The sequence below is a fragment of the Catellatospora sp. NPDC049133 genome (assembly GCF_040648455.1).
GTDB classification, from domain to species: domain Bacteria; phylum Actinomycetota; class Actinomycetes; order Mycobacteriales; family Micromonosporaceae; genus Catellatospora; species Catellatospora aurea.
This window is the reverse complement of the sequence record NZ_JBEZDT010000006.1, coordinates 116,895-173,377: the sequence shown is the minus strand read 5'-3', so window position 1 is coordinate 173,377 and position 56,483 is coordinate 116,895. Positions and strand designations below refer to the sequence as shown.

Below are 56,483 nucleotides of genomic sequence, written 5' to 3'. Positions count from 1 at the left end.
GGCGCAGGACACCCTGTGGCCGCTCATCGCGGGCTTCCGGCCCGACAGCGCCCCGATGCAGGTCGTCGTGATGCAGGCGATCACGAGTTTCGGCTACACCGGCGAGGATGGCGGCATCCCGACCGGCTGGCTGTATCCGCTGCCGGTCTGCCTGCTCGTCGCGGCCGTGATCGGCGCTGTGCAGGTCCTGGTACTGGATCGGCTCGCGCTGCGCACCGGCCGGACCGCCGACGCCGACCCGGTGCCCACTACCGGGGAGGCCTTCGGCGAGCGGTGACGTCGGATCGCTACTGGCCGGCCGGACGCCGCAGCCCGAGACGAACAAGCAGCAGACCGACGACCGCGGTGATCGGGCCGATGATCGCCCAGATCTTCTGGCCGTTCATGCCACCCGACTGGCCGAGCAGGTCCAGGCCCTGCAGGGTCCAGACGATCCCGGACAGCAGCAGCAGCACTCCGAGCACCAGCCACACCCAGCGCATGACCACTCCTACCCGTCGACGAGCGAACGAGCGTTCATCCTCGCACGGCTCCGGCGGAGATCAAACAGCATCGGCGAACCGCGACACCGGTATCCGATGCCGGTCCAGCGAGCGATACATCTTTTTTGATGTGGGCACATCAAAAAAGATGTATCCGCGCGCAGACACCATCGCGCAATGCCCGCCGAAGTACGCGACCCGGTCCCTGCGTTCCTCGATTTCTGGCAGCGGACCGCGGACGCCTCCGCTGAGCGGCAGCTCGCCGGGTGCGCCGAAAGCTAGCCGACGTGCTGCACCTGCGGCAGGGACTGCTGCAGTTCGGCGCGGATCGCCGGGGTGAGCACCTCGCCTGCCTGCTTGCACAGCTTGGCCATCTCGTAGCCGGCCACGCCCACGTCGGCCCCGGCGGCGGTCAGCGAGGCCAGGATCGAGCCGTCGCGGATCGGCATCACCAGCAGGAAGCCGCGGCCCATCTCGACCACGGTCTGGCGCACCGAGTCGCCGTCGAACAGACCCGCCGCGCTCTTGGTCACGCTGACCAGGCTCGACGTGACCGCCGCGAACTGGTCGGCGCTGTCGCGCGGCAGCCGGTCCGAGGCGGCCACGAGCAGGCCGTCCGACGAGACGACCACGGTGTGCACGACACCGGCCACGCGTTCGGCGAATCCGTTGATGAGCCAGTTGAAGTCACGCGCCGCTGCGCTGATCGCCATTTGCGTCCACTCTCCTGTCACTTGCCGGCCGGCTGGGTCAGCTGCCGCTCCGCCTCGGTCCGCCCCTCGGCGTCGTCATGTTCCGGCTCAGGCCCGGTCGGGGCCGTTGGCTCGGTCGGTGCTGGTTGCTCGGTCACCGCCGGTGACTCAGGCGCCGTGGCCGACTCTGGCGCCGTCGCCGGCTCGGGTGCCGTGGTCGCCTCGGGTGCCGTGGTCGCCTCGGGTGACGTCCGGGGTGCGGGCACCGCCGACGGGACCGGGTCCGAGCCGGCGGCGTCTTCGGCCTCGGCACGCCGAACTCCCGCGTAGAGCCTGGTCAGCGTGTCGCCGAGCGCGTCCGGGTCGGCCTCGTAGCGGGTGCTCACGGCCTGGGCCGCCTGCGGCACGGATCGGCGGGTGCGGGCGGGCAACCCGGCCTTGGTCAGCGCGGGCGGCTGCGGCGCGGATTCGGCCGCGGGCGCGGCATCGATCTGCGCGTCGGCGTCGCGGTTCCACCAGATGCTCGGCGTCCGCCGCTCCGGCGCGAGCACGTCCTCCGACCTGGTCGGCACGCGGCGGCGCAGGCTGGACAGGGCGGCCTCGCCGGTCTCGGCCTCCGGCGGCGTGATCCCGGGCTCGTCGGCGGGCGCGGGCGCGATGAGCGCCTCGGGCAGCAGCACGCGCACGGTGACCCCGCGGATGCCCGAGGTCAGCTGCACGGTGATGCCGTGCCGCCGGGCCAGGTGTCCGACCACGACCAGGCCCATCCGTTCGGCCGCCGAGGTGTCGATGCTGACAGGTTCGGACACCTGCTGGTTGGCCTCGACGAGCAGCTGCGCGGACATGCCGATGCCGTCGTCGGCGACGACCAGCTCGGCCGAGCCGTCGGCGAGCGCCTGGCCGCGCACCTGCACGGTGGTGTCGGGCGGGGAGAAGGCGGTGCCGTTCTCCAGCAGCTCGGCGAGCAGGTTGACGACGTCGGCGACGGCATGGCCGACGACGAAGACCCCGTCGGGGGTGTCGTGGTGGACCCGCTGGTAGTGCTCGACCTCGGCGGTTGCCGCGAGCACGATCGTGTTGAGGTCCTTCGGCCGGTTCCAGTGCCGGGCGGTGTCACCGCCGGCGAGCACGAGCAGGTTCTCGTCGTTGCGACGCAGGCGGGCCGCGAGGTGGTCCAGGCGGAACAGGTTGCCGAGCTTGTCCGGGTCGACCTCGGCCGACTCCATGGTGTCGAGCAGTTGCAGCTGCCGCTCGACCAGGGTCTGACTGCGCCGGGACAGCTTGATGAAGATCTCGTTGACGTTGCGCCGCATGCTGGCCTGCTCGGCGGCCAGGCGCACCGCGCTCAGGTGTACGGCGGTGAACGCCTCGGCTACCTCGGCTACCTCGTCCTGCGAGCCGACCACGATCGGCTCGACGTGCACCGGCGGCGCGACGGTCGGGGCCAGCCGGAGCTGCTCGATGACGCCGGGCAGCGCGACCTCGGCGACGACCAGCGCCTGGGCCCGCAGCGAGCGCAGTGTCGAGGCCATGTTGCGGCCGATCACGATGGACATGAGCAGCGCGGCGAGCAGCAGCACGATGGTGACCAGCGAACCGAGAAGGGTGGTCAGCCACTGACTGCCGCTGGCCGCGGCGACCGCTTCGGACGCGCCGGCCAGCAGGTCCTGCTCGACGGTGCGCAGCTGTTCGAGTTCGGTGGTGCTGGCCGACCACCACTGCTGCGGGTCGACACCGGCTTCGGGGTCGGCGGCGACGATCGTCTCGGCGAGGCGGTTGGCATTGCGCACGGCCTGGCCGGCGACGACGTCTTCGAACCGGGCGACCTGCGCGGGGTCGGCGTCGGCGCGGAAGGCCGCCAGCGCGGCCTGCCGCTGGGCGCGGGCCTGCGCGATGCGGGTGCCGGGCGCGGACTCGAAGGCAGCGCCGTAGCAGAGCATGTACAACCGGCCGCGGATCTGCGCGGTGAGTTCCTTGGCGAGGGCGAGGTTGCTGAAGCCGCGCACCAGGCGGCCCAGCGCGGCGTCACCGCCGACGTCGGCGGGGGTCGGCAGCAGCGCGTGCAGCGAGGCGATGACGCCGGAGTAGGCGTCGAAGGCGGCCTGGGCGCGCAGCCAGCCACCGGCGACCCCGGCGCGCAGCCGGGCGACCTCGTCGAGCCGGTCCTGGGCGGTCCGGTAGGGCACGGCCAGCGCGGCTTCGGCGGCCAGTTCCGCGGCGGCCGAACGCCAGCGGGCCGCGGCGCGGTCCACCGCGGTGCGCTCGGGGGCCAGGCCGGAGACGTCCCGGGCCGGGGAGCCGCCCGCCGACAGCGAGACCAGCATGCCGACGGTGCGGTCGCGTTCGTTCTGCAGCTCGTGGACCAGGGTGGTGATCTCGTCGCCGAGGGACACCTGGTGGGAGAAGGCGTCGAGATCGGTGGCGGTGCGTACGGAGTCGGAGATCTGCACACCGGCGACCGCCAGGAAGCCCAGCAGCGGCACGGTGAGCACCGCGGCGAGCTTGGTCGGCACCCGCCAGAGCCGCGTACGCAGCGGCGATGAGCGGCGGTGGGCCCCGGTCGCCCGCCCGCTGCGACGCCCTTGATCCGTCACCGGACGACCTCCGTACACTTTGCTCAGTCCACATCAGAGTGATCTAGGTCTTGCTGCGTACATCTAACCGTCGGCTGTGACGCCGCAGCAAGAGGATCCGGGATGAACTTATTTAACGGAACACATACGACGCCAGGGCTTGAAACTCTCAGGCGCGCACGAAAAGATACCCCGGTCCACGATCATCGGCACCGGCTGGTTTCCACATCGGAGCGTGTTTCCATGAATCCGCTGCGCCTGGCGTGCTGCCTGGCCTCGGTCGCCCTGCTGATCGCCGGGTGCACGTCCACCCCGGACAGCCCGCAGCCGCTGGCGGTCGGTGTGCTGGCGCCGCTCAGCGGCCCCGACGCGAGCTGGGGCGTCGACGCCGTGAACGGGGCGCGGCTGGCCGTCGACATCGTCAACGACGCCCACCCCGACCTGCCACTGCCGCTGGCGGCGGGCACCGGCCTGCCGGGCCGGCGCGGCGCGCGGCTGAGCCTGGCCGCCCGGGACACCGCCGGGCATGCCGAGACCATGTCTGCGGCGATGACCGTGCTCGCCGAGCAGGAGCATGTGGCCGGGCTGGTGCTGGCGGAGTCCGCCGACATCGCCGAGTCCGCCGCCAGCCAGGCGCAGCGCCTGCGGGTGCCGCTGCTCGACGCGCGCACCAGCGACGACTACCTCACCGAACTCGGCATCGACTGGTACTTCCGGATCGGCCCCAGTGACAGCCGGCTCACCGAGGCCGCGTTCGCGCTGCTGGCCCGGCGCGGGGCCGGATCGGGCGGGATCACCCTGATCACCGAGTCCGGGCGGGGCGGCTCCTCGGCGGCCGTGACGAGCCTGCGGGAGCTGGCCCGCCGCGCGGGTGTCCCGGTCACCGCGTCGCTGACGATCAAGGAAGGCGCGACTGACGCGGAGCGGCTGCGGGACCCGCTCGCCGAGAAACCTGAGAACACGGTCGTCGCGTGGACGCAGACCGCGGCCGGGGCGCGCGCCGTCGCCGACGCCGTCGGCGAGACCAAGGGGCGTCCGACGCTGGTCGGCCTCGGCCAGGGCTTCCGGTCGCTGGAACGGCCCGACAGCGGAGCCGCGCTGCTGCGGGCGGTGCCGTGGTCGGCCGACCTCGCCCAGCGCGACCCGACCGCCCGGCTCGTCGCCGAGCTGTACGAGCGGCGCAACGGCAAACCCATGAGCGCGGTCGCCGCCGACGCGTTCACCGCGACGATGGCCCTGGCCTCGGCCGTGGACGCGGCCGGTTCGGCCGACCCGGCCGCGATCCGGACCGCGCTGCGCCGCACGTCGCTGTCCGCCGTACAGCTGATCATGCCGTGGGACGGGGTGCGTTTCGGCGACGACGGGCAGAACCAGTTCGCCGCCGCCGTCGTCGAGCAGTGGCAGGACCGCGCCTACCGGCTGGTGTACCCGATCGAGCTGGCCTCGACCCGGCCCCGGTGGAGCAGCCCGGAGCCGAAGCCGTGACCGGCCTGCCCCTGCTGCTGCGGGACGCGTTGCTCACCGACGGACGCCGCGTCGACGTGCGGGTTCACGGCGCGACGATCGAACGCGTCGAGCCGGCCGGGACCGTTGACACCGCCGGCACGCAGGTCGTCGAGCTGGACGGTCAGTTGCTGCTGCCCGCCCCGATGGAGATCCACGCCCATCTGGACAAGGCGCTGAGCGCCGACGCCGTGCCCAACCCGGCCGGGGACCTGTTCGGCGCGGTCACCGCCTGGCTGGCGTACCGGCCGTCGCTGACCCGCGAGCAGGTCGAGCGCTCGTCCCGCGCGGCCCTGGACGGCTACCTCGGCCACGGCGCGACCGCCGTGCGCACCCACGCTGACCTCGGCGAGGGAATCGGCCTGCGGGCGCTGCAGGCGGTGCTCGCGGTGCGGGACGCGGCCGCCGGGCGCTGCGCCGTGCAGGTCACCGCGTTCGCGGCCGTGCCGCTGACCGGCGAGGCCGGGGCCGCCAACCGCGCGCTGCTGGCCGAGGCGCTGGCGGCGGGCGCGGACGCGGTCGGGGCGTGCCCGGGGCTCGACCCCGACCCGGCCGGCTGCATCGCGATCTGCCTCGACCTGGCGGCCCGGCACGGTGTCCCGCTGGACCTGCACATCGACGAATGGCTGCACCCCGAGCCGTGCTCGCTGGAACTGCTGGCCGACGCGGTCACCGCGACCGGTTTCCCGCACGGTGTGCTCGCCGGGCACTGCGTCAGCCTCGGCATGATGGACCCCGAGCGGGCCGGGCCGCTCGCCGACAAGGTCGCCCGCGCCGGGATCGCCGTGGCCTGCCTGCCGCAGACCAACCTGTACCTGCAGGGACGTGACCACGACCGGGCCGTGCCGCGCGGGCTGACCGCGCTGCGCACGCTGCGCGCCGCGGGCGTGACGGTCGCCGCGGGCGGCGACAACCTGCAGGACCCGTTCCAGATCCTCGGCCGCGGCGACCCCCTGGAGACGGCAGCGCTGCTGGTGCTGGCCGGCCACGACACCCCCGAGACCGCGTACGACGCGGTCAGCGCCCAGGCCCGGCGCGCCGCCGGGCTGCCTCCCGTCGCCGTCGCCCCGGGTTCACCGGCCGAACTGCTGGCCGTACGGGCGGGTTCGCTGCGCGAAGCGCTGGCCACCACCACCGCCCACCGGCTGGTGGTCCACGGCGGGCGGATCGTCGCCCGCACCACGGTCACCCGGCACCACCCGGACGACCACGAGGCACAGATAAGCCCTGCACAGATAGGACGTACCGCGTGACCGACGACGGCATCCCCGCCCTGACGATGGAGGCGGTCGGCGTGCGATATCCCGGCGGCACCCTCGCCCTCGACGGGGTGACCCTGCACCTGGCCGCCGGCGAGTTCACCGCCGTGGTCGGGCCCTCCGGCTGCGGCAAGAGCACCCTGCTGCGGCTGGCCGCCGGGCTGCTCGCACCGACCACGGGCACGGTCGCCCGCGCCAGCGAGCGGCTCGGCTTCGTGTTCCAGGACCCGACCCTGCTGCCCTGGCGCAGCGTACGGCGCAACGTCGAACTGGCCGGTGAACTGACCGGTGTGCCCGCCGGCGAGCGCCGCGAACGAGCCGAGGACGCGTTGCGCCGAGTCGGGCTGTCGCACGTCGCCGAAGCGCTGCCCGGCACCCTGTCCGGCGGCATGCGGATGCGGGTCTCGCTGGCCCGCACCCTGACCGGCCGGCCCGACCTGATGCTGTTCGACGAGCCGTTCGGCTCGGTCGACGAGATCACCCGCGGCCGGCTCGGCGACGACCTGCAGGAGCTGTTCGCCGCTGACGCGTTCGCGGGCCTGCTGGTCACCCACTCCGTCGCCGAGGCCGTCTACCTGTCGCAGCGGGTGCTGGTGATGGCCGACCGCCCGGGTCGGCTGGTCGGCGAGGTGGCGGTGCCGCTGCCGTACCCCCGCCTGCCCGAGGTGCGCTTCTCCCCCGCCTTCACCGAGCTGACCTCGCAGGTGACCGCCCTGCTGCAGGGCGGCGCCGCCGACCGGATCGAGGTCGCCGCATGACCCGGCAGTCCCGCCTGGCCAGGCAGTCCCGGCGGCTCGTGCCGCCCACGGCGGTGGCCGCCATCGTGCTGGCCGCCTGGTACTTCGGCAGCTACGTGCTGATCGACGCCGACCGGCGCTTCCTGCTGCCCGCGCCGCACGAGGTCGTCAAGGTCGGCTTCCTGGACCCCGTCAACCTCGCCGAACTGCTGGCCGGGCTGCGGCTGTCGGCCGAGGTAGCGGTGACCGGACTGATCTGCGCCGCGGTGCTCGGCCTGGCGCTGGCGATCCTGATGAGCCAGGCCCGCTGGGTGGAGCGCTCGCTGTATCCGTACGCGGTGGCGCTGCAGACCGTGCCGATCCTGGCCCTGGTGCCGCTGTTCGGGTTCTGGTTCGGGTTCGGGTTCCCCAGCCGCGTGCTGACCTGCGTGCTGATCGCGCTGTTCCCCATCGTGGCGAACTCGCTGTTCGGCCTGCGCTCGGTGGACCCCGCGCTGCACGACCTGTTCACCCTGCACCGCGCCGGGCGGCTGACCCGGCTGGTCAAGCTGCAGCTTCCCGCGGCACTGCCCGCGATCCTCACCGGGCTGCGCATCTCGGCCGGGGCCGCGGTGATCGGCGCGGTCGTCGGCGACTTCTTCTTCCAGCAGGGCGAACCCGGCCTCGGCCAGCTCATCTACGTGTATCCGCGGCGGCTGCAGTCCGAGATGCTCTTCGCCGCGGTGTTCCTGGCCTCGGCGTTCGGCGTCGCCGTCTTCTGGCTGTTCGGCGTGCTGGCCCGCCGGGCCACCGCCTGGCACTCCTCGCAGCAGCGCCGGCCCGACACCGGCGGCGCGGCCCACTGACCCGCTCCCTCACCCCACACCCCCCACAAAGGAGATATATGAACGCCCTTCCCGCCTCGCGAAGGCCGCTGCACCGGGCCGGTGCCGCGACCGCGCTGGTCGCGATGCTGCTCGCCGGGGGCTGCCAGTCGGCCGACCCCGCCACGCCGCCCGCGCCCAGCGCGGGCAGCGGCTCCACCGACCTCGCCGCGGTGTGCCCCGCGACCGTGGTGGTCCAGGCGGCGTGGACGCCCGAGGCCGAGCACGGCGCGCTCTACCACCTGCTCGGCCCCACGCCGACCATCGACGCCGCGGCGAAGAAGGTCACCGGCCCGCTGATGGCGGGCGGGCAGAGCACCGGCGTGAACATCGAGATCCGCGCGGGCGGCCCGGCGATCGGTTTCCAGAACGCCGGCGCGCAGATGTACGCCGACCCGTCGATCATGCTCGGCCAGGTGGCCACCGACGACGCCATCGGCCTGTCGGCCAAGCAGCCCGTCGTCGCGGTCGTCGCCCCGTTCGACATCGCCCCCTACATGATCATGTGGGACCCGGCGGCGAACCCGGGCTTCAACTCGATCGTCGACATCGGCAAGACCGACACCAAGGTGCTGTTCTTCAACGGCGCGACCTACATGGACTACCTCACCGGCTCGGGCACCCTGCGCCGCGGGCAGGTCGACGGCGCGTACGACGGCAGCCCGACCCGCTTCCTCGCGGAGAAGGGCAAGATCGCCCAGCAGGGCTTCGCCACCAACGAGCCGTTCATCTACGAGAAGGCCCTTCCGCAGTGGAAGAAGCCGGTCAAGTTCCAGCTCATCCACGACACCGGCTACCCGATCTACCCCGAGGCCGTCGTGGTGCGCGCGGACAAGAAGGCCGAGCACGCCGCGTGCCTCAAGCGCCTGGTCCCGATCATCCAGCGCTCGCAGGTGGAGTACGTGAAGGACTTCGCCGCCACCAACGAGCTGATCATCAAGCTGAACGACGCGTACAAGGGCTTCCCGTACAGCAAGGAGCAGGCGGCGTTCAGCGTCGAGCAGCAGCTCAAGCTGAAGATCGTCGGCAACGGCGGCAACGCCACCCTGGGCGACTTCGACGTCGACCGGGTCAAGCAGGTCATCGGCATCGTGGGCCCGATCTACGCGGGCCAGCGCAAGGAGGTCAAGGCGGGCCTGACCGCCCAGGACCTGGTGACGAACGAGTTCATCGACCCGGCGATCGGGCTGAGCTGACCTCGTGAGCACCGTCGAACCACCACCGCTGGCGCACGTCGCGCAGCGGGCGAGCCGCCGGGCCCCCAGCCCGGCGGCTCTCGCCGCCTTCCTCGACGCGCTCGCGGCCGCTCTGCCGGCCGACCGCGTCTCCACCCTGGATTCGGCGCGCCTGGCCGCCTCCCGCGACGGGGCCTACCTGTCGCCGCTGCTGTCGGCCGTGCTGCCCGACCGCCTCGCCGACGTCGTGGTGCGCCCGCACTCCACCGAGCAGCTCCAGACCGCGGTGCGGCTCGCGCACGCCCACGGCATCCCGGTCGTGCCCCGCGGCCGGGGCACCGGCAACTACGGCCAGGCCGTGCCACTGGCGGGCGGGCTGGTCGTGGACCTCAGCGACGCCGACCGCGTCCTCGAAGTCGGCAACGGCTGGGTCCAGGCCCAGGCCGGGGCGACGTTCGTCGCGCTGGAGGCAGCGGCGCGGCGCACCGGTCAGGAGATCGCGATGATGCCGACCACCGTCGGCAGCACCATCGGCGGCTTCCTCGGCGGCGGCGCGGGCGGGCTCGGCTCGATCGAGCACGGCTGGCTCTGGGACGGTTTCGTGCAGGCCCTGGAGGTGGTCGGCTGCCCGCCGCAGGACCAACCCCGCCGGGCGTACGGCGCGCAGTGCCTGCCCTACCTGCATGCGTACGGCGTCACCGGGATCATCGCCACCGCCACCGTCAAGCTCGCCCCGGCCCGGGACTGGACCGCGGTGCTCGCCTCGTTCCCCGACGGCGCGGCCGCCACCCAGGCCGGGCTCGGCCTGCTGCGCCTCGACCCGGCGCCGCGTCTGGTGTCGCTGGACGAGCCGGCGCTGACCGCCACGTACCCCGCCGACCCGGCGCTGCCAGAGGGGCGGCACAGCCTGCGATCCGTGGTGGACGCCTCGCTCGTGGACGCTGTCGCGGCGCTCGTCGCAGCACACGGCGGGCGGGTCGACAAGGTCGATGCCGACGCGGTGGGTTACGTGTCGACGCTGTCGTTCAACCACGTCACCCTGCGGGCCAAGAAGGCCCGGCCCGAACTGTGCCACCTGCAGGTCGGCGGGGCGCCGCTGGTCACCGACCCGGACAAGGTCCGCGCGGCCCTGCCCGGCGCGATGCTGCACCTGGACGGCATGCGCGCCTTCCTCGACCCGGCCGACCCGACACGCGGACGCGGCTTCGGCGGCCTGCTGCTCGCCCCGTTCCACGACGCGGCGGCGCTGTACGCAGGAGTCCACCGGTTGCGCGAGCTGGGTGTGCACGTCGTGGACCCGCACACCTGGTTGCTGGACGGACCGGCCCTGCCCGGCATCCGCGCAGCCGCGGCCGCCAACGACCCGGACGGCCTGCTCAACCCGGGCAAGCTCCCGTTCGACGAATCGGCCTGACCGCCCGGCCTTCGGTTGTAGATCATCCGACTTGCCAGGCACCTGGGCGAATGACATCGCAAGATACGCACAGGTGCCTGGCAAGTCGAGTGATCACGGGGTCGCCTTGACACGACGACGCGAGTACAGATAGACAAACGTGACTGTCACCTTGCGTCGATGTCGGGGCCGCTCAATCTGAGCGAGGTGCACCCCAAAGCGATCACCGCGCGGTACGGCGACACCGTGCAGCAGTTCGGCCACTCAACGCGAGTCGCACATCCGACACTGACCCCTTACATCCATGTTCATCAATACTATGGGCGGGTGTCCGCTGCCGCCACGCTCCAGGCCCTGCACACCGAAGAGGGCCGCCGCAACCCGTACCCGCACTACGCCGCGCTGCACGCCACAGGCCCGGTCGCGCCGCTGACCGGCCACTACGCGGCCGTCGTGCACGGCTACGACGCGGTCAGCCGGGTGCTGCGCGATCCGACCTTCCGGGTCCTGGACGCCGAACAGCTCGGCTCACAGCTGCCCACGTGGCACGAACACCCGTCGCTGACCGTGCTGATGAACTCGATGATGTTCATCAACGGCGAGCAGCACGCGCGCCTGCGCCGCCTGATCACCCGCGAGTTCACCGCCCGCCGGGTCGCCGCCCTGGCCGAGACCGTCACCCGGCAGGTCGACCACCTGCTCGACCGTCTCGCCGAACACGACGGCGAGGTCGACTTCATCAAGGAGTTCGCCTTCCCTCTGCCCTCCAACGTCATCGGCGAGCTGCTCGGCGTGCCCGCCGAGGACCGTCCGTGGTTCCAGCCGCACGTCTCGGCGATCGGCGCAGTGCTCGACGCGGGCGGTCCCGACAAGTTCGCGGTGGCGGACAAGGCCGCGACCGAGCTCAGCGCCTACTTCACCGACCTTGTTCGACAGCGGCGCGCAGACCCCCGTGACGACCTGGTGACCGTGCTGTCCGCCGCCGGTGCGGACGACGACCCGCTGAGCCACGAGGAGCTGCTGTCGGCGCTGGTGCTGGTGTTCAACGCCGGGTTCGAGACCACGACCCACCTGCTCGGCAACGGGTTGGAGGTGCTGCTGCGCCACCCGGACGCGGCACGGCGGCTGCGGGAGCAGCCGGACCTCGCCCCGTCCTACGTCGAGGAGTTCCTGCGTCTGGAAGCCCCGGCGCAGCTGACGACGCGGTGGACCGCGATGGACGCCGAGATCGACGGGGTTCCGTCCTGGCCGGTTCCTCGGTGCTGGTGCTGTTCGGTGCGGCCAACCGCGACCCGGCGCGGTTCGCCGACCCGGACACGTTCCGGCCCGAGCGCGCCGACAACGCGCACCTGACCTTCAGCGCGGGCCTGCACTTCTGCCCCGGCGCGCTGCTCACCACCACCGAGGCGCAGATCGCCTTCCCCCGCCTGCTGGCCCGCTTCCCGGGGCTGGCGCTCGCCGGCGAGCCCATGTACCGGGCGCAGCTGACACTGCGGGGCCACACGCACCTGCCGGTCACCGTTGGATGACGGCACAGCACTAGGGCAAGGTCACGACCTGTGCGGCGTACGACAGCCCGGCCCCGAACCCGATGAGCAGCGCCGTCCCCCCGCTGGGGGCTTGGCCGTCGCGCCGCATCCGCTCCATGGCCAGCGGGACCGACGCGGCCGAGGTGTTGCCCGCCTGCGCGATGTCGCGGGCCACCGGCACGTCCGCCGGGAGCTTGAGCGCCCGGACCATCGCGTCGATGATGCGCAGGTTGGCCTGGTGCGGGATGAAGGCGTCGAGGTCGTCGACGGTGATCCCGGCAGCCTGCAGCGCCCGCTGCGCCACGGGCACCATCTCGTAGGAGGCCCACCGGAACACCTGCTGGCCGGACATCTGCCAGATGGGCCGCGGGCCGCTCGGGTCGTCGGCGAACGACTTCCAGTCACGGGTCTGGCTGATCACGCCCGACTGGCTGCCGTCGGCACCCCACACGACCGGGCCGATGCCCGGCCGTTCCGCCGGCCCGATCACCACGGCGCCCGCACCGTCGCCGGGGATGAACGCGGTCGCCCGGTCGTTCTTGTCGATCAGATCAGTGAGCCGTTCCGCGCCGATCACCAGGACGTACCGGGCGCTGCCGCTGTGGATCATGTCGCGGGCCAGCGCCACGCCGTGGCAGAAGCCCGCGCACCCGGCCGACATGTCGAACGCCGCCGCGTTAACCGCGCCGAGCTGGTGGGCGACCTGCGGGGCGAGCGCCGGGGTCTGTTCGAGGTGCGACACCGTAGCCAGGATCACGCAGCCGATGTCGGCCGCGTCGACTCCGGCGTCGGCAAGCGCGGCGGCTGAAGCCTCGACGGACATGAACGCGAGCGTCTCGTCGGGTTCGGCCCAGCGGCGTTCGGTGATCCCGGACCGGGTCCGGATCCACTCGTCGGTCGAGTCGATCCAGGTGCAGATCTCCTCGTTGGTGATCACGCGGCGCGGCCGGTAGCCGCCGAGGCCGAGGATGCGGGCGTGGGACGCCAGGTCCGGAACGGTGATCCCGCGTGCGGCCGGTGCGGGCGTCGGCGTCGGCTGTGCTGACATCGTGTGCGGCTCCTGGCTCGTGGCGGGGGTCTCCCGATGGCGCGGATGGTGATTATCACCGCGTTCGGCGGGTGCCACAGGGGGTGGTGCCGACAGTGTTACCCAGGCGTGACCTCACCGACACCAAGATCCGTACGGAGGACCGCCCGGGGCAGGCGCCGCGACCTGGCGGCGCCTGCCCGGTCAGCGCCAGGTCACGGAGCCCAGGGTGCGGCTGTCAGCCAGCTGGTGTCGGCAGCGAAGTTTGCTGCATGTGCTCCTCCGGGGACGGTCGGGGGCGATCGCAGCCGCTGCGGTGCGGCCCCGGCGGCGAGCCGGATGTCCGGATTGTGAGCGATCACATTTACTGCCATCACTTCTTAACGTGCCCGTACCCGGGAGTCAACGAATTCCGAAACGTGTCGCGAACCCGCTGCCGCCCGTGCCGGACGACGCCGGTCACGGGCGGCGCGGCGAGCCGGCCGTCAGGGGGCGGGCGTGGGCAGGGTCGAGGGCGGCTCGCATACGCCGACCTCGGTCATGCCGTGGATCGAGGAGATCGGCACCAGTGTGCGAGCCTTCGCGGTGATCCGGTTCGTCGGCTGACCCGGATCGGGCAGCACGGTGACATAACCTTCGGGTTCCAGGGAGACCAGCCCGCAGATGATCCCGTGGTCGTAGGTGAGCTGGATGAGCTTGCCGGGCGCGGGGGCGGCGGGGGCCAGCCAGCCGCCGAGCACGGCGACCCCGACCAGGCCGAGGCCGATGACGGCGAGCCGCCGTGCGCTCGCCACGTCGCGCGACGCGGACTCGGCCGCAGGCGCGACGGCGGTGGCGGTGGCGGCAAGCAGGATCGCGCGCACCAGCAGCGCGAAGCCGGCGAGCAGCAGCGCACCGGCGAGCAACCGCACGGTCCAGTGCAGCTCGGCCAGGTCGTCGGGGCCGCGGACGATGAGCGCGGCGGCCAGCAGTGCGGTGACCGCGGTCAGCCCGTTGCGCCAGGCGGCCGCCTGAGTGCGGACGGCGTCGGGCGACGGTGCGGGCTCGGTGGGGGCGCCAGGGGCGGCTTGGTCTTCGGTCATGCCGGTTACCTCGGTTCGGTGGGCAGGCGCACCCCGGGCAGGGCGCAGCGATGAGCGTAGATCAATGGGCACGCTCCCATCCAGAGCGTCCCCAGCGGACGGCAACCGTTTACACAGATAGATTTCGTTCTTCCGAAACTCCTGGGTACCCACATGTTGCTGATGATCAATTCCACTGTCGGCATGACTCACCACCACGGTCACGACGACGCCGGCCACCACCACGGCGCCGACCACACCCACTCCGAGCTGGGCCGGCGTGCCGTGCTCGCGGGGGCCGGCGGGCTGCTGATGCTGGCCGCCGCGCCCGGCTCCGCGTACGCGAGCACCACCCCGGTCGCCGCCGCATCACCCGCCCGGATCACGCCGAAGTCCGGTGCCGCCCGCGCCTCGCAGCTGACCCAGGGCACCCTGCTGGTCCACGCGGACCTGCACAACCACACCCTGATGTCCGACGGTGACGGCAACCCCGACCTGGCCTTCCAGTCCATGCGCGACGCCGGGCTGGACGTGGCGGCGCTGACCGACCACGCGACGCTGTTCGGCATCAGCGGCCTGTCCAAGTCCGAGTGGGACCGCACCGGCGTGCTCGCCGGAGCCGCCGACGACCCGGGCAGCTACACCGCGATCCGCGGCTTCGAGTGGTCGCACCCGACCCTGGGCCACGTCAACGTGTGGGGCACCGCCAACTTCACCGACCTGCTCGCCACGGGCAGCATGAGCAAGCTCTACAACTGGGTCAACGGCGTGGACGGGGTGGCCAGTTTCAACCACCCGGGCCGCGAGGTGCAGCGCTTCAACAACTTCAGCCTGTCGTCGGCGGCCGTCGACAACATGGTCGCGCTGGAGATGTTCAACCGCGGCGACGACTACCTGTTCGACGGCTGGGCCGACCACGGCAGCTCGCCGCTGACCGCCTGCCTCAACGCCGGGTGGCGCACCGGGCTCACCGGCGTGTCCGACGAGCACGGCACGAACTGGGGCCACCCCGAGGGCAAGGGCCGCACCGGCCTGTGGGTCGCGGCCAACACCCGGGCTGGGGTGTTCGAGGCCATGCGGGCCCGTCGCTTCTTCGCCACCCGCGTGTCCGGCCTGCGCCTGGACGCCACCGCGAACGGTGTGCGGATGGGCGGCGTGCTGCCGATCGCAAGCGGCGACGTGGCGTTCTCCGTCGACCTCGATCGCGGCCCGGACTGGGCCGGCAAGCCGCTGCGCATCCAGGTGCTGCGACCGGGTACGACCGCGCCGGCGGTGGCCGACGTGATCGACGTCGAGGCGGGCGGCGTGTACACCTTCACCGTGCCGATGAACGCCGCCGACGGCGACTGGGTGGTCCTGCGCGTGTCCGACCCGGCCCTGGCCAACCCGAGCCCCGGCCCGGCCGGGCATCCCTGCAACGACTGGGGCGTGGCCTACTCCAGCCCGTGGTGGCTGCAGCCGTAGCCAGGACCTTGCCTGCGCGCCGGGGTCAGACGATCCCGGCGTGCAGGTACACCTCGGCGGCGTCGCCGGACTCGTACAGCGCGACCGCCACGTCGACGAGCACCTGGCCGGACAGCGGCCGGTGCCGCAGCGAGCGGTAGCGCCGGTCGGGGTCCTGCGGCCAGCCGAAGCCCGCGGTCGTCTTCGCGTCGAACGGCAGTCCGGCCGACTCCGTGCGCTTGCCCGTCACGAACATGCCGTTGAGCACCAGGAACTGGTTCATGCAGTGCCGGTCGCCGGTGAAGTGCAGGTAGAACGAGTCCGCCTCCCATTCGGCGTACCGGTGGTAGCGCACGCTGCGCGCGGCGCAGTCCGGCAGGCCGAGGTGGTAGCGGTGCAGCGTGCCGGGCAGGTCCTGCGATTGGCTGCCGGGGTACGCGCGCGGGTCGTGCGGTGTGTGCTCACGCGACAGCGCGTACCAGGTCACCAGCAGGACGATCACGAGTGACGCGAGACCCGCGTGTAGCCAACGACGACGTCCATGCGGCCGCCGATGACGCGCACGGCCGCCGTCGGGCTGCGTCGCCTGCTCAGCGGACTCCACGTCCACCACGTCCATCGGCCCCCCAACCGGATCTTGCTGGGGTGACCTTATCGCGCGGCCGCCGCGACGAGCCGCACTTGGCGTGTGCCATGCCGAAGGCACGCGCCCGCCGGTCCGACCGAGCGGACAACGGCCCCGGCGGACACGTGTCACACTGGCCGCCACCACCCCGCGATCTTGGAGTACGCGTTGTCCACCAACGACCCCCAACAGTTCCCCGGAACCGTTCCGAGCAGCGGTTTCCTGCCTCCCGACGACGCGTTCCCGGCCGAGCGGGCCAGCGGGCCCGAGGTGCTGGTCAATCTGCCCGGCGAGGGCCTGGCCGGCTGGTCGCGCAAGGTCGTCGGTGTGCTGCGGCGCGGCTGGCAGCAGCAGCTCGCCATCTTCACGCTCACGCACGCGCTGCCGAGTTTCGTGCTGTACGCCCTCGCGGTGGTGGGCCTGCTGGCACTCTGGAACAGCGATGTCGCGCGGGCAGCGGCCGTGGACGACGCCCTGGCCGAGAAGCTCGTCGTGCGCATCCTGATCGTGGTCGGCCTCATGATGCTCATGGCGCTGCCGCTCCGGCTGCTCGGGTACGCGGCGGCGACCTGGTCGGCGGTGCGCCAGGCGGCGGGGCTGCCCGTGCGGCTCTCGCAAGCCCTGTGGTTCGGTCTGCGCCGGGTGCCGGTGATGTTCGCCTGGAGCCTGGTCGCCTACGTGCTGACCTTCGTCGTCGTCTTCCTGGTCGTGCTGTGCTTCGCCTCCGCCTTCTCGGTGGCCGGGCTGGTGCCCGCGGTGATCGTGCTCGGCTACCTGATGATGATCACGGGAATGGTCGGGCCGGCGGTCCTGTTCGAACACCGCAGGCCGCTACAGCGGGCCTTCGACACCGTGAACAACGCGTTCTGGCCCACCGTCGTGCGCCTGGCGGTGCCCGGGGTCGTGCTGTTCCTCGCGTACCGCTACAACCAGGTGATCGACGGCGCGGCCACGATGTCGGGGCTCGCCGGCACGATCGGCGAACGGGCCGGGTTCGCGTTCGCGGCGGTGGCGGCGTCGGCCGCGCTCGAACTGCCGGTCGCCATGCTGCTGTTTCCGACCGTACTGGTGACCTATGTCGAGCGCCGCGCGCTGGTCGCGCCGAACCTGCGCACCCCGCACCTGCTGGACGAGCTGGGCTGAGCGGTCGGCACGATCAAACGGCGAAGGGGACACGCTGCACGACCCGGGAGCGCAGCACCAGGTCGTCCATCGTGTCCATCAGCCACAACTCAGCCGGGCTGAGCGGAACCCGCACCCGGGTCTGGTAGTGGCGGACCAGTCGGCGCAGCGCCGCGTACGGCTCACCGCGCAGGTCTCCGGTCAGTTGCAGGTAGCCGGCGAGCATCGGGCGGCGCTCGGCTCCCACCAGCGCACGGACCGCCTCCAGCCGCCGGACCGTGGCGTCGTCGGCGGCCTGGACGGGCAGGTAGACGCGGCCGGTGTTGTGGCCGCCGACCCAGGGGCCGCGCACGATCAGGCGGACCGGTGGCAGCGGCGCGTCGGGCAGCGTCGCGGCGGGGTCGAGTTCGGGGGCCAGGGTGGTGTGCACCCGGTCGGCGCGCAGGGCGAGCCCCGGCCACCACACCCGCGGCCCGAGCGCGGCCCGCAGGTCGTCGAGGAACGCGCCGAACACGGCGTCGGCGCGCAGGGCGGCGTCGTCGACGGGCAGGACCACCGACCGGATCGGCGGCCAGTACTCCGCCTCCCGCAGCGCACCAGGTTGCATCGGAAGGCGGGGCGTTTCGTGCAGCAGCGGCAGGTGCCGGGTCCGGTAGCGCTCGTCCAGCCGCATCACGTCGTGGGCGTCCCAGTCGAACTGCGCCCGCTGCGCGTCGAGGTCGGCGAGCGGGTCGGCCAGTGGATGCACGGTCACGGCGAGTCTCCTGGTTTCGCGGGCGTCAGCGCTGCAGGCGGTGCCGGGACAGGATGACGGCGAGCCAGGCCGCGCGGACCTGACGGTACGCCGCGACCTGGTCGGCCCCGCCCGGATACGCCCCCGCCGCCCGCAGCCGTCCCGCGGCGACCTGCAGCTCGCGTACCGCGGCGAGGTACGACCGGCCCGCCCGGGACGTGGACAGCGCCGCGTGCCGGGTGCGCAGCCAGGTCACGCGCACGTAAGTCCTGCCCTCGCTCCTGATCACGAGCCTGATCGACACGCCCTCACGTTCCCGCACGATCAAGTAACGAGCGAACGCGTCAAAACCGCACATTCCCGTCGCCAGACGGCTTTCCGGGTGCGCTATCCCCGCAGATACTGCGCCGCCTGGTCCAACGCAGCGCGCCGGCCACCACCTAGGTGATCATGAGGTTGTGCCGTCGACACACCGTCGAACCGTGCCACAAGTTCATGATCACCCGGGTGGGGCGGGTGGTGGGTCAGGCTGATTCGGCTTCGAGGTCGGCGAGGCGGCGGGCCTCGCGGTCGCGCCAGGCGGTGGCCAGCGAGGTGCGGCCATTGCTGCGCAGCAGCGAGCCCTCGTAGATGCGGGCGCCGACGGACAGCACCACCAGCGCGCCGACGGCGAGCACGACCAGCGACAGCACCGGCTCCCAGGCCGCCGCGTCACCCTGGAACAGCCGCACCGGCATCGCCGCCGGGGCCGAGAACGGGATGTACGACAGCACCTTCATCGCGACCGGGTCGCCGTTGAACATCACGACCCCGAAGAACGGCAGCAGGACCAGGATCTGCAGCGGCATCGACGCGCCGCTGAGGTCCTCCTGCCGGTTGGCCAGCGCGCCGACCGCGGCCCACAGCGCCGCCAGCATCACGAAGCCGACGAGGAAGAACGGCAGGAACCAGCCGATCGCGGGCCCGAGCAGGGTCAGCAGCGCGCCGCCGCCCTCGGAGAAGCGCATCCCGGCCAGCGCGACCACGGCGATCAGCGCGATCTGGCCCATCGCGAGCACGCCGCCGCCCAGCACCTTGCCCGCCAGCAGCACCCGGACCGGCACCGAGGCGACCAGGATCTCCACGACCCGGGTCTGCTTCTCCTCGGTGACGCTCTGCGCGATCTGCAGGCCGAACGTCAGCGACACGAAGAAGAAGATCATGGCGAAGACCATCGGCACCAGCAGCGCCAGCGTGTCGTCGACGGCGCTCGGGTCGAGCAGCTCGACGGCCGGCCGGGTGCTCAGGGCGTTGACCAGGTCGTTGGGGGCGTCGGTCATCGCGATCACGGTGCCGTCGGCGAGCAGCCCGCCGTCGGCCCCACCGTCGCGGACCAGGGCTCGCGCGGCCGCGTCGTCGGCGACGACGCGCACGTCGAGCCCGGCGGCGCCCAGGGCGGCCGGGGCGGTTCCGCTGACCGCGATCGTGGAGGGATCGTCGGCGAACATCGCCGGCACCACCGTCGCACCCAGTGCGAACAGCAGGAAGAACGCCGTGCTGAACAGGAACGCCTTGTCGCGCAGCTTCACCCGGATCTCGCGGGCGGCCACGATGCGCACGGCTTCGAAGGTGTTCACTGGGCGACCTCCCGGAAGATCTCTGCGAGGGACGGGGTGACGGGGCCGAACGCGCGGACCGGGCCGCGGGCGAGCGCCGCCTGGAGCACCCGCTGGTCGTCGGCGGACGGGTCGAGTTCGAAGACCGCGTGCGCGCCGTCGAGGTCGAGCAGCCGTACGCCGGGCTGGTCGCGCAGCCAGCCCGCGTCGCCGTCGACGGTCAGCGTGTACCGGGGCAGGGTGTGCTCGCTGCGCAGCTGTCCACGTGGACCCGAGGCGCGGATCCGCCCGCCGGCGATGATGACCAGGTCGTCGCACAGCCGCTCGACCACGTCGAGCTGGTGGCTGGAGAACAGCACCGGCACGCCCCGCTTCGTCCGGTCGCGCAGCACCTCCACGACGGTGTCGACGGCGAGCGGGTCGAGGCCGGAGAACGGCTCGTCGAGCACGAGGATGTCCGGGTCGTGGATCAGTGCCGCGGCGATCTGGGCACGCTGCTGGTTGCCCAACGACAGCTTCTCCAGCGGGTCGGCGGCGCGCTCGCCCAGCCGCAGCCACTCGATCAGGTCCTCGGCGTTGCGGCGCACCGCCTCGGCCCCGAGACCGTGCAGGCGGCCCAGGTAGACGAGCTGGTCGCGGACGGTCATCTTCGGGTACAGGCCCCGCTCCTCGGGCATGTACCCGATCCGGCGGCGGATCTGGCGGGTCAGCCGACCGCCTTCCCAGGTCACCTCGCCCGCGTCGGGGGCGAGCACGCCCATGATGATGCGCATCGAGGTGGTCTTGCCCGCGCCGTTCGCGCCGACGAACCCGGTCATGCGCCCGGCGGTGACGTCGAAGGACACCCCGTCGAGCACCTGCCGGTCGCCGAACCTGCGGCTCACCGCGTCGAGGCGTAGCACTTTCGTCATACCCGCAGAGGCTAGGTGTGCCGAGGCGGGCTGCCGTCAGCCCGGGGATCGATCTTCCCTCCGCCGCGAGGAGGATCCAGGTCAGCCGCCCGGGGTGACCACGCCGTGCTCGTACGCGAACACCACCGCCTGGGTGCGGTCGCGCAGCCGCAGCTTCGCCAGCACCCGGCTGACGTGCGTCTTCACCGTCGCCTCGCCGAGGAACAGCCGGGTGGCGATCTCCGCGTTGGTCGCGCCGCCGGCGAGCAGGACCAGCACCTCGTACTCGCGCGGGGTCAGCTCCCTCAGCTCCTGCGCCGAACCCGCGGGCGGCGCGGCGACGGGCCGGGCGAACTTCGCGATGACCCGCCGGGTGATCTCCGGCGCGAGCAGCGCGTCGCCGCGCGCCAGCACCCGCACCGCCTCGATCAGCGCCTCCGGCGAGCCGTTCTTCAGCAGGAAGCCGCTGGCCCCGGCCTGCAACGCGGCGAACAGGTAGTCGTCGCGGTCGAACGTGGTCAGGATCAGCACGGCCGGCCCGTCGCCCGCCGCGGTGATGCGACGGGTCGCCTCCAGCCCGTCGACCCCGGGCATCTCGACGTCCATCAGCACCACGTCGGGCGCGGTCGAGGCGGCCAGTGCGACGGCCTGCTCGCCGTCGGCGGCCTCGCCGACCACCACCAGATCGTCCTCCGTCTCCAGGATGACCCGGAACCCGGTGCGCACCAGCCGGTGATCGTCGGCCACCAGAATCCGGATCACGCCCGGCTCCTGCCCGCTCATACCGCCGCCTCTGTCGCCTCGACGGGACACGACGGCTGCGCCGCGAGCGGGAACCTGGCCCGCACCCGGAAGCCGCCCTGCGGGCGCGGGCCCACCTCCAGGGTGCCGTCGTGCGCGGCGACCCGCTCCCGCATGCCGATCAGCCCGAGGCCGCCGGCCGTCATCCGCCCGCCCCGGCCGTCGTCGGTCGACTCCACCTCCAGCTCCTGCGCCAGGTAGCGGATCCGCACGTCGATGGTGCTCGCCCCGGCGTGCTTGAGCGTGTTCGTCACCGACTCCTGCACGATCCGGTACGCGGCCTGCGACAGCGAGTCGGGCAGCGGCACCGGCGTGCCGAACACCCCGAACCGGGCAGTCAGGCCCGCGTCTCTGGCCCCGTCGAGCAGACCCTCCGCCCGCTCGACGCCGACCGTGGCGGGGCCCTCCTCGGTGCCCGTGCCCTGGCGCAGCAGGCTGAGCATGCGCCGCAGCTCGTCGACGGCGGTGCGGGCGCTCTGCTCGATCGCCGCGAGCGCGGTGCGCGCCCGCGCCGGGTCCTTGTCCATCACGCGGCGGCTCGCGGCGGCCTGCACCCCCATCACCGACACGTGGTGGGCGACGACGTCGTGCAGTTCCCGGGCGATGCGCAGGCGCTCGACCATCACCGCCCGCTCCCCCGCCTCGTCCCGGGCCCGGCGCAGCTCCTCGGCCTGCACCTCCAGCTGGTGCTGCCGCCGCGCGGCCACCCACGCCGTCTCCCCGGCGAAGAACGCGAAGCCGAACATCAGCACGTTGACCAGCAGCGCGTTGACGATCGTGGCGAGCAGCGGCGGGACCGGCCCCGCCGCGTCCTCGAACGCGTCCGCCGGCACCGAGTCCACCGACAGCCAGATCGACACCACCAGCCAGCCCAGCATCGCCGCGATGATGCCCGCCCGCACCTGCCGCGAACGCCGGTGGTCGGCCGCCCAGGCCCCGGCGGTGTACAGCGAGCAGAACAGCGCCGCGGTCGCCAGCTGCATCTCCGGGGCGGCCCGCACCTGCGCGACGATGAACGCCGCGGAGACGACCAGGGTCACGATCACCGGCCACCGGCGGCGTACCGCGAGCGGCAGCGTCACCGCGACCGCCCAGAACACCTGCTCCGGCACGCTCGGCGGCGAACCGAGGTGGAACACGCCCGCGCTGGTGGTCAGCGTCAGATTGAACAGCGCCAGCGCGGTCACGGCCAGCCCGATGAACAGGTCGGCGCGCCGCTGCTCGGCGGTCGGGCCGGGACGTCGCCAGCCGTCGGGGGTCGCCAGGGTGGTCACGCAGCGACCCTGGCACAGGGGCACCGCCTTACGCCAACTCCGTGCCCCGGGAGACCGGACGGTTCGGCGTGCGGCGGCCTACGCCGGGGCCGCCTGCGGAAGCAGCCGCGCCTGCCGCGCCCGGTGCCGCCGGGCCAGAAGGTTCGCGTACACGAGCAGGAAGATCATCACGTGGATCGGCGCCTGCGTGACGAACATGAACAGGTATCCGGGCACAATCCGGCCGTCGAAGAACATCTCCATCCCGTACGGATCGAAGCGCGTGACCATGGCCCAGTAGGAGACCGGCACGGCGATCGCCACGACGCCCCAGGACAATGACGCACGGCTGATCCGGCCGGCCAGGGTGCACAGCAGGCCGGCGCTCAGCGCCAACCGGAGCCCGTCGCCCGCGTGGGACCGGTTGAACGCGAACCCTTCCACCAGCGGCCAGGCCGTCAGCACGACGAACAGGATGCCGAAGACCCAGAGTGGCACGAGCGCCGGGCGGATGAGCTGCGTCACCCCCGTGGTGACACCTGCGCAGATGATCCCCAGCAGCACCGCGCCCACCATGCCGCCCACCCCGGCCCATGCCTGCCAGCCGATGCTGTCCTCGTCGTAGAAGGTGGTCCACTCCACCGAGAGCCGGAGGTAGAGCACCGGCAGGGCGGCGACGAGGACGAGCGACAGCACCGTGTGCGCGAAGCTCCGACCCGGCCGGACCGCCACCGCCTCCGCACGGTGCGGCCGCGACGTGGCCAGGCTCGCCGCGTACCGCAGCCGTCGGGCAGTGCCGGGCATGGCGCGCAGTTCGGCCCGCCATTCGGCGAGCATCTCCTCGCGCAGGTCGGCGGGCCAGCGACGGGCCGCGGCGGTGAGGAACCTGTCACAGACACGCTTGATCATGCGGTGGCCTCCTTGGTCACGGTGTGCGCGGACGCCGGGCGGGTCTGCTCGTGCAGTTCCGCGAGGCGCTGGCGGGCGACGGGCAGCGCCGCCGGGGTGAGCCGGTAGTACGCGCGGGCGGGGCGGCCGGCCTCGGACGGGTCGACCTCCTCCCAGCGCTTGTCCAGCCACCCGGCCTCGGTCAGCCGGGCCAGGATCGGATACAGGGTGCCGCTGGGCAGTTCGGACGCCTGCATCAGCGCCATTCCGTAGTGGTCACCGGCGGGATCGGCGACGAGGGCCGCGAGCACGCGGGCCACCGGCACCGTCATACGCAGTTCGGCATTCATAGTAGGGACTCTACATAGGGTCAGCCGAGTTTGGCGAGCGGCCGTCTGTCTTGACAGGACATCGGTGGCCCAAGATACTTCTTGCGTGAAGCATCTCCGCTGACGCGGTGCTGCGACAACCTCAGTCCGAATAGCTCGCGAAGCCGACGCCAAGGCCGCACTCCGATGCGGACCAGTGGTGTCGGCTTTCGTTGTTTCCGCAGGTCAGTGGCCGGATCTCACACGGACAGATACAGCGTATCAACGGCGATGAAACAGAACTGAAACCCCGTTCACCGACGCTGTGCGTGCCTGGCATTCAGGCGGACGCCCACGGGCCGGCACAACCGGACGAAGCCTCCGCTGCGCGCTGCCGGCATCCGCATAGGACCGATCTCCGCACCGCCACGGGCCGGCACGCGCCACGCCGAGGACGCCGACGTCTTTGCGCCCAGGTGCTTCTCCCCCTTGACCTGTGCTCCGCCGAAACAGGGAGATACCCCACCATGCTCAGATTCCCCCGACGCCGGCTCGCGGCCGGCGCCGTCGCCCTGGCCGCTGCGCTGGCCGTCAGCGCCTGCGGCAGCAAGACCGGCGAGAACGACTCCGCCGGCGGCGTCACCGCCGACACCTCGGGCGACACCGTCAAGGTGGGCCTGCTCAACTCGCTGTCGGGCACCATGGCGATCAGCGAGGTGACCGTACGCGACGCCATCATGCTGGCCGTCGAGGAGATCAACGCCGCGGGTGGCGTGCTCGGCAAGAAGATCGCGCCGGTCGGTGAGGACGGCGCGTCGGACTGGCCCACGTTCGCCGAGAAGGCCGAGAAACTGATCAAGGTGGACCGGGTCGCGGCCGTGTTCGGCTGCTGGACCTCGGCCAGCCGCAAGGCCGTCAAGCCGGTCTTCGAGGAGAACAAGGCCCTGCTGTTCTACCCGGTGCAGTACGAGGGCCTGGAGCAGTCGCCGTACATCTTCTACACCGGCGCGACCACCAACCAGCAGATCGTGCCGGGCCTGGACTACCTCAAGGCGCAGGGCAAGAAGTCGGTCTACCTGGTCGGCAGCGACTACGTCTTCCCCCGCACCGCAAACAAGATCATCAAGGCGTACGCCGAGGCCAACGGCCTCAAGGTGCTCGGTGAGGACTACGCCCCGCTGGGCAGCACCGAGTTCGGCACGATCGTCAACAAGGTCAAGGCGTCCAAGGCCGAGGCCGTGTTCAACACCCTCAACGGCGACAGCAACGTGGCCTTCTTCAAGGAGTACAAGTCCGCGGGCCTGACCGCCGCGTCGATGCCGGTCGTGTCGGTGTCGATCGCCGAGGAGGAGGTCAAGAGCATCGGCACGCAGTACCTCGCCGGGCAGCTCACCGCGTGGAACTACTACCAGACCACCAGCGGCGCGGCCAACGACAAGTTCGTCAAGGCGTACAAGGCGAAGTTCGGCGCGGACAAGCCGACCAGCGACCCGATGGAGGCCGCGTACGTGTCGGTCTACCTGTGGAAGGCCATGGTCGAGAAGGCCGGCTCGTTCGACGTCGAGAAGGTCAAGGGCGCCGCCGACGGCGTCACGTTCGAAGCGCCCGAGGGCCTGGTGACCATCGACGGCGCGACGCAGCACATCCACAAGACCGCGCGCATCGGCAAGATCGGCGACGACGGCCTGATCACCGAGGTGTGGAACTCCGGCGGACCGGTCAAGCCGGACCCGTACCTCAAGGGCTACACCTGGGCGACCGGCCTGTCCTGACCCACCGTCGGCGGTGGAGCGGTCCACGCGGCCGCTCCACCGCCCCGTCCCAGCTCTAGGCGGCAACGCATGACAGTGATCCTCGGGCAGCTGTTCACCGGCGTCAGCATCGGCGCGGTGCTGCTGCTCATCGCGCTCGGACTGGCCCTGACCTTCGGCCAGATGAACGTCATCAACATGGCGCACGGCGAGTTCATCATGGCCGGCGCCTACACCACGTACGTGCTGCAGCAGACCATCACCGACGCGGGCCTGTCGCTGCTCGTCGCCCTGCCCATCGCCTTCGCCGTCGCGGGTGCGATGGGTGTGCTGCTGGAATGGGCGCTGATCCGCCGCCTCTACACCCGGCCGCTGGACACCCTGCTGGTCACCTGGGGCGTCTCGCTGATGCTCCAACAATTGGCCCGTGACGTCTTCGGCGCGCCGAACGTGCAGACCGCGGCACCCGACATCCTCACCGAGAGCACGTCGCTCGGCGCGGACCTGAGCATCGCCAACAGCCGCCTGTTCATCCTGGGCCTGGTCGTGCTCGCCGTCGCCGCGCTGACCGCCGCGCTGAAGTTCACCCCGCTGGGCCGGCGCATCCGGGCCGTGGTGCAGAACCGCGACCTGGCCGCCGTCTCCGGCATCCCCACCGGCCGCGTCGACCGGCTCACCTTCTTCATCGGCTCCGGCCTTGCCGGGGTCGCCGGAGTCGCGCTGACCCTGCTCGGCCCCATCGGCCCAACCATGGGCACCAACATCATCATCGACGCCTTCCTCGTCGTCGTGGTCGGCGGCATCGGGCAGCTCAAGGGGAGCGTGATCGTGGCCTTCGTGCTCGGCATGCTGCAGGCGATGGTCGAGTATCTGACCACGCTCAGCGTCGCCAAGGTGATCGTGTTCATCGCCATCGTCGCGTTCCTGCAATGGCGGCCGCAGGGCCTGTTCACGCTGCGGACCAGGAGCCTGGCATGAAAGCCCTGACCGAGATGAACCCACGGTTGCGGGCCGGGCTGGGCTTCGGGCTCGGCGCGGTGGTGTTGTTCGCGGCCGCGCCCGCGCTGCTCACCGACTTCCGGCTGAGCCTGCTGGCCAAGTACCTGTGCTTCGCGATCGTCGCCGTCGGCATCGGCCTGGCCTGGGGCCGGGGTGGACTGCTCACCCTCGGCCAGGGTGTGTTCTTCGGCCTCGGCGGCTACGCGATGGCCATGCACCTCAAGCTCGCCGACGCGGGCGAGGGCAACATGCCCGACTTCATGGAGCTGTACGGGCAGCTCGACGAGCTCCCCGCGTGGTGGGCCCCGTTCGCGAACCCGGCGTTCGCGCTGGCCGCCACGGTGCTGCTGCCGATGCTGGTCGCCTTCGGGCTCGGCTCGCTGGTGTTCCGGCGGCGGGTGCGCGGCGCGTACTTCGCGATCCTCAGCCAGGCCCTGGCCGCCGCCATGGTGATCCTGCTGATCGGCCAGCAGGGCACCACCGGCGGCACCAACGGCCTCACCGACATCGAGGGCTTCTTCGGCTACGACCTCGACGACCCGGTCAACCAGCGCATGGTCTACTTCATCATCGCCGGGGTGCTGCTGGCTCTGCTCGCGCTGACCCGGCAGCTGATGCACTCCCGCTACGGCGAGCTGCTCGTCGCGGTGCGCGACTCGGAGGAGCGGGTGCGTTTCCTCGGCTACAACCCCGCCAACGTCAAACTCGTCGCGTACGTCGTCGCGGCCGGTATGGCGGGCCTGGCCGGGGCGCTGTTCGTGCCCGCGGTCGGCATCATCTCCCCCGCCCTGATCGGCATCGTGCCGTCGATCGAGTTCGTGATCGGCGTCGCCGTCGGCGGCCGGGCGGCGCTGCTCGGCCCGGTGCTCGGCGCGGTCGCCGTGGCCTGGGCGAAGACGGCCCTGTCCGAGCGTTTCCCGGGCACCTGGACCTACCTGCAGGGCGCGATGTTCGTGCTGGTGGTGGCGTTCCTGCCCGGTGGCCTGGCCTCGCTGTGGGGCATGGTCAAGCGCCGCAAGGAGGCCACGGCGCCACCCACGCCACCGGCGGAGCAGCCCGTGCTGGTGAAGGAGGCGGCGGCGTGAGCCACATCGGTGCGGCAGGAAGGGGCAGGGCATGAGCGAGACAGCAGGCGGCCTGCGTATCCGCGGGCTGCGGGTGGCGTTCGACGGGTTCGTCGCGGTCGACGGCGTCGACCTCGACGTGGCCCCGGGCGACATCCGGTTCCTCATCGGGCCGAACGGCGCGGGCAAGACGACCCTGGTCGACGCGGTGACGGGGCTGGTCAAGGCGACCGGCTCGGCCCTGTTCGGCGAGCAGGAGCTGCTCGGGCGGGAGGTGCACCGCATCGCCCGGCTGGGCGTGGGCCGCACGTTCCAGACCGCGGCCCTGTTCGAGGAGCTGACCGTACTGCAGAACCTCGACATCGCGGCAGGCGCGGGACGCAGCCCGTGGACGATGCTGCGCCGGCGCGGGGCGGTGCCCGACGACGTGGCGTACGCGCTGGAGACGATCGGGCTGGCCGACCGGCGCGACGTGCTCGCGGGCACCCTGGCGCACGGACAGAAGCAGTGGCTGGAGATCGGCATGCTGCTGGTGCAGAACGCCCGGCTGCTGCTGCTCGACGAGCCCGTCGCCGGGATGAGCCACGAGGAGCGCGAGGCCACCGGCGAGCTGCTCGGCAAGGTCGCCGGCGAGCGCACCGTCGTGGTCATCGAGCACGACATGGACTTCCTGCGCCGCTTCGCCCGCACCGTCACCGTGCTGCACGCCGGCAAGGTGCTCAGCGAGGGCACGGTCGCGCAGGTGCAGGCGGACCCGAAGGTGCAGGAGGTCTACCTCGGACACGCCACCGGCGAGCCGGCGGCCCAGGGGGCGGAGGCATGATGCTGCGGATCGAGGGCGTGTTCGCCGGGTACGGGCGCAGCACCGTGCTGCACGGCGTCGACGTGACCGTCGACGACGGCACGGTGACGGCCGTGCTCGGGCACAACGGCGCGGGCAAGAGCACCCTGCTGCGGGCCGCGATCGGCCTGCTGCGCCCGAAGCAGGGCATGGTGCTGTTCGGCGGCGAGGACGTCACGAAACTGCCGCCGCACGTGCGGGTGGCGCGCGGCATGGCGTACGTGCCGCAGGGCCAGCAGTGCTTCCCGCACCTGACCACGGCAGAGAACCTGCAGCTGGTGGCCGACGGCCGGCGCGGCGGCAGGCAGGCCATGGCGTCCGCGCTGGAGCTGTTCCCGGCCCTGCACGGCCTCATGCGCCGCCGGGCCGGGCTGCTGTCCGGCGGCCAGCGCCAGCAGCTCGCCATCGCCCGCGCGCTGATCACCCGGCCGAAACTGCTGCTGCTCGACGAGCCGACCGAGGGCATCCAGCCCAACGTCGTCGCCGAGATCGAGCAGGCGGTGCTGTCCCTGGCCGGCGCGGACGGGCTGTCGGTGCTGCTGGTCGAGCAGCATCTCGGGTTCGCACTGCGCGCGGCGCACCGCTACCACGTGCTCGAATCGGGCAGAGTGACGTCATCCGGCGCGGGCGGCACCGGCGCCGAACCCGCCGTACGCGCTGCCCTCACCGTGTAGAAGGACGGTTCATGTTCCTCACCCAGCATGAGCAGGAACGGCTGCTCATCCACGTGGCGGCCGACGTCGCCGAGCGGCGCCGTGCCCGCGGCCTGCTGCTCAACCACCCCGAGTCGGTCGCGATCATCACCCGTTTCCTGCTGGAGGGCGCCCGGGACGGGCGCACCGTCGTGGACCTGATGGACGCGGGGGCCCAGGTGCTCACCCGCGCGGACGTCCTGCCCGGCGTCCCCGAGATGCTGAAGGAGGTGCAGGTGGAGGCGACGTTCCCGGACGGCACCAAGCTGGTGACGGTGCACCACCCGATCCGATGATCCCCGGCGAGATCCTCTTCGGCGAGGGTCCCGTGCAGATCAACGTCGACCGGCCGATCACCACGCTGACCGTGGTCAACACCGCGGACCGGCCGGTGCAGGTCGGCTCGCACTACCACTTCGCCGAGGCCAACCCCGGCCTGTCGTTCGACCGCACCGCCGCGTGGGGGCAGCGCCTGGCCGTGCCCGCGGGCACCGCGGTGCGTTTCGAGCCGGGCGTGACGCGCGAGGTCGAACTGGTCCCGCTGGGCGGGGCGCGCATCGTGCCCGGCCTGCGCGGGGAATGTGGAGGCGAGCTGTGAGCAGCGAGGAGCGAGCTGGCGAGCCCCGCAGTCGCGAACGAGCGGAGGCACTGTGACGATCCTGGTCAGCCGTGAGCGGTACGCCGCGCTGTACGGCCCCACCACCGGCGACCGCATCCGGCTCGCCGACACGAACCTGCTCATCGAGGTCGAGGAGGACCGCTGCGCGGGCGGCGACGAGGCCGTCTTCGGCGGCGGCAAGGTGATCCGCGAGTCGATGGGCCAGTCGCGGGCCACCCGGGCGCAGGGCGCACTGGACACCGTCATCACGGGCGCGGTGATCCTCGACCACTGGGGCATCGTCAAGGCCGACATCGGCATCCGCGACGGCCGCATCGTCGCGATCGGACGCGCGGGCAATCCCGACACCATGCCAGGCGTACACCCTGATCTGGTCATCGGTCCGGCGACCGAGGTCGTCGCGGGCAACGGCAAGATCGTGACCGCCGGGGCAGTCGACACCCACGTGCACTTCATCTGCCCGCAGCTCGTCCACGAGGCCCTGGCGGGCGGGGTGACGACGCTGGTCGGCGGCGGCACCGGCCCGGCCGAGGGCACCAAGGCCACCACCGTCACCGCGAACGCGTGGCACCTGGCCCGCATGTTCGAGGCCCTCGACACCTTCCCGGTGAACGTGCTGCTGCTCGGCAAGGGCAACACGGTCTCCGAGGAGGCCATGTGGGAGCAGTTGCGGGCCGGGGCGGGCGGGTTCAAGCTGCACGAGGACTGGGGCACCACCCCGGCGGCGATCGACGCGTGCCTGCGGGTCGCCGACGCGTCCGGAGTGCAGGTGTCGATCCACACCGACACCCTGAACGAGGCCGGGTTCGTTCAGGACACCCTGGCCGCGATCAACGGGCGGGCGATCCACTCGTACCACACCGAGGGCGCCGGGGGCGGACACGCGCCCGACATCATCACGGTGGCGAGCCTGCCCAACATCCTGCCGTCGTCGACGAACCCGACCCGGCCGTACACCCGCAACACCCTGGCCGAGCACCTGGACATGCTGATGGTGTGCCACCACCTCAACGCGGCTGTGCCGGAGGACCTGGCGTTCGCGGAGAGCCGCATCCGGCCGTCCACGATGGCCGCCGAGGACCTGCTGCACGACCTCGGCGCGATCTCGATCATCGGGTCGGACTCGCAGGCGATGGGCCGCATCGGCGAGGTCGTCCTGCGCACCTGGCAGACCGCGCACGTCATGAAGGACCGAGTCGGCTCGCTGGCCGGGGACTCGTCGGCCGACAACAACCGGGCCAAGCGGTACGTCGCGAAGTACACCATCTGCGCGGCCATGGCCAACGGGCTGGAGGAGCAGATCGGCTCGGTCGAGCCCGGCAAGCTCGCCGACCTGGTGGTGTGGGACCCGGCATTCTTCGGGGTGCGGCCGCACCTGGTGATGAAGGGCGGCATGATCGCGTACGCGCAGATGGGCGACGCGAACGCGTCCATCCCCACCCCGCAGCCGATGCTGCCCCGCCCGATGTTCGGCGCGTACGGCGTCGTGCCCGCCAAGACCTCGCTCGCCTTCGTCGCCCCGGCGGCCCTGGAGGCGGGCCTGGACCTGGACGTCAAGCGGGCCCTGGTGCCCGTCGCCGACGTGCGCTCGCGGGGCAAGGCCGATCTACCGCACAACAGCGCGATGCCGCGCATCGAGGTCGACGCGGACACGTTCACCGTCCGCATCGACGGCGAGGTCGTCGAGCCCGACCCGCCGACGGTCCTGCCCATGGCCCAGCGGTATTTCCTCTTCTGATGCACCGCACCGCGTACCTGCTGCTGGCCGACGGGCGCTTCCCGTCCGGCGGCCACGCCCACTCCAGCGGCCTCGAAGCGGCCGTCGCGGCCGGCCGGGTCACCGACCTGGCCGGCCTGGAGTCCTTCCTGCACGGCCGCCTGTCCTACGCCGCCCCCGTCACCGTCGCCTTCACCGCCGCCACCCACCTCTCCGCCTCGCGGATGGGAAGGGCACCTTCCTCTACGGAATCCGATGTGAAGGTGCCCTTCCTTTCCCTGGATCGGGAGCTGGAGGCGCGGACGGTGTCGCCGGCGCTACGGCTGGCGTCGCGGCGGCAGGGCAAGGCGCTGCTGCGGGCGGGGCGGAACACGTGGCCGAGCGAGCTGTACGGGCACCTGCCGAAGCATCCCGACGGCCCGCACCAGCCGCTGGCGCTGGGGGTGACGGCGGCCGCGGCGGGACTGTCCACGGAGGAGGCCGCGCAGATCGCGGCGTACGGGGTGCTCACCGGACCCGCCAGCGCGGCGGTGCGGTTGCTCGGGCTGGACCCGTATCAGGTGCAGCACCTGCTGGCCAGGATGGCCGGCGAATGCGACGAGATCGCGGCAGCCGCCGCGGCGGTCGCCCACAAGTCCCCGCAGGAGCTGCCGGCCCACGCGGCGCCGCTGGCCGACATCTCCGCCGAACTGCACGCCACCTGGGAGGTGCGTCTCTTTGCGAGCTGACAACGCCTACGACCACGACGAAACGGTGCCCCACACCCACCCGGAGCCGGGCGTCGACCCGCACCCGCCGCTGCCGCGGCTGGACCGGGCGGTGCGCATCGGCATCGGCGGGCCGGTCGGCTCCGGCAAGACCGCGCTCGTCGCCGCCCTGTGCCGGGCGCTGGCCGGCGAACTGCGGCTGGCGGTGGTGACCAACGACATCTACACCACCGAGGACGCCGACTTCCTCAAGCGGGCCGGGGTGCTCGACCCGGCGCGTATCCGGGCCGTGGAGACCGGGTGCTGCCCGCATACCGCGATCCGCGACGACATCTCCGCCAACCTCGACGCCGTCGAGGAGCTGGAGGAGGCCCTCGGGCCGCTGGACCTGGTGCTGGTCGAGAGCGGCGGTGACAATCTCACCGCCACGTTCAGCAAGGGCCTGATCGACCAGCAGATCTTCGTCGTCGACGTGGCGGGCGGCGACAAGGTGCCCCGCAAGGGCGGTCCCGGTGTCACCACGTCGGACCTGCTCGTCATCAACAAGACCGACCTCGCGCCGCTGGTCGGCGCGGACCTTGCCGTGATGGACCGCGACGCCCGCGCCCGCCGCGGCACGCTGCCCACCATCTTCCAGTCCATCGCGCAGGACCCGCACGCGAGCCAGGTCGCCGACTGGGTACGACACGTCGTCGCCCACGCCGCGGGCGTCCACGCCCACGACCACGTTCCCGCCGGGGCGCGCTGATGCGGGCGCTGGCCAGGATCGTCGCCGAGGCCGACGGCCGCGGCGGCACCCGGCTGGCGCGCCTGCGCGGCGAGCCGCCCCTGCAGCTGCGGCACACCCCGGACGGCTCGGCGACGGCGACGGTGCACCTGATCGGCAGCGCCGCCGGGCCGCTCGGCGGCGACGACCTGCGGATCGAGATCGAGGTCGGCGAGGGCGCGTCACTGTGCGTACGCTCCGTCGCCGCCTCGATCGCCCTGCCCGGCCGGGACGGGGCGCTGTCCCGCACGACGGTCACCGCGACCGTCGCGGCGGGCGGCGAGCTGCGCTGGCTGCCGGAGCAGCTCGTCGCCGCGGCGGGCTGCCGGCACCAGGCGACGTCCACGGTGGAGCTGGCCGGCGGGGCCCGGCTGCGGTGGCGGGAGGAGCTGATCTGCGGACGGCACGACGAGCAGCCGGGTGACGCGGTGGTCAGCACGATCGTCGACTACGGCGGCGCTCCCCTGCTGCGCCAGTCGCTGACGATCGGGCCGGGCACGCCCGGCTGGGACGGCCCCGCGGTGCTCGGCGGGGCACGCGCGACCGGCTCGCTGCTGCTCGTCGACGCCGCCGCCGCGCCCGCGCCGCCCGCCGTGCTGGGCGCGACGGCGGTACGGATGCCGCTGAGCGGCCCCGCGACGCTGGTCAGCGCCACCGCACCGGACGCACACGTGCTGCGCGGTTACCTCGACGCATAACCCCGGATGGAGAGCGCTCTCCATCCGGGGGATGACGTGGCCGCCATCGAGCGTGTTCACTGACGGACGTGCGAGACTGGGAGGCCGACTACACCGACTTCGTCGCCGTCTACGGCGGACGGCTGCGGCGGCTGGCGTACGGCCGCTGCGGCGACTGGGGCACCGCAGACCGGCTGACCCGGCGGGTCCTGCTGGACGTCTACCTACGCGGAAACTCCTCCAGCCAGGAGCCCCCGGAGGTCTACGCCGAGCAGGCACTGCTCCGGCTGCTGCGACGTCATGACACCGAGGCGGAAACAGGCCCCGACCTGCTCGCGCCACCCACCCCGTTCACCTCCGACGAACTGATCGCGGCTGGCCGGGCCCGGCTACGGGTGCGGCGTGCCGTCACCGCGGCGTTGACCGTGTTCGGGCTGATCGCAGCCGGTACGGCGCTGCTCCTGCTGCGGCCCGTGCCCGGTGGGGCGCCGCTGCCCGAAGCCGAGGACTGCATGGCCGGGCTGCCGTCGCCGCCCTCGGGCACCGCCACTCCGTCGGGGCGGCCGGTGAGCGGGGGCGACGAAGGCGGCATGGACCGGCTGACGGCGCTGACCGGCGATCTGCCCCTACGCACCAGATCGATCCTGCCCGAGCAGGTGCGCCGCGAACGGCTCGGCTGCGAGGTCGCGGCGTACTTCCGTACCAAGGTGAATCCGGGCGGTCTGGAGCGGGTCGACCTGGGGCTCGACGACCGCGGGGACGCCCGGCCGCTGGCCGCGCTGCTCGACCCGGCGATCGGTCCGGCGGCGCTGACGGTCGCGGTGCGGATCACCACCGCCAGCGGGCAGGGCACGGTGACGATCTCGGTGGCCCCGACGACGGCCCGCCCGGACGAACGGCACTGCGCCCGGCTCCCTATCTGCCGCCTGTCCACCGTCACGGAGGAGGGCCTGGTCGTCGAGCAGTACGGCGTGCACGAGACGCCGGAGGCACTGAAAGCGGGACACCGGCTGGGCACCGATGCGGACTGGTGGTCGGTGGCGGTCTACACCGGGCACAGCATGGTCCTGGTGACTATCACCAACACGCCCGACGTCCGCGCGGCGCTGCCGGCCAGCGCCCAGTACACGCCACTCGGCGAGCAGGTCACCACGCTGGCCGCCGACCCCCGGCTGGCGGTGTTCGACCCGCCCGCCTCCGCGACGCCGACGCCTGACTGACCCCGCCCGGACCGTGCTCTGCACGCCTCATCGCGGTCAGTGCGGTATGTCGTGATCGTCGGGCAAGCTGTCCCACAAGGTGTTCGCACACTGTCGAATGATGCCGAGCGCGGGCCGCGTCAAGACGGCGTCGCCGACCCTCTGCACCTGCATGATCAGCCCGAGTTCATCGGCCCCTGGGTCGCCGCCGGCGAGCGTACTGCGGCACGATGTCCCGGGTTGGCGCGTAGTCGACAAACTCGGCCTCCCACTCCGATGGAACCCTGCCGACCAGCCGCAGCCCGTCCAGGGCCACCGTCATTCCGGTCGCGCCGGCGGATCAGCCGGTCTGCTCAGGCTAGTGGCAGGACGCGGGCGATCCGGATCGACCTGCTGCTGCCGCCCGCCGCCGGGTAGGCCGCGCTGCCGTCCGAGTATGCCTTGAACGCCTGGTAGTCGTGGTCCCTGACGTTGACCGTGAACTTCGCGCCCACGGTCTTGCCGGTGGCGGCGTCGTACACCTGGGCGGCGATCGAGGAGCCCGAGGCCCAGGCGAGCAGCATCCGGCCGGTCCCGTAGCTCACCAGGTGCGGGTGGCTCGACCGGGCCGCGGTCTTGATCGTGAGGTTCGACGTGCCGGTGGTGAAGCGCTCCAGGCGTACGCCGCCGCCCTGGCTCCACGCGGTCCAGTAGCCGCGGCTCGGGGCGAGCACCAGGTCACCGCCGAACAGGCTGCCGTCGCAGGTTCCCGCGGCCACGGTGCGGTACGGGTCCGGCTGCGCGATACGGCACGCGTTGTCGGTCGCGCACACCATCGCGTAATGGCCGGTCCGCGGATCCCACACGATGCGCGTCGTCCAACTGTGGCTGCACCCGACTTCGAAGCTGTCGCGGTGGCCGGACACGAGCTTGCCGTTCGCGTCGACGACCTGCATGCGGTCGCCCTCGTGGATGTCGACGCAGGAGCCGTTGCGCACGGTGATGGCGACGCCGAAGTACGCCGCGTAGTTCTTGCCGTCGGTGGCGAGCCGGCCGTGGTGCTGATACCACCAGACGAACCGCGCGCCGTCGTCGTAGCCGGTGCGGCCGCCGCCGAGGTTGGTGACCTGGCGCTCCCAGACCTGGCGGCCCGAGTCGTCGAACCGGACCATGTGCATCGTCTTGCAGGGGCTCGACGAGCCGCCGCACAGCTTGCCGCCGCCGCAGTCGCCCTTGCGGGTCAGCAGCACGACCCCGCCGGTGCGGTCGGCGTGCACGTCCTGCAGGTCGATGCCGACGAAGCTGGTGGGGGTGCCGACGAGCTTGTCGTCGCAGTCGAGCCGGCCGAGGTACACCCGCCCGTTCGTGCCGAGCCACGCCAGCCAGGAGCCCCCCGCGGGCCGCTCGGCGATCGCCATGGGCAGCGGCTCGGTGTCGCCCTCGCGCCCGTACCCGGTGACGGCGGCGCTCAGCTTGACCTCGGTGACCTTCACGACCGGCTTCGGCCCGGCGACCCGGGCACACGGACCGATCGCCTGCGCCGACGGGGACGCGGCCGGGCTCGGGGTCGCCGACGCCGACAGGTCCGGGGTGGCCGAGGCCTGGGCCTGCACTGGGGCCACCGGGTCGGACCCGAACCAGGAACCCGGGCCGCCCGCGGCGGCGATGAGCGCGGCCGTGGCCAGCACCGCGACGGCGGACAGCCCACTGGCGACGAGCAGCAGCCGCCGCTTGGCCGTCCGGCCCCGGTGCCGCCCGGTGGGTGATGACGGGGTGTCGCCGATGCTCATGCGTGTCCTCAGGTCTGCCGCCGACCGAACCCGGCTCGGATCCGGGGGACTCTACCGGCCAGTTGTGATCGCTCACAATCCACACCGGATGGTGGGCGGCCAGGCTGAACGCCGGAGATGCGACGATGCCGCCGCGAGCAGCCCGCGACAATTTCGCGAAGACATCTCCGCTTACGGGCGGTTTTTACTAGTCTGCCGTACATGAACCGGTTTGCGCCTTCACGGCAGCGCCTCACTCTCGCGGTGGCCACCGCGGCGCTGGCGATTCCCCTCGCCGCCGCGCCCGTGGCCGCGAAGGCACCCGTCTCCCCCGGCCGGGCCGCGCCCGCGCAGGCCGCGTCCTGGCGCATCGCGCCCTGCCCCAAGCCCGCCGGGCCGAAGGTGTCCGCGCCGACACGCCCGTCGCCGCCCTCCGCAGACCCGATCCTGCGCACCGTCGGCGGCGACGAGCTGGCCACCGCAGGCCTGGCCGTGCCCGCGGCCGCCACTGCGCCACCCGCGGTGACCGCCACCTCCTGGCTGGTCGCCGACCTCGACACCGGCGCGGTGCTCGGCGCATGCGGCGCACACGAGTACGCCACCCCGGCCAGCGTGCAGAAGCTGCTGCTCGCGGCGACCATGATCGCGCGGCTCGACCCGAAACGCGTCGTCACCATCACCCACGAGGACGTCGACATCGAGCCGGGCAGCTCGTCGGCGGGCCTGATCGAGGGCGGCCGGTACACGGTGGAGACGCTGTGGCTGGGGCTGCTGCTCGCCTCCGGCAACGACGCCGCGAACACGCTGGCCCGGCTGGGCGCGGGCTCGGCCGAGGCCGGGGTCCGCGAGATGAACGCGCTGGCCGCGAAGCTGGGCGCGTTCCAGACGCACGCGGTCACGCCGTCCGGCCTCGACGCGCCCGGCCAGTTCACCAGCGCCTACGACCTGGCCCTGATCATGCGGGCGTGCCTGGCCGAGCCGCTGTTCCGCAAGTACGCCCTCACCCGGTACACGCAGATCCCCGACCAGGGCAAGCACCACAAAGGCTTCCAGATCCAGAACCAGAACCTGCTGATCGACAACTACCCGGGCGCGCTCGGCGGCAAGACCGGCTACACCGACCTGGCCCGGCACACGTACGTCGGCGCGGCCGAGCGCAACGGGCGGCGGCTGGTCGTCAGCGTGCTCGGCGCCGAGTACGTGCCGCTGCGCGGCTGGGAGCAGGGCGCCGCGCTGCTCGACTGGGGCTTCGCCCAGCCCGCGGACGCCTCGGTCGGCCGGCTGGTCGACGCGGGCGCGTCGGCCGCGAACCCGTCCGCGGCAGCCCAGGCCGCCGACACCCCGGGCACGGGCACGAACGCGCTCGCGGGCGAGGGCGGGCCGGGCGCGCCGCCGCTGCTCGCCTTCGGCGCGGTGATCGCGGCGGCCGGGCTGGTGCTCTCCGCGGCCGCCCGACGCCGCCGCGGCAACCACGCCCGCCGCTGACCGGCCTGCCTCAGCGGCGACCGGCGGGCCGGGCCGGGGGCGTGATCCGCACCCGCTGCACCGGGCGGCTCTCGATGTCGCCGAGCTGGGCCGCGATCGTCGCGCGCAGCTCGTGGTAGTCGCCGAACGAGTAGTCCTGGAACAGCGTGTAGCCGGCCCACATCAGGTTCGCGCACACCTGCGGCGGCACCTTGCCCGTCGCCGCGCCCATACCGACCAGCGCGATCGACGTGATGCTGCCCGGCTCGCGCTCGTTCTGCAGATGGACGGCCTGGAACGCGGCGGCGCACGCGAACGCCACATTGAGCGTCTCGCGTACGTTCTCCGCCGACTGGTTCATCGTCGGCGTCGAGATCAGGAACTTCGGGTTGGCCGCGCCGGAGGGCACACACACCGCGCTGCCGATCGGCAGCGAGCCGCCGAACCCGTCCCGGATCGCGCGCTGCACCCGCAGCTGGATGCCCGCGCCCAGGTGCCGCTTGATGACCGCGTCGACGCCGCCGTTCATGTCGCCCAACGAGTTGGTCGGGCTGACCCACGCGTCGACGCGCTTGTCGATGATCGACCCGCGGGAGATCTCGACCTCGGGGGTGTCGGCGAATGCCGACTGCCACGCCTGCACGACCTTCGTGTTGACGTCGCTCAGCACTACCTTGAGCTGGGGCTTCATGTAGCTGACAGTCATGGTTCGCTCCGGTCACGGGGAGGGGGTGGTTCCAGCGGCTCGAAAGATAGCGGGCCGCACCGACGAAATCCCGGCGGCCGAGTCGTGATCGAACGGACCGCCGCGAGTTGTCATGGTCCGGTGTTAGCGTCCGGTCCGCCTGGCGCGGCTGATCTTCGGTCGCCGTGCGCGGCACCCAAGCCGATCACCGTGCCTCCCCGGCACGGCCGCCCCCGGGAGCACTCCATGAGCGACAACGCCGCGCCGACGCCCGCCGGGCAGGACGACCCGCTCGGCCTCGCCGAACTCTTCAACGGCGGCGGCGAGCCGTGGCTGCCCGTGCTCAAGCCGGTCATCGAGGCCCAGCCCGCCGCGGCGACCTTCATCGGTCCCGGCCGCGGCCCGCAGGTCGTGCCCGTCCGCGAGCTGACCTTCCAAGCTCTCAAGCCGAACCCGCCGCACAAGTGGAAGGTCGTCGTCTTCGGGCAGAACCCCTACCCGCGGCCGGAGAGCGCGACCGGCATCGCCATGTTCGACAACACCTTCCACGACTGGAACGACAGCCAGTTCGGCAAGGTCATCACGATCCGCTGCATCATCAAGGCGGCGGCGATGTGGAAGCACGGCATCCCGAAGAAGACGCCGATCGCCGACATCCGCAAGCTGCTGCGCCAGCACGACACAGTGCAGCCGCCGGAGTGGTTCCAGGCGATGCTGACCCAGGGTGTGCTGCTGCTGAACGCCTCGCTGACGGCCAGCGGCGACGGGGCGATGGGCGTCGACCAGCACACCGCGTTCTGGCGGCCGGTGGTCGAGAAGCTCGTCGAGGAGATCCTGCGGTCCAAGCAGAACGCCGACGAGCAGGACCGGGGCGTCGTGTTCGCGTGGTGGGGCGCACACGCCCGCGGCCTGAAGAACCTCGTGATGCGGCTGCAGAAGAAGTACCCGGACGTCGAGGTCCGGCACATCGACCATCCCAACCCGGCGGCGCAGGGCGACATCTTCTGCGACGGCGACCACTTCGCCACGGTCAACGAGGCACTGCGGGACCTCGGCGCCGACGAGATCGACTGGCTGCCGAGCAAGGGCTGGAACACGAGCACGGGCCAGGGTAAGGACGCCGCCGACCGGATGGGGGCGTTCATCGCGTCCACGATGGAGTTGCACAAGCTCTACCTGGAGCGGCTCGCCAGCGTCAAGGACGAGGGCCTGGCGCTGCCCGCGATCACCGGCGTCTTCGACACCCCGCTCATGGACTTCCGCGAGGCCGTCGCCCCGGCCGCGAAACTCCTGTCCGGGCTCGACTGGTACGTGGAGAGCTCGCACGACTTCGGCCGCAAGCAGGCCGAGCAGGCGGCCGGCGGCCTGACCGCCGACGAGGTCGCGGCGCTGTACCTCTACACCTGCGAGTCGGCGTTCTACCGCCAGATCAACGCCACGCTGCGTCACCCCGACCGCACCCGGATCACGCCGTACCTGCCGTACCTGCGGCTGCTGTTCTCGGCCGTGTCGCGGCTGCCCGCGCGCACCGAGCCGCTGTGGCGCGGGGTGGCGCTGGACCTGCGGGCGCAGTACCCGGTCGGCCAGACGGTGACCTGGTGGGGCGTGTCGTCGTGCACCTCGAAGCTCGGGGTGGCGCAGGCGTTCCTCGGCGGCCGCGGCAAGCGGACCATCTTCGAGGTGACGCCGGTGCGGGCGGTGGGCATCCGCAGCTTCTCCGCGTTCACCGGCGAGGAGGAGTTCATCCTCGCGCCCGGCACGCAGCTCACGGTCACCGACGTCAAGGCCGAGCGCAGCGGCCTGTGCACGGTGCGGCTGACCGAGCTGGCCGAACAGCACATGGTGTCCTGAACGGCCGGCACGGCGCGTCCGCCTGATACCGAGCGGCGGACGCGCCGTGGCCGTCAGCAGCCGGGGTGCAGCTTGGCCTGTACGGCCTCCGGCACCTTGACCGCGCCGTCGCAGACGCCGTCGGAACCCAGCCCGACCGGAATCCACCTGCCGGTGTTCGGCTCGTACTTGAAGAGCACCACCAGCGGGTCGGCGTTTTTCACCACCGTCATCGCGGTGGACCAGCCCTCGGCGCACTTGGGCTCGCCGATGCCGGTGACGCTCTTGTCGATCTCGTTGAAGATCGCCGGCGTGTCCTTGAGCCACTCGTACATGAGGTTCACGTCGGGCGGGCAGCCGTCGTCCGCCACGACGGGCGAGGCGGCGGCGGACGGTGCGACCGCCGAGGCGGACACCACCGGCGGCGAGGTCGGCGCGGCTTCGGGCGAGTCTGCGGCCGGTGCGCAGCCGGCGGCGGCCACCACGGCCGTCACCACGAAAAGGATTCCCAGCAGATTATTGCGCTGCGTAATGAATGTCACCGGGAACTAATACCAGCCGTCCGGCCGCCAGACCTAATTAGACCGTGAATCACGGCCTGACCAGGGGTGTCCGGGCAACGAAGGCGTCCCGGTGCGCGGGCTGTACCCCCGGGCACCGGGACGGGTCAGAAAGCCGGTGAAGGCGTCGAGCATCAGTCGGCGAAGTGGTGTGGCGCAACGCGTGCGTCACGAGCCGGGCAAGGGAAAGTGCCTGCCCGAGCCGTGGAAACGCTCCCGCCCACTGCAGCCTCATATTAAGGCAGGTCTATCAACGTGGCAATGGGCCCGCCCGTGCGGCTGATCAGGCAGCGGCCGGCTGGCGCGACAGCGCTCCAGTCAGCGCGCCCAGCAGCGCGGCGAGCTGATCACGGTCGCCCTCGGGCATGGCCAGCTCGCCGACGCTCCCCCGCACCTGGTCCGCGATCCGGTCGTGCAGCTGGCGGCCGCGGGGGCTGAGGTAGGCGCGGATGCGGCGGCGGTCGAGCGGATCGACCCGGCGGTACACCAGGCTGTGCTCGACGAGCTGGTCCATGACCTTCGTCAGGGTGCCCGGCGGCAGGAACGCGCCGTCGGCGACCTCGGTCATCGGCCGCCCGCCCTCGGCCGCCAGCTGCGTCAGCACCCGCCACGCCTCCGGCGTGCACTGCTCGGCGCGCAGGATGACCGACAGCCTCCGCTGCAGCAGCCGCTCGGCCTGGGTGAGCAGGTGCAGCAGATCGGGAGCCGGACCGTGGGGCGCTGGGGCGGACAATGTCCCTCCTCGACCGATGGGCGTGACTCATGCTACAGAATGGCTTCGAGTGCGGGAACCGTCTGGAGATCATGCGCCGGTCACGGGAACATGTGCCCATGCCCGTACCGCCGCAGCGGTTGCCCGGCCTGGTCGTCCCCGGACTGCCCGGCCGGCACACGGGCACCCTGCGGGAGACCGTCCACGTGGCGCTGGTGTTCCCGATGCAGGGCCCGGCCGGGATCTTCGGCCCGACCTGCGAGCTGTGCGCGCAGCTCGCCGTCGAGGAGGTCAACCGCAACGGCGGAGTGCTGGGCCGGGAGCTGAGCCTGGTGCCGGTCGACGGCGGGGCCGCCCCGGAGCGGGTCGCCGCGGAGGTCGACGCGCTGGTGTCGCTCGGCGCGGTGCACGGCGTGACCGGCTGGCACATCTCCTCGGTGCGCCAGGCCCTCGCGCCCCGCATCGCGCACCGCGTGCCGTACGTCTACACCGCCCTGTACGAGGGCGGCGAGCGCACCGAAGGCGTCTACCTGACCAGCGAGACCCCCGACGAGCAACTGCTGCCCGCGATGCGGCTGCTGGCCGGGGAGCACCGGGTGAAACGCTGGTTCATCGTCGGCAACGACTACGTGTGGCCGCGCCGGACCGCCGCGGCCGCCCACCGGTACGCGGTGGAGTCCGGCACCCAGGTGTGCGGGCAGGCGTTCCTGCCGCTGGGCGTGCACGGCTTCGCCGACGTGCTGCGCCGCATCGAGCGCAGCGCCGCCGACGCCGTGCTGATGCTGCTGGTCGGCAACGACGCGGTGCGCTTCAACCGGGCCTTCGCCGCGTCCGGGCTGGACCAGCGCTGCCTGCGGCTGAGCACGCTGATGGACGAGAACATGCTGATGGCCAGCGGCGCGCACGCCACCCGCGGCCTGTTCAGCACCGCGGGCTTCTTCGCGACGCTGGTGACCCCGGAGAACCTCGACTTCCACGGCCAGTACGCGCGTCGCTTCGGCGTCGAGGCGCCGCAGCCGGGCAGCCTCGGCGAGTCCTGCTACGAGGGAGTGCTGCTGCTCGCCGCGCTGATCAACCGGGCGGGCTCGCTGGACGTGCGGGCCATCGGGTCCGGCGCGGACACGGTCACCTACGAGGGGCCGCGCGGGGCGATCGCGATGCGCCGCCGGCATGCCCGGCAGCGCATCTACCTCGCCGAAGCCGACCGGCTCGACTTCAACGTGCTCACCCAGCTGTGACCGGCACGCCCGCGATCACGTGGAACAGCCGCGCGGTCAGCGGGAACGGCATGCGGTCCGACAGCGCGATCTCCAGGCGCTCCAGCTCGGCGAAGAACGACGCGTCGTACTTGCGCTCGTCGTCGGGGATGTAGTCGCACACCGAGCGGATGCCGTAGTGGCCGAGCACGCCCGCGCCGATGCGGCGCAGCGCGGTGCACACCTCGTCGGCGGTGCGCGGGTAGACCGGGGTGTTGAACGTGTGGGTGAACCGCTCGGCGGCGTCGATGGACTCGTACGCCGCGGTCAGGTCCATGTCCCGGATGGCCGCGCGCAGCGGCTCGGAGTGGGCGTTGCCCGCGATGACGCTCAGCAGGCCGCCCTCGCGCAGCGGAGCCATGACGGTCGACAGGGTCGACTCGACGTCGGCGACGTACGGCAGCAGATTGTGGCACAGCACCAGGTCGTAGGCCTGCTGCTCGACCACGTCGCCGAGCTTGGCGACGTCGGACTCGATCACGGTGACCCGGTGTGCCACGCCGGTGGACTCGGCCAGCGAGCGTGCCGAGACCAGCATCTGCGGCGAGTAGTCCACCAGGGTGACCTGGTGCCCGGCGACGGCGTAGCGGACCGCCTCGACGCCGTTGCCGCCGGCCACGTCGAGGATGTGCAACCGGCGTCCGTCCAGGTGACGGGCGATGTTGTGCTCGGCGAGGGTGTAGCGCAACCTGCCCCAGGGCGCGTCCTGCCACTGCCGCCAGGCGGACACCTTGTCGTCGAACACGTCACGGGTCACGTTGCTCATGGGTTCGACCGTAACGGTTGTTCAGGCGCTGGGCACCCCGGAACACGCGAATACTCCGTACGACGTCAGAAGGGGTTTAGGGGGCGCCTGCGGGCGCGCGGACCGCCTTCGCCCGGCCCGGCGGCGAAGGCGCAGGCAAGGCCGCACCGACACCGTCCGGTCACGACGGTGCGAGACTGGATGCCGGATTTAGCTTGAGGAGAATACTGATGACGACGGAGCCGCAGGCCCCGAGCACCGCCCGGATGATCGACTATTGGCTCGGCGGAACCCGCCACCACCCGATCGACGTCGCCGCCGCGCGGGCCTTCGAGGGGGCGTACGGGCCGTGCGCGGAGATCTTCCGCTCGCTGCGGGCGTTCTCCGGCCGTGCGGCGCGGTACCTGGCCGCCGAGGGCGTGGACCAGTTCCTCGTCTTCGGCGCGGGCATCCCCGCCCAGGGCAACGTGCACGAGACCGTCCCGGACGCGCGGGTCCTGTACACCGACGTGGACCCGGAGATCGTCGCGGCGGGCCGCGAGCTGCTGGCCGGCCGTGCGGGCGTGGACTACGTGCTCGGTGACGCCGCCGACCCGCGCGGCATCGACGGCGCCGCGCTCGACCGGGCCCTGCCCGACCACGCCACCCGCCCGGTCGGGTTGATCTTCCTGGGCCTGGCGGCCTTCCTCGACGACGCGACCCTCGCCCGAGCCCTGGACGAGATGTACGACCTGGTTCCGGCGGGCAGCCGGCTCGCGTTCGACTTCGACGCGATGGAGCTGTCGGCCTACCCCGAGGCGCTGGCGATGATGGGGCCCGGCTTCCACATGCGCGAACCCGCGGACTTCGGCAAGCTGCTCGGCCGCTGGCAGCTCACCGCCGACGGCATCGTGCCCGTCGCCGACTGGCGCCCGGACGGCACTCCCGAGCAGGTCCCCGACGCCTTCTGGGGCGGCATCGCGGTCAAGTGACCCACCGGCCGCGACGTCCGCCCGTGGCCGCACGGCCGGGCGCGGCCACGATCGCTCGACTTGCCCGGCAGATCGGCGTAAGTGCGCTCAAGACACGCACAGGTGCCTGGCAAGTCGAGCGATCATGACGCGGAGCCGGGGCGGGATGCGGCCGGGAGCGCTTGACAGCGGTCGATGCGAGCATGATCCTGAGTGCCGGGTGCGGCGGCGCGCTCCCCCTGTCCGATCGTCTGCCGATCAGGAGCGTCCCGTGCCGTACACCCGCCGCCACGTCCTGCGCCTGGGCACCGCGACCCTTGTGGTCGCCGCCGCTCCGGCCGTCTCGCTGCCCGCGCTGGCCGCCGCCGTCGTCACCGCCGACCTGGTCGTCTACGGCGCGACCTCGGCGGGCATCGCCGCCGCCGTCACCGCCCGGCGGCTGGGCCGCACCGCGCTGATCGTCGAACCCGGCGCGCACGTCGGCGGCCTGTCGACCGGCGGGCTGGGCATGACCGACAGCGGCGTCAAAGCCGCCATCGGCGGCCTGGCCGGCGAGTTCTACCGCCGGGTGTACGCCAAGTACAACGGCACCGCCGTCACGCCGACCTCGCCCGCCCGGTTCACGTTCGAGCCGCACGTCGCCGCCGTGATCTTCGACGAGCTGCTGGCCGAGGCGGGCGTTCCGGTCTACCTGAACACCCGGATGACCGGGGTGACCATGGCCGGCAACCGGATCGGCGAGATCGTCTGCGACAGCGGGCAGGTGTTCCGGGCCCCGATGTTCGTCGACGCGACGTACGAGGGCGACCTGCTGGCGCGAGCCGGGGTGGGTTGGACGGCGGGGCGCGAGGCCAACAGCGTGTACGGCGAGACGATCAACGGGGTGCAGTTGCGCAGCGGGCACCAGTTCAACCGGTTCGTCGACCCGTACGTGACCCCGGGCAGCGTGGCCAGCGGGCTGCTGCCCGGGATCTCGGCTGCCCCGGTCGCGCCAGCGGGCAGCGGCGACGGACGGATCCAGGCGTACAACTTCCGGATGTGCCTGACCCAGGCCGCGAACCGGATTCCGTTCGCGAAACCCGCAGGCTACGACGCGATCCGCTACGAGCCGCTGGCGCGCTACGTGCAGGCGGGGTACACCGGCCCGTTCTTCACGACGCACCAGGTCGGCGGCGGCAAGACCGACTCCAACAACGACGGGGCGTTCTCGACCGACTTCATCGGCCAGAACTACGCCTACCCGACCGCGTCGTACGCCGCCCGCGCGGGCATGGTCGACGAGCACCGCGTCTACCAGCAGGGGCTGATGTGGTTCCTGGCCAACGACCCGCGGCTGCCCGCCTCGATCCGCAGCGCCACCGCGTCGTGGGGGCTGGCCGCGGACGAGTTCACCGGCAACGGCGGCTGGCCCACCCAGCTGTACGTGCGCGAGGCGCGGCGCATGGTGTCGGCGTACGTGATGACCGAGGCGGACTGCCGGGGCGGCCGCGTCGCCGCCGACTCGGTCGGGCTGGCCAGCTACACCATGGACTCGCACAACTGCCAGCGGGTCGTCGTCTCGGGCGGGCTGAAGAACGAGGGCGACGTGCAGATCGGCGTGCCGCAGCCGTTCGGCATCAGCTACCGGGCGATCGTGCCGTACGAGTCGCAGTGCGCGAACCTGCTGGTCCCGGTGTGCCTGTCGGCGAGCCACATCGCGTACGGCTCGATCCGGATGGAACCCGTGTTCATGATCCTCGCCCAGTCGGCGGCGACCGCCGCGCACCTGGCGATCGCGGCCGGGTCGGCGGTGCAGCAGGTGCCGATCGCCGCACTCCAGGCCCGGCTGCGCGCCGACGGGCAGCTGCTCACCTGGCCGCTGACGGCACCCGGGGAGATCATCGTGGACAGCTCGACGTCGGCCGGGGTGACCCGGGCGGGCGTCTGGCTCACGTCGACCTCGGTCGCCGGATACCACGGGCCCGACTACGAGCACGACGACAACACGAACAAGGGCGTCAACCGGCTGCGGTTCACCCCGACGATCCCGACCGCCGGCTCCTACCAGGTGTTCCTGCGCTGGACGTCGCACGCCAACCGGGCGAGCAACGTGCCCGTCGACGTCTGCGCGGGCGGCACGGTCACCACCCGGACCGTCGACCAGCGCACCGGCGGTGGCCAGTGGGTGTCACTGGGCACGTTCAGCCTGCCCGCGGGCTCCTCACCGAGCGGTGCGAGCGTGCTGATCCGCACCGAGGCCACGAACGGGTACGTGGTCGCCGACGCGGCCCGCTTCGTCCCGGCGTGATCTCGCGGCGACGCTGCCCGGCCGGTGACGGCTCGGCGTCGACACGTGCCGTCGGGCTGGTGTTCGGCCGAGCCCGGGTCGGCGGCTCCGGCTCCGTGAGAGGATCGGCCGCGTGACGACTCCCCGTCTCGGCCCGGTGCAGCGGGTCGCGGTCCTGGCCGACGTGCACGGCAACGTGCCCGCCCTGCTCGCCGTGCTCGACGACGTCGTCTCCGTCGGCGCTGACCTGATCGTGTTCCCCGGCGACCTGACCTGGGGTCCCGAGCCGCAGACGACGGTGGACCTGGTGCAGGAGCTGGGGCGGCGGGCGGTGTTCGTGCGCGGCAACGCCGACCGGGCGGTCGTGGAGCTGGCCCGGGGCGGACGCGAGCACACCCGCCCGCGCGATTCGTGGATGGTGCGCCGGCACACGGACGAGGCCGTGGACTTCCTCGCGACGTTCCCGCTCAACGTCGTCGTCGAGGTGGCGGGGCTGGGCGCGGTGCGGTTCTGCCACGGCTCGCCGCGCGACGACACCGAATGCGTCACGCCGGAGACGTCCGAGGAGCGGTTCGCCGAGCTGGCCCGCGACACCGACGAGCACGTGATCGTCACCGGGCACACTCACCTGCAGTTCGACCGCGAGGTCGCCGGCCGGCGCAGCGTGAACCCGGGCAGTGTCGGCCTGCCCTACCACCTGGGCGCGCCGGGCACGGCGTACTGGGCGCTGCTCGGACCCGACGTGCAACTGCGCCAGACGCGGTACGACGTGCAGGAGGCGGTCGACCGGTGCCGCACGACCGGCGACCCGAGCGGCGACACCGTGGTGCGTTACCTGCTCACCCCGCCGACCCCAGCCGAAATCATCGCCGACGCCGAGAGCCGCGTCTTCGCCGACTGAACGTGCCGGAACGCGGGAACGGCGCCGGCACGCGCCGTTCCCGCGAGTTCGCGCTACGCCTGGGCGGCGACGGCGCGCAGCTGGCCGAGGGTGGTGCGGAAGCCCTTGCCGGAAGCGGCTGGGTCCTCGGCGAGCAGGCCGCTGACGGCCATCGCCTGCGAGCGGGTGGTCGCGGCGGCCGCGTCGTCGGCGCCGGTCACGTCGAAGATGCCGAAGTCACCGCTGAGCGTGCTGAACGTCGCGGCGGCCGTGGCGTCCTTGGCCAGGTAGAGCACGACCTTCTGGCCGGTCTCCAGCTTCGACATGTTCGCCATGTCGACGACCTGCCCGTTCAGGCCGGTGATGGTGATCTTGTCGCCGGCCTTCGCGGCGGCTCCGTCAGCCGCGCGCAGCACCTCGTCGACCCGGAACCCGGCCGCCTCGACCTCACCGCGTACGACCAGGTCGGCGGCGGCGGTCAGCTCCTTCACCGTGGTGTACCCCCGCAGCTTGCCCTTGATCGGCGGGGCGGCCTCGCTCGGTGCGGCGGCGGCAGAGGTCGCGGGCGCGGCCGCCGGGGTGGCCGGGTCGGTGCTGCCACAGGCGGCCAGCGCCGCCGCGGCGAGCAGCGCGGCCGCTCCCGCCAGGACGCGCGTGCGGTGGGGGTGGTCGATCCTTGCCATGGAACGCTCCTCAGCGTGTCGACGCCGTGCCCGTGCGGTTCTCGCCCGGGTCGCGGCGCTGCTTACGCCATCTATCTGTGCGTCCGCGAGGTCGAGTTCCCGATTTCGCGTCCCTTTTTTCAGCCGTGTTCGCGGGCCAGTTCGCGCAGCTCCGCCAGCGTGGCGGTGAACCTGCGGTCGCGGGCGGTCGCGTCCTCCTCCCGCAGGCCCGACACCGACATCGTCAGCGACCGCGCCGTGGCGGTGTCGCCCGCGACGTCGAAGATGCCGAAGTCACCGCTGAGCACGCCGTATTCGGCCCCCTCCGGGGTGGCGGCCAGGTAGAGCACCACGTGCTGGCCGGGCTCCAGCCGGGACATCCCCGACAGCTCGGGGGTGGCCAGCGTGATCTCGGCGGCCGGGGCCAGCCGCGGCGTCCGGTAGAGCACTTCGGCGATGCCGACGACGGCCTTGCGGTCGTGCCCGGCACCGTCGACGCGCAGCACGTCGCCGCGCACCACCAGGTCGGCGGTGGCGGTGAGCTGGCTGACGGTGCCGTACGCCCGGACCTTCGCGGTCACGGCTCCGCCCGTGGGTTCGGCGGCAGGCGTGGAGACGCCGGGCGTCGGGATCGCGACCGGGGGTTCGTCGTCGCGATTCGCGACCACCACCGCGACGGTGCCCGCCACGGCGACCAGCGCGGCCATCGCGAGCGCCGGCCGCAGCAGGCTCCACCGGGGCGTACGGCGCACCGGGGCGGCGGCCCGCTCAGGCGCCGCGATCGCGGCCAGCAGGCGTTCCCGGTGCAGCTCGTGGCGGCCGGGCGGCAGCTCGCGGTGGCCGGGGTCGGGCAGCAGCTCGGCGAGCTCCGCCCACTCGGACGGATCGAGCGGCGGTTGCTTCATCGGTGGCCCTCCTCTGCCAGACGGACGGTATCGCTCTTCATCTGTCCGGCAGGACCGGCCGGGTTCCGGGTTGACCGGGGTGTCTCGTCGACGAGCTTGCGCAACTTGGTCCGGGCCCGGGACAGCCGCGACCGCACCGTGCCGACCGGGATGCCCAGCGCCTGCGCCGCCGACTCGTAGTCCAGGCCCTCCCACAGGCACAGCGTGATCACTTCCCGCTCGGGGCGGCGCAGCGACGCCAGCGCGTCGATCGCGGCGGTGATCCGGCCGCTGTCGTCGAGCCGCCCGGCCACCTCGTCGGCGTGGTCGGGGGCGGTGAACTCGTCCGCGTGCAGCGCCGACGCGGCAGCCCGATAGCGGCGGTTGCTGCGGGTGTGGTTGCGCGCCTCGTTGGTGGCGATGCCGAGCAGCCATGGCCGCAACGACCCGCCCTCGTCGCTGATCCGCTCGCGGGAACGCCAGGCCTGCAGGTACGTGGCGGCCATGACGTCCTCGGCGGTGGACCAGTCGGCGGTGAGCCGGAACGCGTGGTTGTAGACCGACCGCGCGTACTGGTCGAACAGCTCGGCGAACGCGCCGGCATCACCCGCCCGTACGCGGGCGCGCAGACTCGACTCCATGACCACTTCTCTGTCCGGCGAGCGGCGCGAGTTCCTGTGATCCAGGCCACCCCGACCGCCCCATATGGTGCTCACCGACCATAACCACCTGCGGTCCCGGGCCGCCAACGGGCGAAGATCACTGTTTCTGGTCTGGAACCGCGGCCAGACCGAACGGGTACGGGTCGCTGTTGCGATCACGCAGCAACTCCGGGGGCACGTCATCCAGCGAGGTCCACGGCCCCGCCGCGAACTGCACGTCGGCGTCCCCGGGTGGCATACCCATACGTTCCCCACTTCGATCCCAAGCCGCTGACCAGCACAAACTCGGCGATCTTATACGGACCGGACATAAACCATGCAAGCCACCACTCCGCCACATCGTCCGCCTTGGCGCGCCCGCCCGACCCCGCCCGGCAGGCTGGGGGGTGGGTCAGGCGCGGCGTTCGATTTGGGCGCGGACGCGGGGGAAGGCGGCCTTGGCTTCGCTCTGGTTGTAGTCCCAGAGCATGACCATGCCGATGCTGCCGCCGTCGGCCCACGCGCACATGTAGACGCTGCCGAGGACCTCCTGGTGGCCGCACTTGGCCGCGCCCCCGAGCGAGCCGGTGGACACGGAGAAGAACCCGCTGAACCCGTCGTCGGCCATGTTCTGGGTCAGCCACTGCATCTCGGTGGACGGCGACTTCAGCCGGGTCGAGGTCGCCGCGTAGAACGCGATCTTCTTCCCGGCAGCCGAGTCGGCGTCGCCATACGCCCCGGACACCCACTTGGCCTGCACGTATCGCTGCTTGAGCTCCGTGGGCACCGGACCGACGCTCTCCGGCGACTTGGCGATGCCGTCCAGGGTCGACGGCACCCGCAGGGTGATCTTCACCGGAGCCTTGGTCGGCGACTTCGACGGCGACGGCTTCACCGAGGGCTTCGCCGACGGGGACGCGGACGGCGACGGCGAGGACGGCAGATCGGACGGTGACGGCGCGGCCGACACCTGCGGGGTGCTCCATGCGGCCGGCTCGGTGGCGGCCGGGGTCTGCTGGTCGCCGCCGGACGAGGCGTACACGGCTGCGCCGACGCCCAGCACGGCGACCAGCGCCAGCACCGCCCACAGTGCGCGCCGGTTCCGGGCCGCCGGTGGCCCGGCCTCGATGCCGTCGCCGTCCGAGTACTGCTGCATCTGCTCGCTCCCGCAATTCGAGGTGTGCCGAGCCCGCCGGTCCTGGTGATCACGAGGCGGGTCCACCGAAGGTAGGGCACGATCGCGGGCCGCGGGCACCCACGAACGGATGGAGATCCTATTCATACGATGACTTCCGCGTTCATGATCGACTGGCGATAAAGTTTCGGGAAGATGACGGACAACCCTTGTGAGCGTTCGCCTGACGCCCTAACCTCAGATCCACGGCGCGCCTGGGATCGCCGATCACCGATCTCCGGGCAGGGTTGGGAACACCGCAGCCACCCAGCGACGTGGCACCGGAGCAACGCCCGTTCACCACCGCAGGCTCCGATCCCTGCGGCAAACGTCCATCTCCGACGACGCCGCACCCTGGCCACGAATGTGAGCGCTAACAAGCAATAGTTCGCCGAAACATCAATAAAAGCTGCTCTCCCCGCATTCAGGACCGGCGTCGGCGACGTCGGGCCCGGTGACACCTGTGCCCGCGCCCGGCAGCACCACGGGCACCCGCTCCCTCCGGAAGGATCCCCCATGACCACCAGACGCGAGCTGCTGACCGGACTCCTGTCCACGGCCGCGGCCACCGCGGCAGGCGGGCTGACCATCGCCGCCACCGGCTCCCCCGCCCACGCCGCCGGACCGCTGACCGGCTACGTGATGGGCTACTTCACCGAGTCGCCCAACCGGCTGGCCAACAACTACGGCCTGCACCTGGCCGTCAGCGCCGACGGCCTGAACTGGACCCCGCTCAACCAGAACAATCCCGTGGTCACGCCCACGGCCGGCACCGGCGGTCTGCGCGACCCGTTCATCCTTCGCAAACGCGACGACACGTTCGCAGTGCTCGCGACCGACCTGACCGGCACCGACTTCACCCAGCCGAACCAGTACATCCACGTCTGGGACTCGGTCGACCTGCGCAGCTTCACCGGCTACCGCCGGGTGCGGATGCACACCATGAACACCCACACCTGGGCTCCGGAGGCGTTCTGGGACAACGCCCGCGGCCAGTACGGCATCGTCTACTCCGCGCACAACGGCACCCGCGACGTGTTCATGGTCAACTACACCACCGACTTCGTGAACGTCGGCTCCGCGCAGGTGTTCTTCGACCCCGGCTTCAACGTGCTCGACGCCACGTTCCACCTGGGCAGCGGCGTGAACTACCTGTACTACAAGAACCTCGCCGACGGCCGGCTCTACGGGGCCCGGTCGAGCACCCTCAACCCGAACAGCTTCAGCACGTACACCAGCGGCATGGTCAACGGCGGCATCGAGGCCCCGATCGTGGTCAAGGCCAACGACCGCAACGAGTGGTGGCTGTGGGGCGACTCCTACAGCCCCGTCAACGGCGAGTTCTACGTCTGGCGCAGCGGCGACGTCAACGCCAACGCGTGGACGGCGCTGGACAAGGCGGCGTACACCCAGCCGCTCAACGCCAAACACGCCACGATCGCGGCGATCACGACCACCGAGCACGCCAACCTGCTCACCCGCTGGGGCGCGCCGACCTGGAACCGGCTCAAGTCGTACAACCTCCCGGACCGGCTGATCCGCCACGCGAACCGGGTCGGGCGCATCGACCCGTACCCGTTCGACCCGTACGCCGACAGCCAGTGGCGGCTGCGCCCCGGCCTGGCCGACAGCGCCGGAGTCTCGTTCGAATCCGTCAACTACCCCGGCAATTACCTGCGCCACAGCGGTTACGTGATCGGGCTCGCGGCCAACGACAGCACGGCGCTGTTCGCCGGCGACGCGACGTTCCACCGCACCGCGGGCCTGGCGAACAGCGGCTGGGCCTCGTTCCGCTCGCACAACTTCCCCGACCGCTACCTGCGCCACAGCAACTACCTGCTGCGCATCGACGTGCTCGGCTCCGGCTCGCCCGCCGCCGACCGGGCCGACGCCACCTTCCAGATCGGCTACTGAATCCCACCCGGAACGCCGTGCGCCGCACACGGCCGTTCCGGCCCACCCAGGAAGGACTGACAATGCCTCCGCTCCCTGACGGACCCGGTCCACGGTCACACACGCCGCGGCGCTGGTGGCGGCTCACCGCCATGACGGTGCTGTGCGCGCTCGCCGCGACCGGCCTGCACGCGTCCGCCGCTTCGGCGTCGCCCGCGGTCAACTACACCAATCCGCTGGTCAACCAGCGCGCCGACGCCCAGATCCACAAGCACACCGACGGCTACTACTACTTCACCGCGACGGTCCCCGAGTACGACCGCATCGTCCTGCGCCGGGCCACCACCCTGCAAGGCCTGTCGAGCGCCCCGGAGACGGTGATCTGGCGCAAGCACAGCAGCGGGATCATGGGCGCGCACATCTGGGCCCCGGAGATCCACTTCATCGACGGCAAGTGGTACGTCTACTTCGCCGCCGGGGCGACCAACGACGTCTGGGCGATCCGGATGTACGTCCTGGAGGGCACCGGGGCGAACCCGCTGACCGCGAGCTGGACCGAGAAAGGGCAGATCCGCACCCCGTGGGAGACGTTCTCCCTGGACGCGTCGACCTTCGTGGCGAGCGGGGTGCGCTACCTGGTCTGGGCGCAGGCCGAGCCCGGCATCGCCACGAACACCAACCTCTACATCGCGCGGCTGGCCAACCCGTGGACGATCACCGGCGCGACCACCCGGCTCACGATACCCACGCTCGCCTGGGAGACCCGCGGCTACAAGGTCGCCGAGGGACCGACCGTCATCCAGCGCAACGGCAAGCTGTTCATGACGTACTCGGCCAGCGCCACCGACGCCAACTACTGCCTGGGCATGCTCACCGCGACAGCCGGCAGCAACCTGCTCAGCGCGTCGTCGTGGACCAAGTCGCAGAACCCGGTGTTCGCCAGCAACTCCGCCACCGGGCAGTGGGGGCCGGGACACAACTCGTTCACCGTGTCCGAGGACGGGGCCAGCGACATCCTGGTCTACCACGACCGCAACTACCGCGACATCAGCGGCGACCCGCTCAACGACCCGAACCGGCGCACCCGGCTGCAGAAGCTGTACTGGAACGCCGACGGCACCCCGAACTTCGGCATCCCGATCCCCGACGGGGCACACCCGGTGCGGCTGAAGTCCTACAACTTCCCGGACCGCTTCGTGCGCCACTGGGAGTACCGGGCCCGGATCGACACCAACGTCACCAACCTGGCCGACTCGCAGTTCCGGATCGTCACCGGCCTCAACGGCGGCGGCAGCGTCTCGCTGGAGTCGACCAACTTCCCCGGCTACTTCCTGCGCCAGCGCAGCAACGGCGAGGCGTGGGTGGACCGCAATGACGGCACGGCGGCGTTCCGCGCCGACGCGAGCTTCCACCAGCGCGCGGGTCTGGCCGGTTCGTCGGCGGTGTCGTTCGAGTCGCAGACCTACTCCGGCCGCTACCTGCGGCACAGCAACTACCTGCTGTACGTCCAGGCGGTCACCGACACCGTCGGGCGCGCCGACGCCACCTTCATCCTCGAATGACCTTGGAGTAACCATGTTGCTGACCTGGCCACGCACCCTCACCGGGCGGGCGCTGTCACTGGTCGTGGCAGCCCTGCTCGGCGTGTCCATGGCGGTCGTCGTCCACCCGGGGCGGGCCGACGCCGCGCCCGGCCCGACCTTCCGCAACCCGGCCGTCGACGTGCCCAACAGCGGCGACCCGACGCTGACGTACTACAACGGGTACTACTACTACGTCGCGACCACCTGGTCCTCAGACGTGGTGATGCGCCGCTCGCGGACCGTCTCCGCGCTGCGCGGCGCGCCCGAGCAGGTCGTCGTGCGCACCGGCGGCACGACGATGTGGGCCCCGCACCTCGAAATGATCAACAACCGGTGGTACCTGTACTACTCCGTGGAGCAGAGCGGCGGCGCGCGGCGCACCCACGTCGCCGAGAGCGCCGGGACCGACCCGCTCGGGCCGTACACCATCCGGGGCATCCTCAACCTGATGCCCAACAACGGCTGGGCCATCGACGCCGCGATCCTCAAGCTCAACGGCGCGAACTACGTCATGTTCTCGGCGTTCCACCCGAGCGACAACCTGCAGTCGCTGTACATCTCCCCGCTGACCAACCCGTGGACGGCCGGGGCGTACGGCACCCGCATCTCCGCGCCGACGCTGTCCTGGGAGACCCAGAACGGGGCGGTCAACGAGGGCGCGTTCGCGCTGCAGCGCAACGGCCGCACCTGGATCACCTACTCGGCCAGCCACTGCAACGGCCCGAACTACAAGCTCGGCATGCTCGAATACCGGGGCGGCGACCCGCTGGCCGCGTCCTCGTGGACCAAGGCAGCCAACCCGATCTTCCAGCGCAACGACGCCAACGGCGTGTACGGGCCGGGCCACCACTCGTTCTTCACCTCACCCGACGGCACCGAGACCTGGATCGCGTACCACGCCAACAGCTCCTCCTCGCAGGGCTGCGGCACCACCCGCACCACCCGCGTGCAGAAGATCTCCTGGAACTCCGACGGGACCCCCAACCTGGGCGTGCCGGTGTCGCTGTCGGCCATCCAGCCCGGCCCGTCCGGGGAGTCCAACGCCACCCCGGTCGAGATCCGCAATCGGCACAGCAACCTCTGCCTCGACGACTACAACTCCGTGACCACCCCCGGCGCCGAGGTGCGGCAGTGGACCTGCGGCACCCAGGCGAACCAGGACTGGTACGTGACACCGCTCGACAACGGCTACTACCAGATCAGCAATCGGCACAGTGGACTCTGCCTCGACGACTACAACTTCGTGACCACCCCTGGCGCCGAGGTGCGGCAGTGGACCTGCAACGGACTGGCCGTGCAGCAGTGGCAGGTCAACGCGGTCGCCGGCGGCTACTCGACGCTCGTCAACCGGCACAGCGGACTCTGCCTGGACGACTACAACTGGGGCACCACGCCCGGCGCGGAAGTGCGCCAGTGGACCTGCCTCAACAACAACGCCCAGCACTGGCGTATCTCCTGACACGGCAGGCGGGCGCCGGCGCGCCCCGACACCGGTCGCGGCGACCCCGGCGGCGACGAAGGCCTGATGCGGCCGCTCACCACTGGGTCGCGGGTTGCGCCACCTCG

54 protein-coding genes and 1 pseudogene (1 of these 55 only partly in view) are annotated in these 56,483 nt (G+C 71.9%); 31 read left to right on the top strand and 24 right to left on the bottom strand.

Annotated elements, in window-relative coordinates; translation table 11 throughout:
* Positions 1-277, top strand: the 3' end of a protein-coding gene (locus AB0B35_RS08770) for a hypothetical protein (RefSeq protein WP_361042567.1). It extends 1,301 nt beyond the left edge of the window; only the last 277 of its 1,578 coding nucleotides appear in the window; its start codon lies beyond the left edge, outside the window; its stop codon occupies positions 275-277.
* A 10-nt stretch (positions 278-287) separates the two neighbouring features.
* Here AB0B35_RS08770 and AB0B35_RS08765 read toward each other — a convergent pair whose 3' ends face one another.
* From AB0B35_RS08765 to AB0B35_RS08755, 3 genes are all read right to left on the bottom strand, one after another.
* Complete coding sequence (locus tag AB0B35_RS08765) at positions 288-482, bottom strand: hypothetical protein (RefSeq protein WP_361042565.1); 195 nt, start codon at positions 480-482, stop codon at positions 288-290.
* 278 nt (positions 483-760) lie between these two features.
* Positions 761-1,189 carry a roadblock/LC7 domain-containing protein gene (locus AB0B35_RS08760; RefSeq protein ID WP_360528243.1) on the bottom strand — a complete coding sequence of 143 codons (429 nt, stop codon included), beginning with the start codon at positions 1,187-1,189 and terminating at the stop codon, positions 761-763.
* A gap of 23 nt (positions 1,190-1,212) precedes the next feature.
* Positions 1,213-3,768: a nitrate- and nitrite sensing domain-containing protein gene (locus AB0B35_RS08755; RefSeq protein ID WP_361042562.1), complete on the bottom strand. Its 2,556-nt coding sequence runs from the start codon at positions 3,766-3,768 to the stop codon at positions 1,213-1,215.
* A gap of 222 nt (positions 3,769-3,990) precedes the next feature.
* Between AB0B35_RS08755 and AB0B35_RS08750 the strand changes: the two genes are divergently transcribed.
* From AB0B35_RS08750 to AB0B35_RS08720, 7 genes and pseudogenes are all read left to right on the top strand, one after another.
* A complete protein-coding gene (locus AB0B35_RS08750) occupies positions 3,991-5,232 on the top strand; it encodes an ABC transporter substrate-binding protein (protein ID WP_361042560.1) in 1,242 nt (413 codons plus the stop codon).
* On the top strand, positions 5,229-6,503 hold the full coding sequence (locus tag AB0B35_RS08745) for an amidohydrolase family protein (RefSeq protein ID WP_361042557.1): 1,275 nt from the start codon (positions 5,229-5,231) through the stop codon (positions 6,501-6,503). The genes AB0B35_RS08750 and AB0B35_RS08745 overlap by 4 nt, the downstream gene beginning before the upstream one ends.
* Positions 6,500-7,267: an ABC transporter ATP-binding protein gene (locus AB0B35_RS08740; protein WP_360527547.1), complete on the top strand. Its 768-nt coding sequence runs from the start codon at positions 6,500-6,502 to the stop codon at positions 7,265-7,267. The genes AB0B35_RS08745 and AB0B35_RS08740 overlap by 4 nt, the downstream gene beginning before the upstream one ends.
* A complete protein-coding gene (locus AB0B35_RS08735) occupies positions 7,264-8,091 on the top strand; it encodes an ABC transporter permease (protein WP_361042554.1) in 828 nt (275 codons plus the stop codon). Before AB0B35_RS08740 ends, AB0B35_RS08735 begins: the two co-directional genes overlap by 4 nt.
* A gap of 38 nt (positions 8,092-8,129) precedes the next feature.
* Positions 8,130-9,305, top strand: a complete 1,176-nt coding sequence (locus tag AB0B35_RS08730) for a hypothetical protein (protein ID WP_361042552.1) — start codon at positions 8,130-8,132, stop codon at positions 9,303-9,305.
* Positions 9,306-9,309: 4 nt separating this feature from the next.
* Positions 9,310-10,698, top strand: a complete 1,389-nt coding sequence (locus tag AB0B35_RS08725) for an FAD-binding oxidoreductase (RefSeq protein ID WP_361042549.1) — start codon at positions 9,310-9,312, stop codon at positions 10,696-10,698.
* Positions 10,699-11,004: 306 nt separating this feature from the next.
* Positions 11,005-12,206, top strand: a pseudogene (locus tag AB0B35_RS08720) (cytochrome P450).
* Positions 12,207-12,216: 10 nt separating this feature from the next.
* Here AB0B35_RS08720 and AB0B35_RS08715 read toward each other — a convergent pair.
* Positions 12,217-13,254 carry a beta-ketoacyl-ACP synthase III gene (locus AB0B35_RS08715; protein ID WP_361042546.1) on the bottom strand — a complete coding sequence of 346 codons (1,038 nt, stop codon included), beginning with the start codon at positions 13,252-13,254 and terminating at the stop codon, positions 12,217-12,219.
* Between the two features lie 464 nt (positions 13,255-13,718).
* Positions 13,719-14,315 (bottom strand): hypothetical protein, encoded by a 597-nt coding sequence (locus tag AB0B35_RS08710; protein WP_361042543.1) that lies wholly within the window; start codon positions 14,313-14,315, stop codon positions 13,719-13,721.
* Between the two features lie 183 nt (positions 14,316-14,498).
* Between AB0B35_RS08710 and AB0B35_RS08705 the strand changes: the two genes are divergently transcribed.
* Complete coding sequence (locus tag AB0B35_RS08705) at positions 14,499-15,758, top strand: CehA/McbA family metallohydrolase (protein ID WP_361042541.1); 1,260 nt, start codon at positions 14,499-14,501, stop codon at positions 15,756-15,758.
* 25 nt (positions 15,759-15,783) lie between these two features.
* On the opposite strand, the gene AB0B35_RS08700 is transcribed toward AB0B35_RS08705, so the two are convergent.
* Positions 15,784-16,239 (bottom strand): hypothetical protein, encoded by a 456-nt coding sequence (locus AB0B35_RS08700; protein WP_361042538.1) that lies wholly within the window; start codon positions 16,237-16,239, stop codon positions 15,784-15,786.
* 291 nt (positions 16,240-16,530) lie between these two features.
* Here AB0B35_RS08700 and AB0B35_RS08695 point away from each other — a divergent pair, with 291 nt between their 5' ends.
* Entirely contained in the window at positions 16,531-17,505 is a 975-nt protein-coding gene (locus tag AB0B35_RS08695; RefSeq protein WP_361042535.1) for a hypothetical protein, read from the top strand.
* Positions 17,506-17,518: 13 nt separating this feature from the next.
* Here AB0B35_RS08695 and AB0B35_RS08690 read toward each other — a convergent pair whose 3' ends face one another.
* From AB0B35_RS08690 to AB0B35_RS08655, 8 genes are all read right to left on the bottom strand, one after another.
* Entirely contained in the window at positions 17,519-18,238 is a 720-nt protein-coding gene (locus AB0B35_RS08690) for a hypothetical protein (RefSeq protein WP_361042533.1), read from the bottom strand.
* 25 nt (positions 18,239-18,263) lie between these two features.
* Entirely contained in the window at positions 18,264-18,521 is a 258-nt protein-coding gene (locus AB0B35_RS08685) for a hypothetical protein (RefSeq protein WP_361042531.1), read from the bottom strand.
* A 220-nt stretch (positions 18,522-18,741) separates the two neighbouring features.
* Positions 18,742-19,833, bottom strand: coding sequence for an ABC transporter permease (locus AB0B35_RS08680; protein WP_361042529.1), 1,092 nt, complete (start codon positions 19,831-19,833; stop codon positions 18,742-18,744).
* Complete coding sequence (locus AB0B35_RS08675) at positions 19,830-20,723, bottom strand: ATP-binding cassette domain-containing protein (RefSeq protein ID WP_361042526.1); 894 nt, start codon at positions 20,721-20,723, stop codon at positions 19,830-19,832. The genes AB0B35_RS08680 and AB0B35_RS08675 overlap by 4 nt, the downstream gene beginning before the upstream one ends.
* 81 nt (positions 20,724-20,804) lie before the next feature.
* Positions 20,805-21,485 (bottom strand): response regulator transcription factor, encoded by a 681-nt coding sequence (locus AB0B35_RS08670; protein WP_361042524.1) that lies wholly within the window; start codon positions 21,483-21,485, stop codon positions 20,805-20,807.
* Positions 21,482-22,768 (bottom strand): sensor histidine kinase, encoded by a 1,287-nt coding sequence (locus tag AB0B35_RS08665; protein WP_361042854.1) that lies wholly within the window; start codon positions 22,766-22,768, stop codon positions 21,482-21,484. The genes AB0B35_RS08670 and AB0B35_RS08665 overlap by 4 nt, the downstream gene beginning before the upstream one ends.
* 87 nt (positions 22,769-22,855) lie before the next feature.
* Positions 22,856-23,665: a hypothetical protein gene (locus AB0B35_RS08660; RefSeq protein ID WP_361042521.1), complete on the bottom strand. Its 810-nt coding sequence runs from the start codon at positions 23,663-23,665 to the stop codon at positions 22,856-22,858.
* Positions 23,662-23,994: a helix-turn-helix transcriptional regulator gene (locus tag AB0B35_RS08655; protein WP_361042518.1), complete on the bottom strand. Its 333-nt coding sequence runs from the start codon at positions 23,992-23,994 to the stop codon at positions 23,662-23,664. Before AB0B35_RS08655 ends, AB0B35_RS08660 begins: the two co-directional genes overlap by 4 nt.
* Positions 23,995-24,479: 485 nt before the next feature.
* On the opposite strand from AB0B35_RS08655, the gene urtA reads away from it, so the two are divergent.
* The 12 genes from urtA to AB0B35_RS08595 all read left to right on the top strand — a co-directional run bounded on the left by urtA (position 24,480) and on the right by AB0B35_RS08595 (position 35,005).
* Positions 24,480-25,724, top strand: coding sequence for an urea ABC transporter substrate-binding protein (gene urtA, locus AB0B35_RS08650; RefSeq protein ID WP_360527487.1), 1,245 nt, complete (start codon positions 24,480-24,482; stop codon positions 25,722-25,724).
* Positions 25,725-25,793: 69 nt separating this feature from the next.
* A complete protein-coding gene (gene urtB / locus AB0B35_RS08645) occupies positions 25,794-26,681 on the top strand; it encodes an urea ABC transporter permease subunit UrtB (protein WP_203693678.1) in 888 nt (295 codons plus the stop codon).
* Entirely contained in the window at positions 26,678-27,787 is a 1,110-nt protein-coding gene (urtC, locus tag AB0B35_RS08640) for an urea ABC transporter permease subunit UrtC (protein WP_361042515.1), read from the top strand. The genes urtB and urtC overlap by 4 nt, the downstream gene beginning before the upstream one ends.
* A gap of 31 nt (positions 27,788-27,818) precedes the next feature.
* On the top strand, positions 27,819-28,589 hold the full coding sequence (gene urtD, locus AB0B35_RS08635) for an urea ABC transporter ATP-binding protein UrtD (RefSeq protein WP_361042513.1): 771 nt from the start codon (positions 27,819-27,821) through the stop codon (positions 28,587-28,589).
* Positions 28,586-29,281 (top strand): urea ABC transporter ATP-binding subunit UrtE, encoded by a 696-nt coding sequence (urtE, locus tag AB0B35_RS08630; protein ID WP_361042510.1) that lies wholly within the window; start codon positions 28,586-28,588, stop codon positions 29,279-29,281. Before urtD ends, urtE begins: the two co-directional genes overlap by 4 nt.
* Before the next feature lie 11 nt (positions 29,282-29,292).
* Positions 29,293-29,595, top strand: coding sequence for an urease subunit gamma (locus AB0B35_RS08625; RefSeq protein WP_155375192.1), 303 nt, complete (start codon positions 29,293-29,295; stop codon positions 29,593-29,595).
* Complete coding sequence (locus AB0B35_RS08620; protein WP_360527472.1) at positions 29,592-29,897, top strand: urease subunit beta; 306 nt, start codon at positions 29,592-29,594, stop codon at positions 29,895-29,897. The genes AB0B35_RS08625 and AB0B35_RS08620 overlap by 4 nt, the downstream gene beginning before the upstream one ends.
* A 52-nt stretch (positions 29,898-29,949) precedes the next feature.
* Complete coding sequence (locus tag AB0B35_RS08615; protein WP_361042507.1) at positions 29,950-31,656, top strand: urease subunit alpha; 1,707 nt, start codon at positions 29,950-29,952, stop codon at positions 31,654-31,656.
* Positions 31,656-32,363 (top strand): urease accessory UreF family protein, encoded by a 708-nt coding sequence (locus tag AB0B35_RS08610; RefSeq protein WP_361042505.1) that lies wholly within the window; start codon positions 31,656-31,658, stop codon positions 32,361-32,363. The genes AB0B35_RS08615 and AB0B35_RS08610 overlap by 1 nt, the downstream gene beginning before the upstream one ends.
* Positions 32,353-33,090, top strand: coding sequence for an urease accessory protein UreG (ureG, locus tag AB0B35_RS08605; protein ID WP_361042502.1), 738 nt, complete (start codon positions 32,353-32,355; stop codon positions 33,088-33,090). The genes AB0B35_RS08610 and ureG overlap by 11 nt, the downstream gene beginning before the upstream one ends.
* Positions 33,090-33,806: an urease accessory protein UreD gene (locus AB0B35_RS08600; protein WP_361042500.1), complete on the top strand. Its 717-nt coding sequence runs from the start codon at positions 33,090-33,092 to the stop codon at positions 33,804-33,806. Before ureG ends, AB0B35_RS08600 begins: the two co-directional genes overlap by 1 nt.
* Positions 33,807-33,874: 68 nt before the next feature.
* Positions 33,875-35,005: a hypothetical protein gene (locus tag AB0B35_RS08595; protein ID WP_361042497.1), complete on the top strand. Its 1,131-nt coding sequence runs from the start codon at positions 33,875-33,877 to the stop codon at positions 35,003-35,005.
* 332 nt (positions 35,006-35,337) lie between these two features.
* Here AB0B35_RS08595 and AB0B35_RS08590 read toward each other — a convergent pair whose 3' ends face one another.
* The gene (locus tag AB0B35_RS08590; protein ID WP_361042494.1) at positions 35,338-36,753 is read right to left on the bottom strand and encodes a hypothetical protein; all 1,416 of its coding nucleotides are present in this window, start codon (positions 36,751-36,753) and stop codon (positions 35,338-35,340) included.
* A gap of 201 nt (positions 36,754-36,954) precedes the next feature.
* Here AB0B35_RS08590 and AB0B35_RS08585 point away from each other — a divergent pair, with 201 nt between their 5' ends.
* Positions 36,955-38,217: a D-alanyl-D-alanine carboxypeptidase gene (locus AB0B35_RS08585; RefSeq protein ID WP_361042492.1), complete on the top strand. Its 1,263-nt coding sequence runs from the start codon at positions 36,955-36,957 to the stop codon at positions 38,215-38,217.
* 10 nt (positions 38,218-38,227) lie between these two features.
* Here the strand turns inward: AB0B35_RS08585 and AB0B35_RS08580 are convergent, their stop codons facing one another.
* On the bottom strand, positions 38,228-38,902 hold the full coding sequence (locus AB0B35_RS08580; RefSeq protein WP_361042490.1) for a macro domain-containing protein: 675 nt from the start codon (positions 38,900-38,902) through the stop codon (positions 38,228-38,230).
* Positions 38,903-39,127: 225 nt separating this feature from the next.
* On the opposite strand from AB0B35_RS08580, the gene AB0B35_RS08575 reads away from it, so the two are divergent.
* Positions 39,128-40,732 carry an ADP-ribosyltransferase domain-containing protein gene (locus tag AB0B35_RS08575; protein ID WP_361042488.1) on the top strand — a complete coding sequence of 535 codons (1,605 nt, stop codon included), beginning with the start codon at positions 39,128-39,130 and terminating at the stop codon, positions 40,730-40,732.
* 53 nt (positions 40,733-40,785) lie between these two features.
* On the opposite strand, the gene AB0B35_RS08570 is transcribed toward AB0B35_RS08575, so the two are convergent.
* Both AB0B35_RS08570 and AB0B35_RS08565 read right to left on the bottom strand, forming a co-directional pair.
* Positions 40,786-41,253 carry a hypothetical protein gene (locus AB0B35_RS08570; protein WP_361042485.1) on the bottom strand — a complete coding sequence of 156 codons (468 nt, stop codon included), beginning with the start codon at positions 41,251-41,253 and terminating at the stop codon, positions 40,786-40,788.
* A gap of 301 nt (positions 41,254-41,554) precedes the next feature.
* The gene (locus AB0B35_RS08565) at positions 41,555-42,004 is read right to left on the bottom strand and encodes a MarR family transcriptional regulator (protein WP_361042482.1); all 450 of its coding nucleotides are present in this window, start codon (positions 42,002-42,004) and stop codon (positions 41,555-41,557) included.
* A 98-nt stretch (positions 42,005-42,102) separates the two neighbouring features.
* Here AB0B35_RS08565 and AB0B35_RS08560 point away from each other — a divergent pair, with 98 nt between their 5' ends.
* The gene (locus tag AB0B35_RS08560; protein ID WP_361042479.1) at positions 42,103-43,221 is read left to right on the top strand and encodes a substrate-binding domain-containing protein; all 1,119 of its coding nucleotides are present in this window, start codon (positions 42,103-42,105) and stop codon (positions 43,219-43,221) included.
* On the opposite strand, the gene AB0B35_RS08555 is transcribed toward AB0B35_RS08560, so the two are convergent.
* The gene (locus tag AB0B35_RS08555; protein WP_360527434.1) at positions 43,208-44,005 is read right to left on the bottom strand and encodes a methyltransferase domain-containing protein; all 798 of its coding nucleotides are present in this window, start codon (positions 44,003-44,005) and stop codon (positions 43,208-43,210) included. The genes AB0B35_RS08560 and AB0B35_RS08555 overlap by 14 nt on opposite strands.
* Positions 44,006-44,214: 209 nt before the next feature.
* On the opposite strand from AB0B35_RS08555, the gene AB0B35_RS08550 reads away from it, so the two are divergent.
* From AB0B35_RS08550 to AB0B35_RS08540, 3 genes are all read left to right on the top strand, one after another.
* A complete protein-coding gene (locus AB0B35_RS08550) occupies positions 44,215-44,955 on the top strand; it encodes an SAM-dependent methyltransferase (protein WP_361042477.1) in 741 nt (246 codons plus the stop codon).
* A gap of 250 nt (positions 44,956-45,205) precedes the next feature.
* Positions 45,206-47,221 carry an FAD-dependent oxidoreductase gene (locus AB0B35_RS08545; RefSeq protein WP_361042475.1) on the top strand — a complete coding sequence of 672 codons (2,016 nt, stop codon included), beginning with the start codon at positions 45,206-45,208 and terminating at the stop codon, positions 47,219-47,221.
* Positions 47,222-47,333: 112 nt separating this feature from the next.
* Complete coding sequence (locus tag AB0B35_RS08540; protein WP_361042472.1) at positions 47,334-48,101, top strand: metallophosphoesterase family protein; 768 nt, start codon at positions 47,334-47,336, stop codon at positions 48,099-48,101.
* 53 nt (positions 48,102-48,154) lie between these two features.
* On the opposite strand, the gene AB0B35_RS08535 is transcribed toward AB0B35_RS08540, so the two are convergent.
* The 5 genes from AB0B35_RS08535 to AB0B35_RS08515 form a co-directional block, all read right to left on the bottom strand.
* Positions 48,155-48,763, bottom strand: coding sequence for a hypothetical protein (locus AB0B35_RS08535; protein ID WP_361042469.1), 609 nt, complete (start codon positions 48,761-48,763; stop codon positions 48,155-48,157).
* 119 nt (positions 48,764-48,882) lie between these two features.
* Complete coding sequence (locus tag AB0B35_RS08530) at positions 48,883-49,647, bottom strand: hypothetical protein (RefSeq protein WP_361042466.1); 765 nt, start codon at positions 49,645-49,647, stop codon at positions 48,883-48,885.
* The gene (locus tag AB0B35_RS08525) at positions 49,644-50,267 is read right to left on the bottom strand and encodes a sigma-70 family RNA polymerase sigma factor (RefSeq protein WP_361042463.1); all 624 of its coding nucleotides are present in this window, start codon (positions 50,265-50,267) and stop codon (positions 49,644-49,646) included. The genes AB0B35_RS08530 and AB0B35_RS08525 overlap by 4 nt, the downstream gene beginning before the upstream one ends.
* Before the next feature lie 118 nt (positions 50,268-50,385).
* Positions 50,386-50,526: a hypothetical protein gene (locus tag AB0B35_RS08520; RefSeq protein WP_361042461.1), complete on the bottom strand. Its 141-nt coding sequence runs from the start codon at positions 50,524-50,526 to the stop codon at positions 50,386-50,388.
* Positions 50,527-50,679: 153 nt separating this feature from the next.
* Positions 50,680-51,423: a hypothetical protein gene (locus AB0B35_RS08515; protein ID WP_361042459.1), complete on the bottom strand. Its 744-nt coding sequence runs from the start codon at positions 51,421-51,423 to the stop codon at positions 50,680-50,682.
* Positions 51,424-51,957: 534 nt separating this feature from the next.
* Between AB0B35_RS08515 and AB0B35_RS08510 the strand changes: the two genes are divergently transcribed.
* The 3 genes from AB0B35_RS08510 to AB0B35_RS08500 all read left to right on the top strand — a co-directional run bounded on the left by AB0B35_RS08510 (position 51,958) and on the right by AB0B35_RS08500 (position 56,376).
* Positions 51,958-53,355, top strand: a complete 1,398-nt coding sequence (locus AB0B35_RS08510; RefSeq protein ID WP_361042457.1) for a glycoside hydrolase family 43 protein — start codon at positions 51,958-51,960, stop codon at positions 53,353-53,355.
* 62 nt (positions 53,356-53,417) lie between these two features.
* Complete coding sequence (locus AB0B35_RS08505) at positions 53,418-54,896, top strand: family 43 glycosylhydrolase (RefSeq protein ID WP_361042454.1); 1,479 nt, start codon at positions 53,418-53,420, stop codon at positions 54,894-54,896.
* A 13-nt stretch (positions 54,897-54,909) separates the two neighbouring features.
* Complete coding sequence (locus AB0B35_RS08500) at positions 54,910-56,376, top strand: family 43 glycosylhydrolase (RefSeq protein ID WP_361042451.1); 1,467 nt, start codon at positions 54,910-54,912, stop codon at positions 56,374-56,376.
* Positions 56,377-56,483: the final 107 nt, after the last annotated feature.

What these genes read in the sequence shown, in the direction of transcription:
- AB0B35_RS08525 (WP_361042463.1), bottom strand. Translation starts at nt 50,267, where the DNA reads ATGGAGTCGAGTCTGCGCGCCCGCGTACGGGCGGGTGATGCCGGCGCG.
- AB0B35_RS08520 (WP_361042461.1), bottom strand. Translation starts at nt 50,526, where the DNA reads ATGCCACCCGGGGACGCCGACGTGCAGTTCGCGGCGGGGCCGTGGACC.
- AB0B35_RS08730 (WP_361042552.1), top strand. Translation starts at nt 8,130, where the DNA reads ATGAACGCCCTTCCCGCCTCGCGAAGGCCGCTGCACCGGGCCGGTGCC.
- AB0B35_RS08550 (WP_361042477.1), top strand. Translation starts at nt 44,215, where the DNA reads ATGACGACGGAGCCGCAGGCCCCGAGCACCGCCCGGATGATCGACTAT.
- AB0B35_RS08625 (WP_155375192.1), top strand. Translation starts at nt 29,293, where the DNA reads ATGTTCCTCACCCAGCATGAGCAGGAACGGCTGCTCATCCACGTGGCG.
- urtE (WP_361042510.1), top strand. Translation starts at nt 28,586, where the DNA reads ATGATGCTGCGGATCGAGGGCGTGTTCGCCGGGTACGGGCGCAGCACC.
- AB0B35_RS08580 (WP_361042490.1), bottom strand. Translation starts at nt 38,902, where the DNA reads ATGACTGTCAGCTACATGAAGCCCCAGCTCAAGGTAGTGCTGAGCGAC.
- AB0B35_RS08575 (WP_361042488.1), top strand. Translation starts at nt 39,128, where the DNA reads ATGAGCGACAACGCCGCGCCGACGCCCGCCGGGCAGGACGACCCGCTC.
- AB0B35_RS08585 (WP_361042492.1), top strand. Translation starts at nt 36,955, where the DNA reads ATGAACCGGTTTGCGCCTTCACGGCAGCGCCTCACTCTCGCGGTGGCC.
- AB0B35_RS08600 (WP_361042500.1), top strand. Translation starts at nt 33,090, where the DNA reads ATGCGGGCGCTGGCCAGGATCGTCGCCGAGGCCGACGGCCGCGGCGGC.
- AB0B35_RS08765 (WP_361042565.1), bottom strand. Translation starts at nt 482, where the DNA reads ATGCGCTGGGTGTGGCTGGTGCTCGGAGTGCTGCTGCTGCTGTCCGGG.
- AB0B35_RS08710 (WP_361042543.1), bottom strand. Translation starts at nt 14,315, where the DNA reads ATGACCGAAGACCAAGCCGCCCCTGGCGCCCCCACCGAGCCCGCACCG.
- AB0B35_RS08590 (WP_361042494.1), bottom strand. Translation starts at nt 36,753, where the DNA reads ATGAGCATCGGCGACACCCCGTCATCACCCACCGGGCGGCACCGGGGC.
- urtD (WP_361042513.1), top strand. Translation starts at nt 27,819, where the DNA reads ATGAGCGAGACAGCAGGCGGCCTGCGTATCCGCGGGCTGCGGGTGGCG.
- AB0B35_RS08510 (WP_361042457.1), top strand. Translation starts at nt 51,958, where the DNA reads ATGACCACCAGACGCGAGCTGCTGACCGGACTCCTGTCCACGGCCGCG.
- AB0B35_RS08535 (WP_361042469.1), bottom strand. Translation starts at nt 48,763, where the DNA reads ATGGCAAGGATCGACCACCCCCACCGCACGCGCGTCCTGGCGGGAGCG.
- AB0B35_RS08660 (WP_361042521.1), bottom strand. Translation starts at nt 23,665, where the DNA reads ATGATCAAGCGTGTCTGTGACAGGTTCCTCACCGCCGCGGCCCGTCGC.
- AB0B35_RS08715 (WP_361042546.1), bottom strand. Translation starts at nt 13,254, where the DNA reads ATGTCAGCACAGCCGACGCCGACGCCCGCACCGGCCGCACGCGGGATC.
- AB0B35_RS08620 (WP_360527472.1), top strand. Translation starts at nt 29,592, where the DNA reads ATGATCCCCGGCGAGATCCTCTTCGGCGAGGGTCCCGTGCAGATCAAC.
- AB0B35_RS08515 (WP_361042459.1), bottom strand. Translation starts at nt 51,423, where the DNA reads ATGCAGCAGTACTCGGACGGCGACGGCATCGAGGCCGGGCCACCGGCG.
- AB0B35_RS08735 (WP_361042554.1), top strand. Translation starts at nt 7,264, where the DNA reads ATGACCCGGCAGTCCCGCCTGGCCAGGCAGTCCCGGCGGCTCGTGCCG.
- AB0B35_RS08505 (WP_361042454.1), top strand. Translation starts at nt 53,418, where the DNA reads ATGCCTCCGCTCCCTGACGGACCCGGTCCACGGTCACACACGCCGCGG.
- AB0B35_RS08750 (WP_361042560.1), top strand. Translation starts at nt 3,991, where the DNA reads ATGAATCCGCTGCGCCTGGCGTGCTGCCTGGCCTCGGTCGCCCTGCTG.
- AB0B35_RS08705 (WP_361042541.1), top strand. Translation starts at nt 14,499, where the DNA reads ATGACTCACCACCACGGTCACGACGACGCCGGCCACCACCACGGCGCC.
- AB0B35_RS08560 (WP_361042479.1), top strand. Translation starts at nt 42,103, where the DNA reads ATGCCCGTACCGCCGCAGCGGTTGCCCGGCCTGGTCGTCCCCGGACTG.
- urtC (WP_361042515.1), top strand. Translation starts at nt 26,678, where the DNA reads ATGAAAGCCCTGACCGAGATGAACCCACGGTTGCGGGCCGGGCTGGGC.
- AB0B35_RS08500 (WP_361042451.1), top strand. Translation starts at nt 54,910, where the DNA reads ATGTTGCTGACCTGGCCACGCACCCTCACCGGGCGGGCGCTGTCACTG.
- urtA (WP_360527487.1), top strand. Translation starts at nt 24,480, where the DNA reads ATGCTCAGATTCCCCCGACGCCGGCTCGCGGCCGGCGCCGTCGCCCTG.
- AB0B35_RS08530 (WP_361042466.1), bottom strand. Translation starts at nt 49,647, where the DNA reads ATGAAGCAACCGCCGCTCGATCCGTCCGAGTGGGCGGAGCTCGCCGAG.
- AB0B35_RS08610 (WP_361042505.1), top strand. Translation starts at nt 31,656, where the DNA reads ATGCACCGCACCGCGTACCTGCTGCTGGCCGACGGGCGCTTCCCGTCC.
- AB0B35_RS08655 (WP_361042518.1), bottom strand. Translation starts at nt 23,994, where the DNA reads ATGAATGCCGAACTGCGTATGACGGTGCCGGTGGCCCGCGTGCTCGCG.
- urtB (WP_203693678.1), top strand. Translation starts at nt 25,794, where the DNA reads ATGACAGTGATCCTCGGGCAGCTGTTCACCGGCGTCAGCATCGGCGCG.
- AB0B35_RS08670 (WP_361042524.1), bottom strand. Translation starts at nt 21,485, where the DNA reads ATGAGCGGGCAGGAGCCGGGCGTGATCCGGATTCTGGTGGCCGACGAT.
- AB0B35_RS08675 (WP_361042526.1), bottom strand. Translation starts at nt 20,723, where the DNA reads ATGACGAAAGTGCTACGCCTCGACGCGGTGAGCCGCAGGTTCGGCGAC.
- AB0B35_RS08555 (WP_360527434.1), bottom strand. Translation starts at nt 44,005, where the DNA reads ATGAGCAACGTGACCCGTGACGTGTTCGACGACAAGGTGTCCGCCTGG.